The 57,671-nt window shown below is 44.6% G+C and carries 49 protein-coding genes and 1 riboswitch (2 of these 50 only partly in view); of the genes, 48 read left to right on the top strand and 1 reads right to left on the bottom strand.

Features of this window, described 5'->3' with window-relative positions:
* The 32 genes from A8806_RS07305 to A8806_RS07145 form a co-directional block, all read left to right on the top strand.
* Positions 1-319 carry the 3' end of a response regulator transcription factor gene (locus A8806_RS07305; RefSeq protein WP_181368616.1) on the top strand. Its footprint begins 1,187 nt before the window's first position, so 319 of the gene's 1,506 nt are visible here — the last part of the coding sequence; its start codon lies off the left edge, out of view; its stop codon occupies positions 317-319.
* A gap of 109 nt (positions 320-428) precedes the next feature.
* On the top strand, positions 429-2,888 hold the full coding sequence (locus A8806_RS07300; protein ID WP_109730523.1) for a glycosyl hydrolase family 95 catalytic domain-containing protein: 2,460 nt from the start codon (positions 429-431) through the stop codon (positions 2,886-2,888).
* A gap of 69 nt (positions 2,889-2,957) precedes the next feature.
* Positions 2,958-4,910, top strand: coding sequence for a glycoside hydrolase family 127 protein (locus A8806_RS07295; protein WP_109730522.1), 1,953 nt, complete (start codon positions 2,958-2,960; stop codon positions 4,908-4,910).
* 11 nt (positions 4,911-4,921) lie between these two features.
* Complete coding sequence (locus tag A8806_RS07290) at positions 4,922-6,478, top strand: glycoside hydrolase family 43 protein (protein WP_109730521.1); 1,557 nt, start codon at positions 4,922-4,924, stop codon at positions 6,476-6,478.
* A 361-nt stretch (positions 6,479-6,839) separates the two neighbouring features.
* Positions 6,840-7,184, top strand: a complete 345-nt coding sequence (locus tag A8806_RS07285; RefSeq protein WP_416388170.1) for a DUF4869 domain-containing protein — start codon at positions 6,840-6,842, stop codon at positions 7,182-7,184.
* Positions 7,185-7,412: 228 nt separating this feature from the next.
* A complete protein-coding gene (locus A8806_RS07275) occupies positions 7,413-9,044 on the top strand; it encodes an AAA family ATPase (RefSeq protein WP_109730519.1) in 1,632 nt (543 codons plus the stop codon).
* A 93-nt stretch (positions 9,045-9,137) separates the two neighbouring features.
* Positions 9,138-9,321, top strand: a riboswitch (cobalamin riboswitch).
* Complete coding sequence (locus A8806_RS07270; protein ID WP_109730518.1) at positions 9,313-10,284, top strand: CobW family GTP-binding protein; 972 nt, start codon at positions 9,313-9,315, stop codon at positions 10,282-10,284. It overlaps the preceding riboswitch by 9 nt.
* A gap of 3 nt (positions 10,285-10,287) precedes the next feature.
* Positions 10,288-11,157 carry a uroporphyrinogen decarboxylase family protein gene (locus tag A8806_RS07265; protein ID WP_109730517.1) on the top strand — a complete coding sequence of 290 codons (870 nt, stop codon included), beginning with the start codon at positions 10,288-10,290 and terminating at the stop codon, positions 11,155-11,157.
* 18 nt (positions 11,158-11,175) lie between these two features.
* Complete coding sequence (locus A8806_RS07260; protein WP_109730516.1) at positions 11,176-11,826, top strand: corrinoid protein; 651 nt, start codon at positions 11,176-11,178, stop codon at positions 11,824-11,826.
* A 10-nt stretch (positions 11,827-11,836) separates the two neighbouring features.
* Positions 11,837-12,853 (top strand): methylcobamide:CoM methyltransferase MtbA, encoded by a 1,017-nt coding sequence (locus tag A8806_RS07255; protein ID WP_109730515.1) that lies wholly within the window; start codon positions 11,837-11,839, stop codon positions 12,851-12,853.
* Position 12,854: 1 nt separating this feature from the next.
* Positions 12,855-14,453: an ASKHA domain-containing protein gene (locus tag A8806_RS07250; RefSeq protein ID WP_109730514.1), complete on the top strand. Its 1,599-nt coding sequence runs from the start codon at positions 12,855-12,857 to the stop codon at positions 14,451-14,453.
* A gap of 12 nt (positions 14,454-14,465) precedes the next feature.
* The gene (locus A8806_RS07245) at positions 14,466-15,587 is read left to right on the top strand and encodes a uroporphyrinogen decarboxylase family protein (protein ID WP_109730513.1); all 1,122 of its coding nucleotides are present in this window, start codon (positions 14,466-14,468) and stop codon (positions 15,585-15,587) included.
* Positions 15,588-15,619: 32 nt separating this feature from the next.
* On the top strand, positions 15,620-16,732 hold the full coding sequence (locus A8806_RS07240; RefSeq protein ID WP_109730512.1) for a uroporphyrinogen decarboxylase family protein: 1,113 nt from the start codon (positions 15,620-15,622) through the stop codon (positions 16,730-16,732).
* Positions 16,733-16,759: 27 nt separating this feature from the next.
* Entirely contained in the window at positions 16,760-17,578 is an 819-nt protein-coding gene (locus A8806_RS07235) for a MetQ/NlpA family ABC transporter substrate-binding protein (RefSeq protein ID WP_109730511.1), read from the top strand.
* A gap of 23 nt (positions 17,579-17,601) precedes the next feature.
* Positions 17,602-18,573: a methionine ABC transporter ATP-binding protein gene (locus A8806_RS07230; RefSeq protein ID WP_109730510.1), complete on the top strand. Its 972-nt coding sequence runs from the start codon at positions 17,602-17,604 to the stop codon at positions 18,571-18,573.
* Between the two features lies 1 nt (position 18,574).
* Complete coding sequence (locus tag A8806_RS07225; RefSeq protein ID WP_109730509.1) at positions 18,575-19,258, top strand: methionine ABC transporter permease; 684 nt, start codon at positions 18,575-18,577, stop codon at positions 19,256-19,258.
* 191 nt (positions 19,259-19,449) lie between these two features.
* Complete coding sequence (locus tag A8806_RS07220) at positions 19,450-21,831, top strand: AraC family transcriptional regulator (RefSeq protein WP_109730508.1); 2,382 nt, start codon at positions 19,450-19,452, stop codon at positions 21,829-21,831.
* A gap of 254 nt (positions 21,832-22,085) precedes the next feature.
* The gene (locus A8806_RS07215) at positions 22,086-22,511 is read left to right on the top strand and encodes a C-glycoside deglycosidase beta subunit domain-containing protein (protein WP_109730507.1); all 426 of its coding nucleotides are present in this window, start codon (positions 22,086-22,088) and stop codon (positions 22,509-22,511) included.
* 13 nt (positions 22,512-22,524) lie between these two features.
* Positions 22,525-23,502: a sugar phosphate isomerase/epimerase family protein gene (locus A8806_RS07210; protein ID WP_109730506.1), complete on the top strand. Its 978-nt coding sequence runs from the start codon at positions 22,525-22,527 to the stop codon at positions 23,500-23,502.
* A gap of 15 nt (positions 23,503-23,517) precedes the next feature.
* Positions 23,518-24,900: an MFS transporter gene (locus A8806_RS07205; protein ID WP_109730505.1), complete on the top strand. Its 1,383-nt coding sequence runs from the start codon at positions 23,518-23,520 to the stop codon at positions 24,898-24,900.
* On the top strand, positions 24,897-25,817 hold the full coding sequence (locus A8806_RS07200) for a sugar phosphate isomerase/epimerase family protein (RefSeq protein WP_109730504.1): 921 nt from the start codon (positions 24,897-24,899) through the stop codon (positions 25,815-25,817). Before A8806_RS07205 ends, A8806_RS07200 begins: the two co-directional genes overlap by 4 nt.
* 52 nt (positions 25,818-25,869) lie before the next feature.
* Positions 25,870-26,973: a Gfo/Idh/MocA family protein gene (locus A8806_RS07195; RefSeq protein ID WP_109730503.1), complete on the top strand. Its 1,104-nt coding sequence runs from the start codon at positions 25,870-25,872 to the stop codon at positions 26,971-26,973.
* A 25-nt stretch (positions 26,974-26,998) separates the two neighbouring features.
* Entirely contained in the window at positions 26,999-27,871 is an 873-nt protein-coding gene (locus tag A8806_RS07190) for a sugar phosphate isomerase/epimerase family protein (protein ID WP_109730502.1), read from the top strand.
* Between the two features lie 11 nt (positions 27,872-27,882).
* The gene (locus A8806_RS07185; RefSeq protein ID WP_109730501.1) at positions 27,883-28,323 is read left to right on the top strand and encodes a C-glycoside deglycosidase beta subunit domain-containing protein; all 441 of its coding nucleotides are present in this window, start codon (positions 27,883-27,885) and stop codon (positions 28,321-28,323) included.
* Positions 28,324-28,384: 61 nt separating this feature from the next.
* A complete protein-coding gene (locus A8806_RS07180) occupies positions 28,385-29,443 on the top strand; it encodes a Gfo/Idh/MocA family protein (protein ID WP_109730500.1) in 1,059 nt (352 codons plus the stop codon).
* 91 nt (positions 29,444-29,534) lie between these two features.
* Positions 29,535-30,443 (top strand): AraC family transcriptional regulator, encoded by a 909-nt coding sequence (locus tag A8806_RS07175; RefSeq protein ID WP_242995976.1) that lies wholly within the window; start codon positions 29,535-29,537, stop codon positions 30,441-30,443.
* A gap of 147 nt (positions 30,444-30,590) precedes the next feature.
* Positions 30,591-32,021: a melibiose:sodium transporter MelB gene (melB, locus tag A8806_RS07170; protein ID WP_109730499.1), complete on the top strand. Its 1,431-nt coding sequence runs from the start codon at positions 30,591-30,593 to the stop codon at positions 32,019-32,021.
* A 19-nt stretch (positions 32,022-32,040) separates the two neighbouring features.
* Positions 32,041-34,266, top strand: a complete 2,226-nt coding sequence (locus A8806_RS07165) for an alpha-galactosidase (RefSeq protein ID WP_109730498.1) — start codon at positions 32,041-32,043, stop codon at positions 34,264-34,266.
* A gap of 205 nt (positions 34,267-34,471) precedes the next feature.
* Complete coding sequence (locus tag A8806_RS07160) at positions 34,472-36,067, top strand: AAA-like domain-containing protein (protein ID WP_109730497.1); 1,596 nt, start codon at positions 34,472-34,474, stop codon at positions 36,065-36,067.
* Positions 36,068-36,296: 229 nt separating this feature from the next.
* The gene (locus A8806_RS07155; protein ID WP_109730496.1) at positions 36,297-36,800 is read left to right on the top strand and encodes a VOC family protein; all 504 of its coding nucleotides are present in this window, start codon (positions 36,297-36,299) and stop codon (positions 36,798-36,800) included.
* Position 36,801: 1 nt separating this feature from the next.
* A complete protein-coding gene (locus A8806_RS07150; RefSeq protein ID WP_109730495.1) occupies positions 36,802-37,932 on the top strand; it encodes a Gfo/Idh/MocA family protein in 1,131 nt (376 codons plus the stop codon).
* Positions 37,933-37,982: 50 nt separating this feature from the next.
* Complete coding sequence (locus tag A8806_RS07145) at positions 37,983-38,867, top strand: sugar phosphate isomerase/epimerase family protein (RefSeq protein WP_109730494.1); 885 nt, start codon at positions 37,983-37,985, stop codon at positions 38,865-38,867.
* Here the strand turns inward: A8806_RS07145 and A8806_RS07140 are convergent.
* Positions 38,834-39,781: an AraC family transcriptional regulator gene (locus A8806_RS07140; protein WP_109730493.1), complete on the bottom strand. Its 948-nt coding sequence runs from the start codon at positions 39,779-39,781 to the stop codon at positions 38,834-38,836. The two genes, A8806_RS07145 and A8806_RS07140, sit on opposite strands and share 34 nt — an antisense overlap.
* 206 nt (positions 39,782-39,987) lie before the next feature.
* Between A8806_RS07140 and A8806_RS07135 the strand changes: the two genes are divergently transcribed.
* The 16 genes from A8806_RS07135 to nrdD all read left to right on the top strand — a co-directional run.
* Positions 39,988-41,022, top strand: a complete 1,035-nt coding sequence (locus tag A8806_RS07135; protein WP_109730579.1) for a TIM barrel protein — start codon at positions 39,988-39,990, stop codon at positions 41,020-41,022.
* A gap of 72 nt (positions 41,023-41,094) precedes the next feature.
* A complete protein-coding gene (locus tag A8806_RS07130; RefSeq protein WP_109730492.1) occupies positions 41,095-42,219 on the top strand; it encodes a carbohydrate kinase family protein in 1,125 nt (374 codons plus the stop codon).
* A 26-nt stretch (positions 42,220-42,245) separates the two neighbouring features.
* Positions 42,246-43,184: a class II fructose-bisphosphate aldolase gene (locus A8806_RS07125; RefSeq protein ID WP_109730491.1), complete on the top strand. Its 939-nt coding sequence runs from the start codon at positions 42,246-42,248 to the stop codon at positions 43,182-43,184.
* Positions 43,185-43,349: 165 nt separating this feature from the next.
* Complete coding sequence (locus A8806_RS26110; protein ID WP_181368615.1) at positions 43,350-43,517, top strand: hypothetical protein; 168 nt, start codon at positions 43,350-43,352, stop codon at positions 43,515-43,517.
* Between the two features lie 79 nt (positions 43,518-43,596).
* Entirely contained in the window at positions 43,597-44,781 is a 1,185-nt protein-coding gene (locus A8806_RS07120; protein ID WP_109730490.1) for an aminotransferase class I/II-fold pyridoxal phosphate-dependent enzyme, read from the top strand.
* A gap of 1 nt (position 44,782) precedes the next feature.
* Positions 44,783-46,129, top strand: coding sequence for an ABC transporter substrate-binding protein (locus A8806_RS07115; protein ID WP_109730489.1), 1,347 nt, complete (start codon positions 44,783-44,785; stop codon positions 46,127-46,129).
* Positions 46,130-46,325: 196 nt separating this feature from the next.
* The gene (locus tag A8806_RS07110) at positions 46,326-47,681 is read left to right on the top strand and encodes an ABC transporter substrate-binding protein (protein WP_109730488.1); all 1,356 of its coding nucleotides are present in this window, start codon (positions 46,326-46,328) and stop codon (positions 47,679-47,681) included.
* Between the two features lie 68 nt (positions 47,682-47,749).
* The gene (locus A8806_RS07105; RefSeq protein WP_109730487.1) at positions 47,750-48,679 is read left to right on the top strand and encodes a carbohydrate ABC transporter permease; all 930 of its coding nucleotides are present in this window, start codon (positions 47,750-47,752) and stop codon (positions 48,677-48,679) included.
* Between the two features lie 13 nt (positions 48,680-48,692).
* Complete coding sequence (locus A8806_RS07100; RefSeq protein WP_109730486.1) at positions 48,693-49,526, top strand: carbohydrate ABC transporter permease; 834 nt, start codon at positions 48,693-48,695, stop codon at positions 49,524-49,526.
* A 15-nt stretch (positions 49,527-49,541) separates the two neighbouring features.
* Positions 49,542-50,846: an alpha-L-fucosidase gene (locus A8806_RS07095; protein ID WP_416388171.1), complete on the top strand. Its 1,305-nt coding sequence runs from the start codon at positions 49,542-49,544 to the stop codon at positions 50,844-50,846.
* Positions 50,847-50,855: 9 nt separating this feature from the next.
* A complete protein-coding gene (melA, locus tag A8806_RS07090; RefSeq protein WP_109730484.1) occupies positions 50,856-52,193 on the top strand; it encodes an alpha-galactosidase in 1,338 nt (445 codons plus the stop codon).
* A gap of 31 nt (positions 52,194-52,224) precedes the next feature.
* The gene (locus A8806_RS07085) at positions 52,225-54,039 is read left to right on the top strand and encodes a sensor histidine kinase (RefSeq protein WP_109730483.1); all 1,815 of its coding nucleotides are present in this window, start codon (positions 52,225-52,227) and stop codon (positions 54,037-54,039) included.
* Positions 54,027-55,262: a response regulator gene (locus A8806_RS07080; RefSeq protein WP_109730482.1), complete on the top strand. Its 1,236-nt coding sequence runs from the start codon at positions 54,027-54,029 to the stop codon at positions 55,260-55,262. The genes A8806_RS07085 and A8806_RS07080 overlap by 13 nt, the downstream gene beginning before the upstream one ends.
* Before the next feature lie 11 nt (positions 55,263-55,273).
* Entirely contained in the window at positions 55,274-56,311 is a 1,038-nt protein-coding gene (locus A8806_RS07075; protein WP_109730481.1) for an SIS domain-containing protein, read from the top strand.
* 87 nt (positions 56,312-56,398) lie between these two features.
* A complete protein-coding gene (locus A8806_RS07070; protein ID WP_109730480.1) occupies positions 56,399-57,415 on the top strand; it encodes an alpha-hydroxy-acid oxidizing protein in 1,017 nt (338 codons plus the stop codon).
* Positions 57,416-57,654: 239 nt separating this feature from the next.
* Positions 57,655-57,671, top strand: partial view of an anaerobic ribonucleoside-triphosphate reductase gene (nrdD, locus tag A8806_RS07065; protein ID WP_109730479.1) — the 5' end (the start) only. It continues 2,104 nt past the right edge of the window; 17 of the gene's 2,121 nt are visible here — the first part of the coding sequence; it begins with the start codon at positions 57,655-57,657; the stop codon falls past the right edge of the window.

The raw sequence follows: 57,671 nt of genomic DNA, 5'->3' as shown, positions 1-57,671 counted from the left end.
TAAACTGACAGAATACATGCAGACGAATCTCTACAAGAACCTGTCGCTTCAGGAAATCGCAGATTACTTTGAAATTTCCCCTTCCTATATCTGCAGAATTTTCAAAGTATATTACAACGATACCCCAATCAGTTATTATAACAGGATCAAAATCGAAGAAGCCAGAAAAATGCTGGATGAATACCAGAATATGAGGGTAAAAGATATAGCAGAGATGCTGGGGTTCAGTGACCAGTATTATTTCAGCAAGGTATTTAAACAACAGTTTGGCGTCAGTCCGCTCGTTTATAAAACACAGGTAAAGAAGGACGAAAATTAGCCCCATACGTTCAAAATATTCCCTCCTTCGAGTCTAGTATATTCCATTTACCATAAAACATTTCAGACGTATAATTTGTTCAAGAAACAGGAACGAAAAGGAGGCTTCTATGAGTAATTATGGTATGAAAGCAGTGGAATTCGGATTAGAATATCCACCTATGGGAATTGGGAAAAGACGCACACTTCTTCCTTATAAAAGTGTGAGCAGCCTGTATCCCGCAAAAGCGGATGAAGATGTCCTTGTGACTGCAAACGGCAGGCAGCGGATTGACATTGTGGGGAATCCTTATCATGAACGCGTGATTTACCGGCGCGAACGGATTATGGATATGCGTTGGAAGGACACTCCTGATCCTCCGGATGTGGCCTATGCGATTCCGGAGGCAAGGAAGCTTTTAAAGCAGGGACGGTTTGAAGATGCAGCGAAAGTAATGGATAAGGCGACAAAAGACGCGGGGTATGATAAATGGATTGACAGCCGTCCGTTCGGCGTTGAATTTCCCCGGCTACATCCCCGGCTACATTCCGTGATTGAATTGCTGACGGATATAAAAGAGGGCAGGAACTGCCATGACTATCTGCGGTATCTGGATATGATGTCGGGGGAGGCAGTTGTACGCTGCGAGGATGATAACGGGGGAATTCTCAGGAGGTCCTTTGTTTCATTCGAAAAAGAAGTGACAGTACAGGAAATGAAACGCTTAAACGGAGAAGCGCTTGACGTGGACATGCGTTTTGTCGCTCCGGGCGGTTATGACAATCCGGACCACTTTGATCAGTTCGTGCTTGTTACTTATAACGACATGTATGAAATTGAAGGAAGTGATGTGGAGATTACGACGTCACCTGACAGCTGCACGGTATCTCTGGCATATGACCCACAGTTCGGGGAACGCGGGTACTGCTGCTGTTCTGTCGTCCGTACTGATGGTGAGACATCTTACCGGGAGGGCGGTTACATACAGGTTAAAAATGCACATCAGGTTACGATTCTGTCCCGCACTGTCAAGTATGAAGAAGCATACCGCCATTCGCTGGCAGCAGGGGTTCTTGAAGAGGTAAGGCAGATTCAGGATTCATATGAGGATATGCTCTCTGCCAACCGGATATACCTTGCCCCGCTGATGGAACGCTCCGAAGTCAGGCTTGGCGGGGACTGGGCGCTGTCCGCGGAGGAATTGCTGAATGAACAGCATGGAGGCGGGGAACTGAGTGCCATGATGTTGGAAAAGCTGTATGATATGGGGCGGTTTTTCCTGATTACGGATACCGGGGATGACCCGCCGTCTTTGTTCCAGCATAATATTAACACGAACCTGCAGGTATGCTCCGGCAATATGACCGGGCTGCCGGAAATGATGGATATTTATTTCAGGTTCTACGAAGAAAAATTTGATGATTTCCGTCTGAATGCCAAACAATTTTACGGGGCTAGGGGAGTACTTGGAAATATTCACTGTGATTATAATTCCGGTAAATTCTACCAGTTCTCCATCGTATATCCCCACTACTGCTGGACTGCGTGTCTGGGATGGATATACAATGAGTTCTGGGGGCATTATCTGGTCAGCGGGGATGAGAAGTTCTTACGGGAACGTGTCGTGCCGGGCCTGAAGGAAATTGCATTGTTTTACGAGGATTATCTTTCCGATGTAGATGAGAATGGAAAGGTACTGTTTTATCCAAGTTATTCACCGGAAGATCCGTCCATGAATGACTATCATGTTCCATTCCCGAAAAATGTTTATGCGATGAATGTGAATTCTCTGATGGATGTGATGGTCTGCAGAGAGGTTTTGGACAACCTGCTGGAGGCGTGTGAGATTCTGGGGCTGGATGAACCGGGTCTTCCGAAGTGGAAGGAACTTCGAGGCAAACTGCCGGATTATCTGATGGATGAAGACGGGGCGGTTAAGGAGTGGTCCTTTAAATATTCTGGGGAGAATTATGACCACAGACATGTATCCCATCATTATGATATCTGGCCGGGACGGGCAATTTCACCGGAAAAAACACCAAAGCTCGTCAAACCATTTATACTTTCAAACAGGAAGCGCGGCCATCAGGATGATTCTGCACATGGAGTTATCCACAGATATTTTACAGCCGTAAGACTGGGGGATCTCCCGGATGCAATGCATAATTTCAGGACTTTGATGGAGCATGGGTATGTAACCCGGACACTGAATACTGTGCATTACCCGTACCGGGTATTCTGCCCGGACCTGCTGGGCGCAATGCCGGCCATGATTCTGGAAATGCTGGTGTATTCAGACAAGGGATTTATTAAACTGCTGTCGGCAGTGCCGAAAGATTTGAGTAAGGGAAGCCTGCACGGGGTCTGGCTGTATACATTTGCCAAGATTGAGGAAATGGGGTGGGATTTGGAGAGCGGACAGGCGTCTGCTACAATCTCATCCATGAAAAATCAGACGATAGAGTTTTCCTTCCCTCTGGGATATAAAGAATTAAGGATAGATGGTAACGTGTACGGGGAATGCGGCAGTAAATTTGAATTAGAACTTAAGAAGGATGCGGCAGTGAAACTGGATTTCAGGATGATTTAGCTGTATTGGAATATAATATCCCGGAACCTGACGGCTCCGGGATAAAATTTTATAAAGAGGAGAAGAAATATGGGAATAACGGAAGTCTACAGGGCGCCGGAAATCCGTGATGTGGGGATCAGGGATGATTTCTGGTCACATTATATAGAGCTGGTGAAGGATACAATGCTCCCATATCAATGGGAAATATTAAATGACAGGATGCCGGGGGTAGAGTTAAGCCATGCCATACAGAATTTTAGAATCGCGGCAGGGCTGGAGGAAGGCGAGTTTTATGGGGAAGTCTTTCAGGACAGTGATCTGGCAAAGTGGCTGGAAGCCGCGGCATACAGTCTGGAAGGTGAAGCAGAACCGGAGCTGGAGAATGTGATAGATGAAATTATAGATGTCATAGCACAGGCACAGCAGGAAGACGGTTATCTAGATACGTATTTTTCGATCGGCCGGAAGGAACAGGAATGGACGAACCTTTATGAGTGCCATGAAATGTATTGTGCCGGACATATGATAGAGGCAGCAGCCGCCTACTATAAAGCAACGGGAAAAAGAAAACTGCTTGATGTGATGTGCCGGTGTGCGGACAATATCGCAGAAAAGTTCGGACCAGCACCCAGTATGCCAAAAGGTTATCCGGGACATCAGGAAATAGAACTGGCACTGGTTAAGCTGTATGAAGTGACAGGAAATGAGAAATATATCAGTCTTAGCCGTTACTTTCTGGAAGAGCGGGGGAAGGAACCCAATTATTTTGTACAGGAATGGGAGGGGACGAGAAATAAAAGCACCTTTAAAACGGGGCTGCCCTCAGATCCTCCGGACCTTTCCTACAACCAGTCCCATATGCCTGTGTTCAGCCAGAAACATGCCGTGGGCCATGCTGTGAGGGCAATGTATATGTATGCTGCGATGGCAGATGTTGCGAGAATAACGGAAGATAAAGAGATGTTCCTTTCCTGCAGGCATCTCTGGGAAAATGTCGTGAACCGTCAGATGTATATTACAGGGGCGGCAGGTTCTACCCATACCGGGGAAGCATTTACTTTTGACTATGACCTCCCGAATGAGACTGCATACGCAGAGACTTGCGCATCTGTCGGATTGATATTTTTTGCACATCGGATGCAGAAGACAGATATGGACGGAAACTATGGGGATGTCATCGAAAGAATATTGTATAACGTAATTTTAGGTTCCATGTCACGTGACGGGAAACACTTTTTTTATGTAAACCCTCTGGAAGTCTGGCCGGAAGCGAATGAAAAGAATCCGGACCGCAGGCACGTAAAGCCTGTCCGCCAGACATGGTTCGGATGTGCGTGCTGCCCGCCCAATATTGCCAGACTCCTGACATCACTCGGACAATATATCTATTCTTATGGCAGAGATACCCTGTTTGTACATCTCTATATAGCAGGGGAAGCCGGTGTAAAAACAGATTCCGGAGAATATAAGATACGTCAGGAGGGCAATTACCCGTGGGAAGAAGAAATCAAAATAACAGTTCATTCAGTACCAGACTGTGCCTGCCAGATTGCCCTGCGTATACCGGGCTGGTGTGAGAGCTTCGAGATACAGTCGGATGGGAAAACAGTCGCATACAGGATGGAAAAGGGATATGCGTATCTTGAAAAAGCAGTTGCAAAAGGAGGGGAAATCCGGCTGTTTCTTTCTATGCCGGCAAAATTGATACAGGCAAATCCGAAAGTCAGGGCGGATGCGGGGAAAGCTGCGATTCAAAAAGGACCGGTTGTATATTGTCTGGAACAGGAAGACAACGGGGAAAACCTTTCAGCCATAAGACTGGATGCGAAAAGCAGGCTTAAGACGGTCAGAGGTATCGGACTTCCCGGCGGCATACCCGTGGTTATGGCTAAAGGTTACAGGACACTGGAGGAGAACTGGGAAGGGGAGTTGTACCGCCCGTATGTATTACGAGAGAAAGAAACAGATATCATTGCCGTGCCGTACTTTGTGTGGGGAAACAGAACCCCCGGTGAAATGCAGGTCTGGATTCGTGTGTGAGGAGGATAGATATGGTTCATTATCAAAACCCGGTGATTCCGGGATTTTACCCCGATCCGAGCGTATGCAGGAGCGGTGAAGATTATTATCTTGTAAACAGTTCTTTTGAGTTTTTCCCGGGAATCCCCCTGTTCCACAGTCGTGACCTTGTACACTGGGAGCAGATCGGGCACGTACTGACAAGAAAATCACAGGCAATGCTGGAAAATTGTCCAGCGTCGGGCGGGATATGGGCACCCACAATCCGGCTTCATAATGGGAGGTTTTATGTTTCAGCAACGAACTACAGTTATGGCGGGAACTTCTTCGTATGGACGGATGACATTGAAGGGGAGTGGTCCGATCCAGTCTGGGTTGGTCAGGGTGGAATCGACCCGTCGTTGTTTTTTGATACTGATGGATGTGTATATTTGTCCAGTACCTATGACCTCCCTGATGGTCAGGCGATCGGACAATGCCAGATTGATATCCGGACCGGCAGGATGCTTACAGGGACAAAAATCATATGGGAGGGCAGCGGCGGTAAATATCCGGAGGGGCCGCATATGTTCCGGAAAGATGGGTGGTATTACCTGCTGGACGCCGAAGGGGGAACCGAATATGGGCATATGGTGACCATCGCAAGGGCGGCTTCACCGTGGGGCCCGTTCGAAAGCTGTCCAGACAATCCGATCCTGACCCACCGCGATACAATGCTCCATCACTTTCAGGCGGTCGGGCATGGCGACATAACAGATACTGCAGACGGAGAATACTGGATGGTCTTTCACGGGATTAGAACAAGCCAGTATATGCTCCACCATTTGGGAAGAGAAACCATGCTGGCCCCGGTGACATGGAACGAAGAAGGCTGGCCAGTGGTCAATCAGGGACGCAGGATTTCGAAAGAGATGGAAGTGATGTCACTTCCGGCAAAGGATTATAAAGTAAAAGAGGATGACGATACTTTTCATCCGTCAGGTCTTCCGAAAGCGTGGAACTACCTGAGAAACCCGGATATGAGTATGTATAGTTTTACGGAAAGGCCAGGGTGTCTCAAACTTATCGGAGGGGAGGCTGTTCTCAGTGACACTGCATCCCCCACATTCGTAGGAAGGCGGCAGCAGCATTTCTGTATGAGGGCTGAAGTATGGGTTGACTGTAACCCACAGAGTGAATATGAGAATGCAGGTCTCACTATTTTTCATACAAACGAGCACCATTATGATCTCGCAGTTACAAAAAGAAACGGGAATAGGTGTGTCATACTCAGGAAAAGAGTGGGAGATATGCAGACAGAAAGTGAACCGTTGTATTTAAGCGGGCATGGGAGTATTTTTCTCAGGGTGGAGTCCGATAAGCTGGAATACCGCTTTTTTGCCGGGAGTGATGAAAGAAGCCTTTCGCTGGCTGGAACAGGACGAACACAGCTGATGTCCACAGAGTGTATGCCGATGACCTTTACAGGGTGCTATGTGGGACTGTTCGCGGAGAAGGGGTGCTGCGGGTGGTTTGAGGAATTTAAGTATAGTGCGCGTTACTGTTCACACCGTGCCGTGCACCTAGCTGCACGGCATCGGGGCCAATAAAGTGATGATTTCGGGGCATCTGGTCTACGCTCCGCTGCGGTCCGTGCTGAACATGCGCCACTGGCGCATAGCACCCCTCGCCGCAGGCGACTTTTAATGGGCAGATGCCGTTACTGTGCGCGCCCGCAGGGCGTGAACAGTAACTAGTGCGCATCAGGAGGGGAATCCTGTAGAACTATATCTATTGATTATGGTGATAAATATGTTTATAATAAACACAGTTTATAAATTTCGCAATATGGGTGGCAGGAAAGGAATTTAAGCATGTTATATATATTATGGTGATAAAGAAGATGTTATTAACCGGAGCGATGTATATTTTAATAATACTTATGAGGATGAATGGCTCAATGATGATTTTGTGAAAAGTATAATATCTGATGTAGACAGATCAAAAGTCATCGGACCGCGTTTGATTGAATGTCCTGTTTGGGGCCCTATCGGACCAAAGGACCTGTCTGGCGGGACAAAGACTTTGATTTTGATGTACAAAGATAAAAAGCATATTTTTAATGCCACTAATTGCGGGGATAATTGTGCAAAATGGATTTTGAAAATCGCAGAAAAGCAGGATTTAACAATATGTCTCCAGCATAATATGGATTTTGGTGAAGATGATTTTGAAGCTGTTATGTTAAATGATAATCGCCATAGTTATAATATGAGAGAATTGTTAGATGCTGTTTTTGATTTGGAGAGTGAGTAAATGAGAGGGAAGCATGTAATTAAGCTCAGGGATAACAGAGTCGCTTACGAGTTGACGATACAAAGAAATATCACTATCATACGAGGAGACAGCGCAACTGGAAAAACGATATTACTGGAGATGATGGATGTCGAAAAGTCGAGGTATGATTCAGAAAATATATCTGATATAATATAGCAAGAGACATTGAGTTGCAAAAGGTTTGCATTGATATTAGGGGGTTGAACGATGGGTATGTATCTTGACAGTAAGACTGCGTATATCTTATTTCAAAATGAAACAAAGAGGCCATATTTCGTAGATAAATCGTTAATGTTAAGCGAATTGTTCCCGTTGGTGGATAATGGAGGAGAGTATATCTGCATTACCCGGCCGCGCCGATTTGGGAAAACAGTGATGGCAAATATGATTGATACATTTTTTAATAAGATGAACGATTCATCGGATATATTTAATTCCCTTAAAATTGCGAAGGATGAAAGTTATAGAAGATATCAGAATCAATACCCTGTCATCCATATTCCATTTAACGATTTAATGCAGCCCTGCCATTCTTATGACGATTACATCGGACGGATTGAGAAACAGCTGCTTGCAGACCTTAAGGCGGCTTATCCTGATGTTAATATGAAGGGGGAAACATCTGTTGCCTCAGCCCTGCTGAATATTCTGGCAGCAGATGACACGGCACGGTTTATTTTCGTGCTGGATGAATGGGATTTCATTTTCCATCAGTCCTTTGCATCAGAAGAGGATAAGAAAAATTATCTTCTGTTTTTGCGGAATCTCCTGAAAGACCGCCCATATGTGCTTTTGGCATATATAACTGGAATTTTGCCTATTGCAAAGTATTCCAGCGGTTCGGAGTTAAATATGTTTGTAGAGTATACGATGGCTTCCGAAGAAAAATACTCGCAATATTTCGGATTTACAGAGGAAGAAACGGACATGCTGTTTGAGCGATACGAGAATTCTGCGATAAAGCCTAAGCACCTGACTAGGGAAGGAATGAAAAGTTGGTATGACGGATATCACACAAAATCCGGCAGACGGATATATAATCCGCGTTCTGTGGTTACTTCTTTAAAAAATAATAACTTTGGAAATTACTGGACCAGTTCCGGGCCATACGATGAAATATTTTATTATATTGAACACAATGTTGCTGCAGTTCGTGATGATTTGGCACTAATGATTGCAGGAATAGCTGTTCCGGTAAAGGTTTGGGAATATGCGGCAACAGCTATGAATCTTCAGACAAGGGAAGAAATTTTTTCTGCAATGGTCGTATATGGTTTCCTGACCTATGAGAACGGAAAAGTTTCTATTCCAAATCGGGAGTTGCTTGATAAGTTTACAATAATGCTTCAGAAAGAGCCGTCCCTGGGATATATATACCGATTGGCAAAAGAGTCAAGACGTATGCTTCAGGCAACACTTACAGGTGATACAGAAACAATGGTGGAGATTCTGGAACTTGCACATGATACAGAGGTTCCTCTTCTTAGCTATAACAGTGAAGCGGAACTGACAGCAGTTGTAAACCTTGTTTATCTTGCTGCCCGGGACAACTATCGGATAGAACGGGAGGATAAGGCTGGCATAGGATATGCCGACTTCATTTTTTATCCAGAAACTGACAAAAACGCTGACTGTATTATATTGGAGCTGAAAGTTGGAGCCACGCCGGAAGCTGCTATACAGCAGATTAAAGACAGGAAATATGCCTTGCGCTTTAGGGGGAAAATAGGGGAGCCCCAAAGGTATACGGGAAGGATTCTGGCTGTAGGAATCAGCTATGACAAAGAAGGGAAAAAGCATTCTTGTAAAATAGAAGTAATAGAAGATGGAAAGGAATAAAAGGAAAATACAGATTTGTGAACATCATATTAAAAATATCTATATTCATATTATAAATACCAATTAGGCGGCTGATTTTGTTTATGATACACTATGTACAGTAACGTATATAGTGATGCGTAAGCACTGAAAAGGGAATCTGGTGAAAATCCAGAACAGCCCGCTCTACTGTGTGATGGACGACTGTCCCTCAGGCCACCTGTAATGCTATAGCTGGGGAAGGCGGGACAGGAGGAAGAAATCGAGTCAGGAGACCTGCTATATATGAATGGGATTTTTAGGAGCAGGAAAAACGACCTTCCTGAACAAGTACATCCCTCTTCTCGGGGGGCGTACCGTAGTTATTGAGAATGAATTCGGGGAGACCGGGCTGGACGGGGAGTTGATCAGGCATGAAGGCATCCCTGTTCGTGAGATTTACGCCGGATGTATCTGCTGCAGCCTTGCACTTGACTTCAGAAGCGCGATCGGGGAGATTGCAGAGACGTTTCATCCGGACCGGATTATCATTGAACCGTCCGGTGCAGGCAGGCTTTCAGATATTATAAAAGCCTGTAACAAGGCAGGGGAGAAAGACGGTGTCAGCCTTAAAGTTACAAAACTGATTACGATAGTAGATATTACTACTTTGGACGAATATGCAGATTGTTTCGGAGCGTTTTATTTGGATCAGATCCGGCATGCAAGACTGATCTTCCTCAGTCATGTGCATGAACTGACAGCGGAAGAAAAAAGAACCCAGACGGAGTGCCTGAAAGAATTTAATCCGCATGCAATTCTGTATGAAGGGGACTTCCGGAAGATGGAGGATGAGGCGCTTGAAGAACTTATCCGCATGACAGAAGATTATGGGGACAGTCCAAATGAAATCGCTGCAGACGTCCTGCCGGCAGACCGGGTTTTTACCAGCGTAGCAATTAAAAACTCTGAGGATATGACGGAAGAAGAACTTGAGGGGATTTTGAAGGAAGTAAAAAAAGAAGGATACGGAAAGGTGCTGAGGGCCAAGGGAATCGTCAGCCTGAAGGATGGCAGGCAGGTTCATTTTGATTATACACCGTCAGCCAGCGGGTATGAGCCATACAGCTGGAAAGGCACCGGGCATCCACAAAAGAATAGGATCATCATCATTGGATGCGGGCTGAATAAAAGGGCGCTGCGTGTTCTGTTTAAAAACAGAGATATCAAATATCCTGCATCGGCTGACGGGTGTAAAAGAAAAATGACAAGGGAGGAATAAGAAATGGGCGAAATCAAGGATTTTGAATGTACATATGATAATTCAGCAGGTATTAGTTCAGAAGTTACCGGGGGGCTGGGCTTGGAATTCCCTGACGCTTACATGCACCAGGAGACGATGTCCCGTTTGTCTAAAGCTCTGAAAGAGCATGACGGGGCATCTTTTTGTGAGCTTCCTTTCTGCCATACCGTAGAGGCAGAAGCGTTGGGGGGAATCATCAATTACGGTAATGACAAGACAGGGCCGAGGGCGAAGGAATACATCTGCAATTCGCCGGAGGAATTGCTTAAGCTTCCGGAAATTGATTTTTCACAGGGGAGAATCCATGAGGTTCTTCTTGTCTGTAAGGCTCTTAGGGAGCAGGGAGAACACGTTGTGCTTCAGGTGTCAGGGCCTTTTACGATACTGAATGTATTGATTGATGCCAGATATGTCTTCAAAGGAATGCGGAAAAAACCGGAGCTGATGAAGGAAGTCTTCTGGAAACTTGGTAATGAAATCTTAAAGTTTATGAAGGAAGCACAAGATTATGGGGCAGATATGATAAGTTATGCGGATTCATCAGGAGGGGTAAACATCCTTGGACCGAAGATGGCCGGTCAGGTCGTGGAGGATTTTACATATGAATTTCTAAAGAAAGCGAGGGCGGAACTGGGGAAAGAAACACTTCTTCTGCTCTGTCCGAAGACGACTTTCGCCCTGCTTGGAACAGGAAAAGCAGTATTGTCAGATGTTTCACTGACGGGTCCTATGGAATACGGGAAGGCCTGTGCAGAGGTCATCGGGAAAGTGGATCTTGTGGGTCAGATGTGTATTAAAAATGTCCATTATACATTGGAAAATGGAAAAATAAAAGAGGTAAAACTCTTATAAAAGGCGGAGGAAAAGAAGATGGCAAAATCAAAAGAAGAATTATTAGCAAAACTGGCAGAGTGTGTTGTTGAAATGGAGGAAGAGGAGGCAGAAGAAACTGCCCGGGAATATCTTGAAGCGGGATATCCGGCATTTGACGGGATCATGCATGGGCTCGTGGAGGGTATGAACAAAGCAAGCCAGCTTTACGAGGATGAAGAATATTTTGTGACAGATGTACTTCTCTGTTCTGATGCAATGTATGCAGGGCTTGATGTCTTAAGACCTCATCTGCCGGAAGAGGGCGAGGCTAAGAAGAAAGGTGTCATTGGCGTTGTGGAAGGTGATACACATGACATCGGCAAGAATCTTGTCAAAATCATGATGGAAACGGCAGGCTTTGACATGATAGACCTCGGGAGAGATGTACCGCTGCAGAAATTTGTGGATACCGCCAGAGAGCAGAATGCAGAACTTATATGCATGTCCACGCTGATGACGACTACTATGGGTGGAATGGAGACCGTGATCCACCTCTTGGAGGAGGAACAGCTTCGTGACAAAGTAAAAGTGATGATCGGAGGAGGTCCGATTTCCCAGAAATATGCAGATAAAATAGGTGCTGACGGATACTCCCAGAATGCGGTTGAGGCTGTAAAACTGGCAAAAAGATTATTAAGTATCGCATAGGGGGCGTGAGATGTTGACTCCAAAAGAACGGTTACAATGCGCGTTAAGCGGCGGGAAGCCGGACCGGCCGCCCTGTATCTGCCCGGGCGGCATGATGAATATGGTCACGGCCCAGCTGATGGATGAGATTTCAGTCTATCTGCCCCGTGCCCATAGCGATGCAGGTCAAATGGCGGCTCTTGCAAGAGCTGTTTATGAAAAAGGATGTTTTGAGAATTACGGCGTTCCTTTCTGTATGACGGTGGAGGCAGAGGAGATGGGGGCAAAGGTCAGTATGGGTTCTGAGGTCTATGAGCCCCATGTCACAGAATATGCCATTGAAAGTGTGTGCGACTGGAAAAAGCTGAGACCGGTGAATCTAAAAGGGGGAAGGGCAAAAGTAGTTCTGGACGCAATACATATCTTAAAAAATGGAACTGGTGAGGTCCCTGTTGTAGGGAATCTGACGGGACCAGTCAGTACGGCAGGATCGGTCATGGAACCGGTGGTTTTCTATAAAGAGTTGCGCAGGAAGAACAAAGAGGCCCATGAATATATGGAATTTATTACGGATCAGCTGATTGTGTTCGGGCGGGCCCAGATTGAGGCCGGAGCCGATGTGATTGCGATTTCTGACCCAAGCGGAACCGGAGAGATTCTGGGACCAAAATATTTTCGGGAATTTGCCGTAACATATATTAATAAACTGCTGGATGCCCTGCAGGAAGAAAAGATGGGGACTATTGTCCATATATGCGGACAGATGAGCACTGTTTATAAAGAGGTTAATGAAGTCAGAAGCAGCGCATTAAGCTTTGACTCGGTCGTATCTATGAAAGAGGCGAAAGAGCATTTAAAGGAACGGGTCCTGATGGGGAATGTAAGCACTTATGCTCTGGAATTCGGTGATCCGGACCGTGTAAAGATGCTGACCAGAGGATGCGTTAACAGCGGGTCTGACATTATCTCACCGGCCTGTGGGCTGGGAATGAAATCCCCGCTTGCAAATGTACAGGCAATTCTTGAATGTCTGAAGGAGGATGCATAATATGGCGTCAGTCACCATCAAACAGACCGGAAGGAGAATCTGCTGTGCCGAGGGGGCAAACCTTCTCAAAGTTCTTCTGGATGCGGGTGTCTTTGTAGATAACCCGTGTAACGGGACAGGAATCTGCGGGAAATGCAGGGTCAGGATACTTGGCGGCAGCTTCTCCCCGATGTCAGAGACGGAAAAGAAGCTGTTGAAGCCGGAAGAGGTTCAGACAGGAATCCGCCTGTCCTGCATGACAGAGGTACATGGGGAAGCAGAGGCGGAACTTCTTCAAAAAGAACGCAGCCATAAGGTTCTGACACACGGTTTTATGCCGGATTTCCAGAGAGATACATTTGCATCCGGATATGGGCTTGCAGTTGACATAGGAACCACAACAGTAGTGACGGCACTGGTAGACCTTGCGGCAGGAGAAGAGGTTGCCAACGCTTCCATGATTAATGCACAGAAGCATTTTGGACTGGATGTCCTGACAAGAATTACTTATGAATATAACCACCCTGACAGCGGAATCGGGGAACTGCAGAAGGCAATTGTCGATTCCCTGAATGCTATGATTGATGAAGTCTGTCAGAAAGCGGCTGTTGAGAAAGAGAAGATAAAAGAGATTGATGTAGCTGCCAACTGTACGATGATGCATATGCTTCTGGGAGTGGATGCAAGGTCCATCGGAAGGGCTCCATATAAGCCGGAATTTGTGAACGCCAGAAGACTGATGGCACGGGAAATCGGACTAGAATTGCCGGAGGATGCCACACTGTACTGTCTGCCTCAAGTCTCTGCTTATATAGGGGCAGACATTGTGGCAGGAACCTATGTCTGCCAGCTTCAGAAAGAAAAAGGAAATGTCCTGTTTATTGATATCGGGACCAATGGGGAAATTGTGCTTGCAGGTAATGGAAGGCTCCTGTGCTGTTCTTGTGCTGCGGGTCCGGCGCTGGAGGGGATGAATATCAGCTCTGGGATGAGGGCCGCGGAAGGAGCTGTGGAAGAGGTAAGGATCACAGAAGAGGGAATCCTGCTGAAGACGATTGGCGGTCAGGAAGCGGCAGGCCTGTGCGGAAGTGGAATCCTGTCGGTGGTGAAAGAACTTCTGAAGACCGGAATTGTCAAAAAGACAGGCGTCTTTATAAAAAAGGAAAAACTGGACGAAGATGATTACCGCTCTGAAATGATACGCATGGACGGGACAAAGCGGGAGTTTGTACTTCAAAAACAACCGGAACTCCTTGTCACCCAGGGGGATGTCAGACAGGTACAGCTGGCAAAAGGGGCGATCCTCTCAGGATTCAAAGCGCTTCTTGCAAAAGCCCGGATCAATATGGAAGATTTGGACAAAGTGATGATTGCAGGACAGTTTGGCGCACATCTTCCGGCAGATTCTTTAACAGGGGCAGGAATCCTGCCGGAGGCTGTCAGGGACCGGCTTGTGTATGTCGGCAATTCTTCGAAAACGGGTGCCTGTATGACTCTTTTATCGGAACAAGTGAAACATGAGATGGAAGAACTGGCAGAGCGGATGGAATATATGGAACTGGCAGAAACAGATAACTATGAAAGAATATTCGCGGAAAGTATGATTTTTCCGGTGATTTGAGAGGAAACAGATATGGATTATGAAGAACTGAGAAGGTTGATGAAAGACCAGAAGGATGAAATGACTGCAGCGGAAAGAATGAAAGCCTATAATGCGGGGGAAGAGGTGGATTATATTCCATATACTCTCCAGGCACCAGATCCTGCGATGGCAGACATATTCGGGTTTACTACAACACAGTTTGCGAAAGACTTCGAAGTAAAAAGTGAGGTCATCTTAAGAAGGAAGAAGGAATTCGGGCTGGACAGTTTTAATGTCGGTCTTGGACTTAAAACCATCGGCGGGGCGCTAGGGTCAAAGCTCTGCGCACCGGAACACGGCATTGATTATGTAGAAGAGCATGTGCTAAAAGATTATGCAGATTTTGATAAATTAGAGGTGACAGACCCATATAAGAATCCCGTGCTGGCACCCATTCTCGAAAGCGCCAAACGCCTGAAAGACCGTTTCCCGGATATTAGTATGACAACAAGTGTAGCAGGGCCAATGTCTACTGCAATTGCCGTCCGGCCTGTGGAAATGGTACTAAAAGATACAAGGAAGAACCCGGAGATGCTTCACAAATTACTAAATCTCACGGTGGAGTGTTCCCTGAAATGGTTCGAGGCATTTTATCATGAGTTCGGTCCGGTTGGGACTAATTTTTCGGATCCTGTGACCTGCATGGATGTCATCAGTAAAAAGCAGTTTGATGAATATTCCCTGCCTTACATAAAGAAATTAATCGATGGGACCGAAAGCATTATGGGTTCAAGGCCCGGGGCACATATCTGTGGAAAGACAAGTCCTATTTGGAAGGATCTGGCAGATGCAGGCCTCTTTTCTTTCAGCATCGATAACTGTGAAGACCTTTCCGAGGCAAAAGAGGCTGTGGGAGACAGAATGCGGATCGCGGGAAATGTGCCCCCGGTGGATGTTATGAAAGAAGGGACGATTGATGAAGTCATAGCATCCTGCAGAGAGTGTCTGGAAAAATGTGCAGACAGCCCGGCAGGTTTCATACTGAATACTGGGTGCCAGCTGCCCATCGGGACCCCGAAGGCGAATGTAGAGGCGTTTATCTATGCAGCCAGAAAGTATGGGAAAGGGGCGCGGATCGGGAAGATGCCAAGGGGGATAGTGGAATATAGGTAATTGTTCAGTACAGGCTAATGCGGAGGTGGAAAATGGATTATATAGAACTGCGTCATTTGATGGAAGAGCAAAAGGAAGAAATGACGCCGTCAGAACGAATGAAGGCATATATGGCAGGAGAAGAAGTGGATGTCCTCCCTTATGGACTTCTGGGTGATGAGCCTGCAATGGCTGATATATTTGGATTTACGACAAGTCAGTTGGATAACGACCCAGAGATTGCAGCAGAGATTATACGCAGGAAAAAAGCGGAATTTGGTATGGAAGGGATCGGGGTAGGACTGGGTTTAAGGACAATCGGTGCCGCACTCGGGTCTGAACTTTCAATTCCGGAGCATGGAATTGACCATATTGCCAGCCATGTGCTTACAGACTATGGAAAGCTTGAAAAAATGGAGATTCCGGATCCATATCATAATCCGGTTCTGACGCCTTTGATAGAGAGGGGCAGGAGGCTGAAAGAAATTTTCCCGGATACCTCAATCGGTACAAGTGTAGCAGGTCCGGTATCTACGGCAGCGGCAATCCGACCGGTGGAAGGCCTGCTAAGGGACACAAGGAAAAATCCTGAACTTCTGAAAAGACTTTTAGACTTTACGGTAGACTGTTCGCTTAAATGGCTGGAGGTATTCTGCAATGAATTTGGACCATCTCCGGCTATGATTTCAGACCCGGTAACCTGCATGGATATTCTGAGCAAGAAACAGTTTGATGAGTTTTCCATCCCATATCTAAACCGGCTGGTCGAAGGAATGGAAAAAATTACAGGGATGAAACCGTCAATTCATATCTGTGGTAAGACAAAACCAATATGGGGAAATCTGGGAGACATGGATATTGCCGCTTTCAGCGTAGACAACTGTGAAGATATTAAGGAAACAAGAGAGGTACTCGGGAATAAAGTAATGTTGATTGGAAATGTCCCGCCGGTCGATGTTATGAAGGAGGGCACAATTGACGAAGTAGTTGCTGCCTGTAAAGAATGTATTAAAAAATGTGCGGACAGTCCAAAGGGGTATCAACTGGGAACAGGATGTCAGGTTCCGATTGGGACTCCAAGAGAAAATGTCGATGCATTCATTTATGCTGCCCGGAAATATGGGAGAGGGGCAAAAATAGGGAGAATGCCAAAAGGAATAGAATAAAAAAGACGAAAGAAAAAGGGTGGAGAAATGAAACATAAAAATGTAGCTGTTATTTTATGTGCCGTGCTGGCGGTATTCATGTTATTTGGATGTGGTAATAAAAAAGAGGATTCTGAAAATTCTCCGGGGAAAAAGGAAAAGATTATTATAGGTACAAGCTCTGTATCAAAAGATCTGGCAGAGTCAGGGAAGGAAGAACTTGAAGGATTAGGTTATGAAGTAGAAATCAAAGTATTTAACGATTACGTGCTGCCGAACAGTGCATTGGCAGATGGAAGTGTTGATGCCAATTTATATCAGCATGAACCATATATGGAGAATTATAATGATTCTAATGGCACAGATATCGTAATGCTTTCACCAAAGCTTTATAACTATTATTCGGGTCTGTATTCAGTAAAAGCAGACTCACCGGAAGAGCTTCCAGATGGCGGGAAAGTGGGAATTGCTGAAGATGCTTCTAACATAAGTGAACAGCTTAAGCAGCTTCAGGCAGCAGGGGTAATTAAATTAAGAGAAGAGCCATCCTCCGGAGAATTTTTTACAATTGCCGATATTGCAGAAAACCCACACAATTATGAGTTTATCCAGGGGGATCACGTGAAATATAAGAACATGGATGAATATGCCTGTCTGATGGGGACTTCTAACACAATGGCCGAAGCAGGGGTGGATCCGACTGAGAATCTGATTCAAAAATTTGTAGATAATAGTCTGGCAGAGGGAATCTGTGTGATGAAGGAAAATGAAAATGCAGACTGGGTAAAAGATATTATGAAGGCATATACTTCCGCTGAAGCAAAGGCAAATGTACCTGCTTCGTCAGGATTTGAGCCTGTAGAATAAACGATGCAGAGAGAATCCGAAATATGATAGAAATAACTAACTTACAGAAAACATTTGGTGAGCTTGAAGTCTTGAAGAATATCAGTTTAAATATCATGGATCATGAAATCTATGGCCTCGTAGGTAAAAGCGGTGCAGGAAAGTCAACTCTTCTTAGATGTATCAATGGACTGGAAACCTATTCTGCAGGAAAGCTCCTTGTGAATGGAATAGAGATTAAAGGCTTAAATAAAAAAGAGCTGAGATTATACCGCAAAAATATAGGCATGATATTTCAGGACTTCCCAATGCTTAGCAGAAAAACGGTATATGAAAATATTGCTTACCCAATGAAATGCTGGAAATACGGCAAAGATGATATAGAAAAAAGAGTAAAAGAACTGGCTGGGATTGTAGGTATTACAGATAAACTTGAACAAAAACCTGACACCTTGTCCGGAGGGCAGAAGCAAAGGGCGGCAATAGCAAGAGCCCTGTCTATGAACCCGGAAATTTTATTAAGCGATGAGGCGACATCTGCACTGGATCCGGTTACAACAAAATCGATTCTAGATTTACTGAAAGATATTAATGAAAAGCTGGGAATCACGATAATTATGGTGACGCACCAGATGGAGGTAGTCCGCAGTGTATGCCAGAAGGTTTCCTTACTGGAAAACGGGAAAATAGTTGAGTCGGGAGATGTTCAGGAATTGTTTTTAAAGCAGCCTGAGGCATTCAGAAGATTTCTTGGAAATGAGGAAATTACAAGTCTTCCCGAGGGTGTTAATATCCAGATAATGCTGAGAAAAAATGATGACTCAGGAAAGATATTAAGCCGTATTGCAAAAGAACTGCAGGTTGAATACACGGTATGCGGCGGGAAAATGGAAAGTTACAGAGGGGAAAATCTGGGAGACTTTATCATAAATATAAAAAATGAAGATGCCCCTGACGTAAGAAAATTCCTTAATCATGAACATGCAGTCTGGCATGAATTAAGCGGGAGGTCGTAGCATGTCAACTTTATTTGGAGAAAACGCAGAAAATTTTTGGAAGATGATTATGTTTCCGGCATTTGAGGCAACATTTCAAATGGTGATTATAACGACCATTTTAGGGACAGTATTAGGGGCGCTTGTAGCAATTATACTGGTAGTGACGAATAAAAATGGAATGCATCCTAATCGGATTATCTATAAGATCACTGCATTTCTTGTAAATGTAATAAGGTCCTTCCCCTTTGTTATTTTAATGGTATTCTTCCTCCCATTTACAAAAAGCATTATGGGTACGTCCATAGGTGTAAAGGCGGCCATTGTACCTCTGACGATATCGGCCACTGCCTTTATAGCAAGGTTAATCGAAAGTGCTATGCAGGAAGTCGACCCGTCATTAATCGAGGCAATGAAATCTTTTGGTATTTCAGATATCCGGCTTGTATGTGGTGTCATTCTTTCAGAAGCCGCGCCGGCAATTGTTTCAGGAATTATCGTTGCGACTGTTGCCATTCTTGGGTCTACCGCAATGGCAGGAACTATGGGAGCGGGCGGTATCGGAGCTACGGCAATTACATATGGTTACCAGAGCTTTAATTATGAAGTGATGTATGTGATAGCCTTTATTCTGGTGATTTTTGTCGAGGTAATTCAAGGTGCAGGAGATTATGTCTACAGGAAGATGAAAAACAGTAAAAAATAACCAATTTTGTATATCATTTGTACAGTTGCTTTACGTTATTACTCTCAGCCTATCAGTGCAGTGATAGGCTGTAGTGTACAGTATCCCCCTTCTTCATATAAACAGAACATATTTTGATATACTTGAAAGACCAGAGCTAAAAATGTTATGATACAATCATCAAGTGAAAGACATGATGAGGGATTAATACATTGAACGAAAGAGGTTTTCAAATCAGCATTTTCGAGCATATAGAGGAAGAATTTCAGTTTCAGTACGATGCAAGGCTGTTTTATGTTATTGACGGGGAACTTTGTGTGGAGATTGACGAAACGAAGTATCTCTTAGAAAAGGAAGACGTGATCCTTGTCCAATGTGGCACTGCAAAATGCAGACTGTCTGCCAGACGTGCGATCATCTGCGAAGTGTGTTATGAGAATCAGATGCTGCTGGGGGTAATGGGGGACCTGAAAGGCCGCTTTTTCTGCAATAGTGCCGTCGATACAAGAAGGTCTTACAATGAATTGAGGAATGCGCTGAAGAATCTGATTTACCAGCGGACAATACAGTCACATAAGACAACAAGTTATGAGAGCAGTATGGTATATCAGATACTGGATATTCTGGTCGAGAACTTCTGGACTGCCAGCAGGAGTCTTGCTGACAATGAAAATTCTGTGGATTACAAACTTCAGAAGATCATTCAATTCGTGAATCAGAATTACAGTGTACATATAAGTCTTGCGAAAGTAGCAGAGGAATTGTTTGTATCTACGTCGACGTTATCCCGCATCTTCCATAAGCAGACGGGGGTCTATTTCGCGGAATATGTTACAGAAGTCCGCCTTAAACATGTCGTGTCAAAATTAAGGTATACAGACGAAAATGTGACACGGATCGCTGTAGACTGCGGCTTTTCAGGGGCACCGGCGTTAAATAAGGCGTTCCGTGAGAAATATCAGGTATCCCCGACCGATTACAGGAAACAGTTGCGCGAGGAAGAAGTGTTAAAAGAGGAATCGGTGAGAAGGCTGCAGGATAAAATTCTGAAGGAGACTCAGGCGTCGGGAAAGGATGCGGCAAAAAGGGTATGTGAAGAAATCCGTGTTAGTGAGAGTGTTCCCTATAAGAAAAACTGGAACAAAACAATAAATATCGGTTCCGTCTTCCGATTATCCGAGGTGAATATCCAGTTCCAGACATTGGAATTAGTAAACGGGCTGGGATTTTCCCACATAAGGCTATGGAATGTCTTTTCGAAAAAACTGATGATTACAGACGGAAAGACAACAGGACACTATAATTATAATCAGATAGATGTGATATTTGATTTCCTTGTATCGAATCATATTCACGTTTTTCTGGATTTTGGAAACAGACCGGATACCGTAATCAAGGGTGAGGGAGTCGCATTATTTTATGAGCAGGAATGTATAGAATTTGAATCAAAACGAATCTGGGGTGCCAGTGTAAAGGATCTGATTCTCCATCTGCTGAAACGCTACGGAAAAGAAGAACTGGAACAGTGGATATTCGAGCTGACATATAATGTTGTGAAGACGGAAGTACAATGCTATAAAGATGAAAACTTCCAATACATTGAAGCATTTAAACTGTTTTACCAGATTATCAAACAGGAACTTCCGAATGCATGTGTCGGGGGCTATTCGGCATTATTAGGAGATGGCAGGGAGTTTTTCCGGTCATTTCTGAAGAACTGTAAAAAAGAAAGATGCATCCCGGATTATGTATCCATTATATTGTTCCCTTATGAACAAGTACGGCAGGATAAAAAATATATCTATAAGAGGAATCAGGAAAAGAATCTGGAACTGCATGAAATCGCTGCCTATAAAAAGATACTGGAAGAAGAGAGTGCAGAAGACTGTAAACTAATCATCACAGAATGGAATAGTTCATTATCCAGCAGGAATTACATGAATGACAGTTGTTTCCGTAGTACATATCTGGTAAAAAAAATAAGTGAAATCTGGGATTCAGTTGATATGGTCTGCTTTTGGGTCGGCTCCGACTGGATCAGCAGTTATTATGACACGAGGGGAATTGTCAACGGCGGGGCCGGCATCATAACAATGGATAATATAAAGAAGCCGGTATGGTACGCTTTTTCCTTTTTAAACTCTCTCGGGGAGGAATTGATCAGTAAGGGGGAAAACTATATCCTCACTAAAAAAGAGGATAACAGTTTTATTCTTTTGTGTTTTAATTACAAAGAGTTTGGCTACAATTATTTTCTTCAGAATGAAGACGACATTGATCTGATGAGAATTGCCGAATTATTCGAAGACACGGGGCAGATGGAACTTGAATTAAAACTGACCCGGCTGGAACGGGACTGCAATTATATAGTAAAGAAGCGTCAGGTAAACAGTGAATATGGGTGTGTCCTTACAGAGTGGATGAAATTTGACTGTGCCGTTAACCTTGACAGGTCGGATATCAAATATATCCAGGCTATGAGTATTCCACATATGGAACGGTATACTATAAGTTCAAATGACCATACACTGACATTATCAACAGAAATGAGAGATCAGGAGATTGCATTGTTCCACATATATAAAGAACGTTAAATCTGAAGTCAAAAAGTTTATGCTTATAATATAGCATAAGCTTTTTTTTGCTGCTTTTTTAATTTATTTTATGATATGTAAATGGGAAAATGGTATGCAACAAAACGAGAAAAATGTTGCAAGCTAAAAAGCAGCAGCGAGAAATATTGCAACAGAATCCGGATATTGTAAAATCTGAGAAAAGCAAAGCAGAGAAAAAGAAGATAAGATAATAGCAGATAGAAAAAAACAAAGCGTAAGGAAAGGAGAAAACAATGGCAATTGCAATGAGAGTCAATTACACAGATGTACTAAGGGACGGTACACTGAAAAATTTTTATGTCAACGGGGAAAAGATGGGGTATCAGTTTGATATCCGGCTCAGCTATTACAGAGGACATTTCCTTTCAGTTATTGACGAATTGACATTGAAGGTTGATGGAAGAGAAGTAAAAGAGGAGGATATTATTTTCTGCCTCCACGGTAAGGAATTTGGTGTTAACCAGTTAAAAGGAGCCACATCTGAATTCTGGGGAATCAAAGAACCGGCAACGATCCGGGTATTTCAAAAAGACGGTCTTGAAACAGGTAACCATGAAGTCGATTTCCACATGATTTTCCGCTCACCATATATGCCGATTAGTGAGACGGAATTCATGCCGATAGACAGTTCAGAGTGTAAAGTCATGGACATAAAGTAGGGAGGAAAGAAAAGTGGGAAATGTAAAATTAGGAGTTACGTTATATTCCTTTACGAAAGAATACTGTGAAGGAAGTATGTCAATGGAAGACTGCATCCGCACAGCAAAAGAGATGGGTGCGGAAGGATTTGAAATTGTTGCAACACAGATGATTCCGTCTTATCCTTATATCAGCGATCAGTTTTTAGGAGAGATAAAGGCAATCTGCCAGAATTACGATATTGAAGCAGTGTGCTACGGTGCCAACATGGACTGCGGTATGAGAGCGGACAGAAGGCTTACCGAGGACGAGATGGTAGAGCGCGCGATCATGGATATCAGAAGTGCAAATAAAATGGGATGTAAGGTCATCCGCCAGCAGTATCTGTTAAGTCCGAACGGACTGGCAAGAATTGCACCTTATGCAGAGGCATACGGCGTAAAAGTAGGAATAGAGATTCACAATCCGGAGACACCGAATACACCGGTTATTATGCAGTACAGGGAAGCAATTGATAAGAGCGGGTCTGGTTATATCGGATTTGTACCGGATTTTGGATGCTTTGCAACGAAACCGAACAAACCACACTGGGATCAGGCACTGAAAGACGGAGCAGATTTAAAACTACTCGAGATGGCAAGAGACATGAGATATGATGCCGTACCAATGGATGAGGCACATGCAAAGCTGACAGAAGCGGGGGCAACGAACAAAGAACTCGCGATCCTTCAGGAAATGTACGCATTCCTGCAGTTTAAGAAGGACTGCAAAGCAGAACTGGAAGGATTGAAGGAAATCATGCCGCATTGTTTCCATATGCACGGTAAGTTCCATTACCTGTATGAGAATCTGGAAGAGGCAAGCATTCCCTATCAGGAAATCATGAAGGTCATTAAAGAATCAGACTTTAGCGGATATATTGTTTCCGAATATGAAGACCATGAATCAGGTAATGCCTTATTAATGACGAAACGCCATCAGCAGATGATGAGAAATATTCTGAAACAGTAAGAGAGGAAAAGTGAAATGAACGAGATGAAGAGGGCGACAAAAGCGGCAGTTATATGTTATGGATTTGGAGATATGGCATCACAGTTTGTCTGGACATTCGTAGGCTCTTATTTAACTATTTTCTATACAGACGTAGTCGGACTGGCACCGGTTGTGATTTCCACAATTATGCTGGCTGCACGTATCTGGGATGCATTTAATGATCCAATGATGGGGGCGATTGCAGAGCGTTCACGTTCTAAGTTTGGTCGGTTCAGGCCGTGGATCGCATTCGGCTGCCCTGTCCTTGCAGTATTCGGGGTACTTACATTTACAAACCCGTTCAGCGGCACATCAACCGCAGGAATACTCTGGGCGGCAGTTACATATATCATTGCCGGAATGCTTTACACATTAGTTAACATCCCATATGGTGCACTTCCGGCAGTCATGAGTGAGGATGCAGGACAGAGAACAAAAATGAATGTTTCGAGAAACATCGGAATGAATGTCGGTATGTTAATTGTAAATGTAGCTACGGCAGGACTCGCGTTACATTTCTCCCAGGCAGGGGCAAAAGTGGCAGATGGTCATGGGTATATGATGACCGCAGTGGTATATGGCATTGTTTCCATCCCTCTGTTTCTGATTGTATTCTTTACAGCGAAAGAGGTCATTATGCCGACAGAAAAACCGGCAAAATTCTCAATGAAAGATACAGTCGGCAATCTGGTAAAAAATAAGTACCTGATGATTGTTTCCTTAGTTATGCTGCTTGTTATGACTGCTTATATGGGCAGGATTGCCGTAACGGCCTACTATGTAATCTATTGTTTAGGTTCTTATTCCCTGATTGCAGTAATTATGACGATTCCATCCATTGGCAGTATTATCGGTTCGCTGTTTGTCCCGATGCTGACAAAGAAATTCGGTAAGCGGAATATATTTATACTTTCTGCAATCGTAGATGGGATCGCCCTGCTTATTATTTACTTCATCCCATTTGATAATATGCCGCTGATTATCGCCGGCCACTGCCTGTTTGGTATTTTTAATTTCGCTATGCCGTTATCTCTTTCAATGGTTGCAGATTCTGTAGATTATATGGAATATAAGACAGGTGTAAGAACTGATGGTACGGCATATGCAACTTACGGGCTGGCAACCAAAGTCGGTAATGCGATCGGAGGGAGCGCGGGTGTACTTTTACTTGCAGCATTTGGATATGTTGCAAATGCAGAACAAACCGTGGCAACTCAAAATGGAATTAATGTCGTTGTAAATCTTGCCCCTGCAATCTTATATTTCCTCGCGGCACTTGCATTGCTGCTTTGGAAGATGACGGATAAAGAGGCGGATGAAATGAGACAGGAATTATCAGAAAGAAGAAATAAGAAAAATGTGGAGGCTGCAAAATGAAATTAGGGTTTGTATCAGCTATTTTAGACCAGTCAACATTTGAGGAAATGATTGATCAGGCATCTGAACTGGGATATGAGTGTGTCGAAGCGGCCTGCTGGCCGGCTGGCAAAGCAGAGAGAAGGTATGCGGGAGTCAGCCATATTGATGTGAATAAAGTTATGGAAGATGATGCTTATGCAAAGTATGTGATGGATTACTGCAAAGAGAAGAACGTGGAGATTTCATCACTTGCATACTACCCGAACACGATGGATGCGGATTTAGAAAAACGCAAAGCAGCGGTGGAACATCTGAAGACATTAATTACCGCCAGCCATAAGCTTGGAATTGATATGGTTACGACGTTTATCGGACGTGACCAGTCAAAAACAGTAGAAGAAAATCTGGAGCTCGTAAAAGAAATCTGGCCGCCGGTCATGGAACTGGCCAAAGAAAACCATGTGAGAGTTGCGATTGAAAATTGCCCGATGTTATTCGGGCAGGACCAGTGGCCGGGTGGACAGAACCTCATGACAACACCGGCTGTCTGGAGAAAAGTGTTTGAGATACTGCCATATGACAATCTGGGTATCAATTATGACCCTTCCCATTTTGTATGGCAGATGATCGATTATATCAAACCGATCTATGAGTTTAAAGACAAGATTTTCCACGTGCATTATAAGGATATCAAGGTTTACAAAGACCGCTTAGACCAGGTAGGAATTATGGGATACCCGTTAGACTTCATGTCACCGAAGCTTCCCGGGTTAGGAGATGTGGACTGGGGAAAATATGTATCTGCACTGACGGATATAGGGTATGACGGATATACATGTATCGAAGTTGAGGATAAGGCTTTCGAGGGTACGGCAGAGGCCGTATTAAAATCACTGAAACTGAGCAAAAAATATATGGAGCAATTTGTGATTTAAGGGAATCCTTAATGATTTCCGATAGTTATGATTTTAGAAAGGAAGAAAAAAGATGAAAAAATTAAAGGTAGCAATCATTGGATGTGGAGGTATTGCCAACCAGAAACACCTCCCGGCACTTAAGAATAATGCGGATATGAACGAAATCATTGCATTCTGCGATGTGATTGAAGAAAGAGCAGTAAAAGCTGCAGAGGAATTCGGTGCAGAAGGTGCAAAGGTTTATACTGATTACAACGAACTGCTTGCAAATCCAGATGTTGAGGTCGTACATATCTGTACACCGAATGTGTCACACAGCGAAATTGCAATCGCAGCATTTGCCGCAAAAAAACACGTATATTGTGAAAAGCCGATGTCACACAGCCCGGCCGAAGCAGAAAAGATGGTGGAGGCATGGAAAAAATCTGGCATGCAGTTTACGATCGGCTACCAGAACCGTTTCCGTGCAGAAGTACAGAATTTACATGCTGCATGTGAAAAAGGTGAACTCGGAGATATTTACTATGGGAAAGCTCATGCAGTCCGCCGCAGGGCCGTTCCGACATGGGGCGTGTTCATGGATAAACAGCAGCAGGGTGGAGGGCCGCTGATTGATATCGGAACACATGCTCTTGATATTACACTCTGGTGTATGGACAACTACGATGTGGACAGTGTATCCGGTTCCGTATTCTATAAACTGGGCAACCTGCCACAGGCAACAGAAGGCAACTTATTCGGGGCATGGGACCCAGAGACATATGAAGTAGAAGACTCCGCGCTTGGCTTCATTAAAATGAAAAACGGGGCCACAATCAATCTGGAAGCAAGCTGGGCATTGAATATGCTGGATTCCAGAGAGGCATCCACGACACTCTGTGGAACAGAGGCCGGAGCAGAGATTCACTCTGGAATGAGCTACCCGAAGAATGAATTGATTTACAACCGCGGCAGAAACGGACAGCTGATGGAGGAGACAATCTCCCCGACGGGAAGTATTGCATACTTTGGCGGCGGCAGCGGTGAAGAAGGAACCATCGACTGCAAACAATGGCTGGAAGCCGTGGCAAATGGAACAGAGCCGCTCGTAAAACCAGAAGAGGCACTGGCTGTAACTAAGATTCTAGATGCAATTTATAAATCGGCAGAGGAAAAAAGAGAGATTAAATTCTAATACTTTGTAGAATAGGGGATTGATTATGTTTCATTATGATAGAAAAGGACCGAAACGTGGAGTGGCATTATATAGTTATTCAGCTGAGTATGGCCTCACAAAAACATTGGAGGACTGCTTTGAGGATGTACATGATATGGGGGCCCACGGAATTGAGATTCTGGCAAACACCCACATCGAAAACTATCCGTATCCGACAGATGAATGGGTGGAAAACTGGTTCCGCCTCTGCGATAAATACGAGGTGGTCCCGGTGGAATACGGGAACTGGATTGATTCCCATGTGTTAGGTTTCAGGGACCTTACAACAGAGGAATCCTATGAGATGCTTGCCAGGGACATGCGTCTTGCACACAGGCTTGGATTCACAGTCATGAGAACAAAGATGCCGGTCATTACGGATGCACTCGATCCGGTGGCAAACTGGAAAGAAATTATAAAGATGGCTCTTCCGCTCGCAGAGGAACTGGGAATTCAGATGTGCCCTGAAATCCATACGCCAACAAACCTGAAAAGCAAGATGGTAATGGATTATGTAGATTTTATGAAAGAAACCGGTACAAAAAATTTCGGCTTAAATATTGATTTCAGTGTTTTCCGCACAGAGTTTGGTGAAAATGACTATAAAGACCCGAACTATGTGGCGAACACCCCGGAAGACTTAATCCCATTACTCCCATATGTTTACTGCTGCCATGCAAAATTCATTCAGATGAACGACGAGTTCGAAGAGACAACGATCCCATATAAAGAAGTGATTCAAGTACTCAAAGACCATAACTGGGACGGATATCTCCTGAGTGAATATGAAGGGGCAGATAAATATGACCCCGGATATGAGGTTGGGCAGACGCTTCGCAGACAGCACATTATGCTGAAGAACTACATTGGGGATTAGGAGGAAATAAGATGGAACGAGAAGTAATCCAGTCAGTGGGATTTCGCAATATAAAAAAGGACGGGAAGATAACAGGCTTTCAAATGAAGATAAGGCTTCCTTATTACCGTGGAGTATTTTTAAGCCAGTTAAGGCCGGGCACCTTGATTGTAGACGGTCAAAGGTATGAAAAAGAAGACATCATCTGGAATATCAAAGGCGAAGACTATACTTATGAAGAAATGAAAACCAACTATGATACCCATTGGGCGGTTACCACACCTGCGGTATTAAAGGTTCAGAAAGAAGGCGGACTGGCACAGGGCTTTCATGATATTACATATGGCTTCTGTTTTACATCTTCATACATGCCTCCTATGATGCAGGATACACTGGACCCGGATGAAGAAAGTGAGATTTTTATGCCTGAATTCGGGCATCACGTGAACCACAGACATCTTCTGATTGTATAGGGTCAGGCAAGCAGCATGACTTTAACGGACAACATAAAATGATAGAAAGAAGGAAACAAAAATGAGTATAAAATTTGGTATTATCGGACACGGTTTTATGGGACACGAGCACGAGACCATGCTGACTCAGATGGATGGAATCGAAGTAACCGGAATCTGTGATATCCAGCCGAAACAGCTGGAAGATGTAAAGGAAGGAATCATCCGGTACAATTCAGCGGAAGAAATGCTTGCGAATCCGGATATACAGGTAGTGATCATTGCTGCCAACAATAACCAGCATCTTGACCTTGTAACAAAGGCAGCCAATGCGAAAAAAGATATCATCTGTGAAAAGCCGGTCGCTATGAGTGTAGCAGAGCTAGACGAGATGATGAAAGCTGTGAACGAAAATGGTGTGAAATTTACGGTACACCAGCAGAGAAGGTTCGATCCGGATTTCAGGACAATCAAAGAAATCTATGATCAAAAAGCGTTAGGCGATATCTTTACAATTAAGAACCAGTTATATGGATTCAACGGTAACATGCATGACTGGCACGTTTATATTTCAGAAGGCGGCGGAATGTTATTCGACTGGGGTGTTCACTTGTTAGACCAGCTTCTCTGGATGATCGATGCAAAAGTGACTTCTGTGTTTGCCACTATGAAGAATGTAATAAATGAAGAAGTGGACGACTTCTTTAATATTCAGCTTGTATTTGAAAATGGAATCACGGCAGAGGTTGAACTGGGAACTTACTACTTAAAAGATCAGCCGAAATGGTTCGAACGTCACTGGTTCATGGGCGGAAACGAAGGTTCTGCTTATGTAGACGGGTTCGACCCGGAAGGCAGGATTGTCAGAACAACCGGACTGCTGACGAACGTCAAAGGCTCAAGGACAATGACGGCGGCAGGACCAACGAGGTCATTTGGCAATCCAAGAGAAGGCTTGATTGTAACAGAAGAACTGCCGGAGGTTCATACATGCCATGAAAACTATTTCGAGCAGTTTATAAAGGCTTACCACGGCGAAGAAGAATTTTTCGTGAAGGTTCCTGAAGTACGGAGAGTGTTAAGGCTGATGGAAGCAGTCAGGGAGTCGGCGAGGACGAAGAAATCGGTTGATTTTGAATAGTGTAAAAAAAGTGATAGCTGATCTCTTCCTTGCAAATGCTAAAACTCCAATGTAAAATAAATATAAGCTATTTTACAAAGGAGGCAGATCAATGGCAAAAGAAGACAGACCAATGAAAAATTGTTATGAGATGAAACTTTCTGACAGGAAATTTGGTGATTTATACTTATGCTTTTGCGGTTATGCGGATTGTTCCCCATTACATAGTTTCGGTCCGGCTGTGCGCCCTAACTACATTATTCATTACATATTAAAAGGAAGAGGATGTTATCATATAAGCAATACACGGTATGATTTGAAAGCAGGACAGGGCTTTTTGATTGTGCCTGATATTCAGACATTTTATCAGGCCGATGAAAAAGATCCCTGGTCCTATCTTTGGATTGGATTTGCAGGGAATAATGCGGAGGATTATTTAAGAGATTTGGGGCTGAATAGCAGCCAGCCTGTTTTTAGCTGCAGCAGGGGGGCTGAGTTAAAGCTTACGGTCCTGAATATGCTGAAGAATAACACTTCCACAATATCCAACCAATATCTTTTAGAAAGCCTGCTCTATTCCTTTTTTGCCATTTTGACAAAGGATATCGAAATCCCCTCTGGGAAAAAGGAAAGTAAAGAAAACAGGTATGTACGGCAGGCAATTGAGTATATACAAAATAATTATTCGAACCCGCTCCATATATCAGACATTGCAGACTATGTCTGCATAAACCGCAGTTATCTTTATACCCTGTTTCAGCAAAACCTTGGTATGTCTGTACAGGAGTATCTGACGAATTTCCGACTGACACGCGCAACAGAGCTTCTTGTCCTCACAGAACTTTCAATTGAGGGTGTTGCCATGTCCTGCGGTTACAAGGATGCCCTGATCTTTTCTAAAATGTTCAAAGCCCAAACCGGAATTACGCCTTCAAGCTATCGGCGCAATCACCGGCAGGAGGTCAAGGACAGCCTGATTAAAAATCGTGACAGGCTGGATGAACTGCAGACTCTTTTGTAGTCTGCAGTTATTTAACATTTTGACTGTTTTTCTTAACAAATCATTCTAACCCAATTCTAAAATCCTGTCTATAATTACCTATATCGAAGGAAATATGCGCAGTTTCCCCAATCATAATTTAAGAAATAGGATATGGAGGAAATTTTTATGAGTACAACAGGTAAACAGGCTTCTGTGCCGCAGTATAAACACGTATCTACACGTGAAAAGTTATGTTTCGGCGTCGGTGCCATCGGCAAGGATGCTATAGTGAATATGGTCGGTTCCTTTCTGATGCTATATTTAACGGATACACTGTACCTTGCACCGGCTTTCGTAGGCACACTCTTTTTTGTGGCACGTATCTGGGATGCTGTTAACGACCCGATTATGGGGATGATAGTTGATAATACCCGTACCAGATTCGGAAAATTCAGAATCTGGCTTATCGTCGGAACATTAGTTAATTCCGTAGTTTTTGTATTTTTGTTTACAAGCTGCGGGCTGAAGGGGACTGCCTTGTATGTCTATGTTGCCGTGGTTTATATAGTGTATGGGATGACTTATACCATTATGGATGTCCCTTACTGGTCATGGCTGCCTAATCTGACCAATGACCCCCGTGAACGTGAAAGGGTTTCCGTTATTCCCCGGTTTTTTGCAAGTTTTGCAGGATTTATTGTTGCTACATTTGGACTATATATTATCAATGGACTTAACAAATTGACTGGTAACGACAACCTGTACCATGAACAAGGGTTTACCATATTCGCGATTACCATTGCTGTTATATTTATCATAACCATTGGAATTACTGTTTTTAATGTAAAAGAAGATTCAACATTGGATTCTAACGTCCAAAAAACAAGCCTGCGCCAGGCACTGCACATCATCGTCAAGAATGACCAGCTCCTTGCATTCATCGGTTTGCTGCTGACATATAATCTCTGTACACAGATAGCCAAAGGTTTTGCGGTATATTATTTTAAAAATGTCTGCGGCAATGAATACCTTTACTCCATTTTTGGGTTTGCGATTATTGCAGAAATGCTCGGCCTTATCTGTTTTCCTAAAATCGCGGGGATGATCAGCCGGCAAAAAGTATTCGGACTCGCATGTATATTGCCGATTATTGGTCTTAGTGCCTTAGGAATCATGGGATTTATCGCACCCTCCAGTAAAATTGTAGTCATTATCTGCTGTGCGTTCCTTTTCTTCGGTTCTGGCTTATCTCTGGGAGTTACAACCTGCTGTATGGCCGATGTCATTGACTATGGAGAGGTTAAATTCGGAGTCCGCAATGAAAGCGTTACCTGTTCCACCCAGACTTTTCTCATGAAAGCTGCCATGGCAGCGGCAGGCGGACTTACAGGCATAGGGCTTCAGATCATTGGATACAATGCAAAAGCCGCTGTTCAGACGGCAGGAACACTCCTCGGTATCAGAGTATTGATGATTGTGATACCGATCATACTCATCATAATGAGCTATTGCATTTACAGGAAGTTTTATAAGCTAAAAGGAAAAACAATGGCAGAAGTTACAGAAAAAGTAAATGCCATACATGCAGCACAGAAAAAAATTGGAATGAATGTATAAATTCAGCAGGAGGATCATTATGAGTATCATATACCATGAAGGCACACAGACCTTTCACTTATACAACGACACGATAAGCTATATCACCACCGTACTGCCTAACAGACATATGGGGCAGCTTTATTTTGGCAGAAAAATCCATGACAAGGATAACTTTTCTTATCTGCTTGAGATGTGTCCCCGCCCAATGAGTTCACATCCTTATGAGGGTGACATTTTGTTTTCGCTGGAGCATGTAAAGCAGGAGTACGGTGTATATGGCACGACGGATTACAGGCATCCGGCCGTTGAAATTTCGCAGGAGAACGGCAGCCGCCTCAGTGATTTCCAATATGAAAGTTACCATATCATTCCGGGCAAACCTGCCCTCGCAGGGCTGCCTGCAACCTATACCGAGGATGACGGGGAAGCTGAGACCTTACAATTGGTTTTAAAAGACCCGGTTACCCATATAAAGCTGGAACTCTTTTATACAGTATTTGTCAGAGGCGGTGCTCTGGCCAGAAGCGCCAGACTCACCAATGAGGGCAATGAGCCAGTGCATCTTACACGGGCAATGAGCCTGTGCATGGACCTGCCGGATAAAGACTATGAATGGATCCAGTTCTCAGGAGCCTGGGCGAGGGAACGCCATATGAAAACAAGGAAACTGGAGCAGGGGATTCAGGCCATAGACAGCCTGCGCGGCAATTCCTCCCACGAACATAATCCGTTTCTTATACTAAAACGTCCAAATGCCGATGAATCTCACGGCGAGGCAATTGGATTCAGCCTGATATACAGTGGGAATTTTCTTGCACAGGCAGAAGTGGATACTCATGACACTACCCGCATATTGATGGGAATCAATCCCTGCGGTTTTGACTGGAAACTGGATCTTGGGGAAACCTTCCAGACACCGGAAGCTGTTATGGTATATTCTTCCGACGGACTGAACAAAATGAGCCAGACCTTCCACAAACTCTATCAGAAACGCCTTGTCAGGGGTTATTGGAGAGATAAGGAGCGTCCTATCCTGAATAACAATTGGGAGGCCACTTATTTTGACTTCACAGAGGATAAGCTTGTGACAATTGCAAAAAAAGCGAAAGAAAGCGGCGTGGAGCTCTTTGTTCTGGATGACGGCTGGTTTGGTGCACGCAGCAACGACTATGCGGGTCTTGGAGACTGGGTTGCAAATCTTGAGCGGCTGCCGAATGGAATTACCGGACTTGCCGAGAAGATCGAAAATCTGGGCTTGAAATTCGGCCTGTGGTTTGAGCCGGAGATGGTTAACGCTGATTCTGACCTTTACCGTGCCCATCCTGACTGGATTTTAAAGACTCCCGGACGCAGCATTTCTCACGGAAGGAACCAGTATGTACTTGATTTTTCCAGAAAAGAAGTAGTGGACTGCATCCATGACATGATGGCAAAAATCCTTTCAGAAGCCAAAGTATCCTATATTAAATGGGATATGAACCGGAGCATAACAGAATGCTATAGCGGGGCACTGCCCGCGGACCGTCAGGGAGAGGTCTTCCACCGGTATATACTCGGTGTTTATGATCTGTACGAAAGACTGACCAGTGAATTCCCCCATGTCCTGTTCGAGTCCTGCGCAAGCGGCGGAGGGAGGTTTGATCCCGGAATGCTGTATTATGCACCCCAGGCATGGACAAGTGACGATACCGATGCGGTAGAACGCCTGAAAATACAGTACGGCACCTCTCTGTGCTACCCAATCAGCAGTATGGGAAGCCATGTTTCAGTGACTCCGAACCATCAGGTACTTCGGGAAACCCCTCTTCATACAAGGGCAAATGTGGCTTACTTTGGAACATTTGGATATGAGCTTGACCTCAACAGACTGACTGAAGAAGAACAGGAGGAAGTAAAACAGCAGATTGCTTTCATGAAGGAATACCGGAAATTAATTCAATTCGGTACATTTTACCGCCTGAAGAGCCCGTTTGAAGACAACGTGACAGCATGGATGGACGTAAGCGAAGACAAGAAAACAGCTGTGGTTGGCTGGTACCGCGTATTAAACGGAGCCAACCTTCCATATAGCCGTATTAGGCTTCAAGGATTGAATCCTGACTGCTGTTATTTAAATCTGACTAACCATACAGAAAATTATGGCGATGAACTGATGAACTTAGGATTGATTACCACGGATGCGTCTTGTGGTGAACTTCCTCATGACGGATCTATATGTGGGGACTTTGATTCAAAAATCTTTGTGCTCAAAGCAAGGGAATAGGAGAGTATGCTGATATCCTGAATATACTCCCGAAGACTTTGGGCTCTGTACTTGGTGGTTTTTAATGAGTAGATACAATTATTTTATAAGCACAGTATCCTTTTGATAAGGTTTGGAACAAATGATTGTGCTATAAGTTGGAATGCCGTATAATGTAATCAGTACAGTGGAAAATAAGCAGTATTGGAAAACAGGAGTGTGCAGCATGGGCAAGTATTTTAATACGGAAGGTGTCTGCCTGCCGGATTTACATTACATGGTTGAGGTCAACAGGCAGTTAAGGGAAATTAAGAATCTTGTAGATGCCGGGAAATATTTTACGATCAACAGGGCGAGACAGTATGGGAAAACAACGACTATTCGTCAGCTTGTGCGGGCGCTTTCCCCAGATTATATTGTATTTTCAATTAGTTTTGAGGGGATGGGTGACTTTGTTTACAGGAATGACACCAATTTCTGCAGGGAATTTAGCGGACTCCTATGTGATACGATTGAGTATGGGGAAACAACGGAGGTTCCGAAAGAGACTTTTCAGATCTTATCTGAGTATGCAAAAGGCGAGAAGCAGCTGTCTTTCAGGGAATATTCAAATGTGATTTCACAGATGTGCAGGGATAGCGTAAAGCCGATTATTCTAATAATTGACGAGGTGGATCAGGCGAGTGGAAGCACAACATTTTTAAGTTTTCTTGGAATGTTAAGAGATAAATATCTGAAACGAATTGACCGTCCTACTTTCCAGTCAGTTATTTTAGCAGGAGTACACGACATTAAGAATTTGAAACTAAAGATGCGTGGTGATGAGGAACAGCAATATAATAGTCCTTGGAATATTGCTGCTGATTTCAATGTGGATATGAGCCTGTCAATGGACGGAATTGCAGAGATGCTGGAGAAATATGAAGAAGACTGGCATACAGGTATGGATGTCATGGAGATGGCAGGGATGATATCTAATTATACATCTGGTTATCCTTATTTGGTTTCACGTCTTTGCAAGATTATAGATGAAAGAGTTTCCGGCAGTGAAAAATATCCGGATAAGCGGTCAGCATGGAGCAAATCGGGATTTCTGGAGGCTGAAAGGATTCTTTTGCAGGAAAAGAATACATTGTTCGAATCATTGATTCATAAACTGACGACTTATCCGGAAATGGACGAAATGCTGTATGCCCTGTTGTTTTCAGGCAGAGGGATTGCGTATAATCCAATGAATCCGGCTATTGATATTGCATCAATGTTTGGCTTTGTTAAAAATAGGGATGGAATGGTAGAGCCGGCGAACAGGATATTTGATACATTACTCTATAATTACTACCTATCTGCAAACGAGATGCACGAGAAAGATATCTATAAAGCATCTTTAAAGGACAAAAACCAGTTTATTACAGGTGGACAATTAAATATGCGGCTGATATTAGAGAAGTTTGTGGAGCATTTCACAGAATTGTATGCCGATAGTGATGAAACATTTTTAGAAGAAGAGGGCAGAAAATATTTCCTGCTTTATCTCAGGCCTATAATCAATGGAATTGGGAATTATTATATTGAGTTCAGAACAAGAGGAATGCGGCGTACAGATGTGATTGTTGATTATCGAGGCGAGCAGTCAATCATTGAAATGAAGATATGGCATGGAGATGAGTATAATCGCCGAGGAGAGGAACAATTAGCTGAATATCTGGAGGATTACAAGAAAAGTAAAGGGTATATGATTAGTTTTAACTTTAATAAAAACAAACAGGTTGGTGTACATGAAGTATTCGTTAAGAATAAAGTTTTAGTTGAAGCAGTCGTATAAATATATATCAGAAAGAAAAATATGGGAAACATATCCCCACCGGAAAATTCAATGCTGTCAAGCATTGATTCCGGTGGGGATATTCTTTTTGGGGATTGCAGTGGTTCAGCAGTTAAGTTCAAAATAAAGATGTCCGAATTAACCAACTACAGTTGTCTACTGAAGCCATATTCTGATTCAGTAATAGCCTTTATAATAAAAACCAGTAAATAATTCAGGAGGAAATACAATGATCAAAGGTATATCACACATTGGATTTGATGTGAAAAACATGGAGGCAATGCTGGACTTCTACTGCAATGCGCTGGGGATGAAGAAAAAATTTTCTATGACTTTTTCTCAGGCCCTTAGAAAAATGCAGTCGGAACCACAAGCGGAGATGAATGAAGAACTTACGGGATTTATGCAGTATCTGGGTCAGATGGGGGATAAAGAATGGTTTGTATATCTGGAGATGGCACCAAACCAACTGATAGAGTTATTCTATCAGTACGGGGAGAAAAAGGAACTGCCAGATATCAAACAGTATTATGGATATCAGCATTTTAGTCTTGAGGTTGATAATATTCATGAATTGTGGGACAGAGTATGCCAGTATGGAATAAAACCGGACAGTCCCATACGGAAAGGGGTGGATGGGACATACCAGTTCTGGCTGACAGATCCGGATGGCAACCATTTTGAAGTGATGGAGTATACAAAGGAATCATTGCAGATAACAGGAGATGAATAATATGGTAAAAACAGTAAAAACCGCAATCGTAGGATGCGGAACAATCAGTGAGAAGTATATGGAAAATCTAAAGAACAAGTTTTCCATAATAGATCTGGCAGGATGCTGTGATGTGAATGTTTCATTGTCAGAAAAAATGGCCGGGAAATATGGTATTCAACAGATGTCAATGGAAGATATCCTTAATGACAGCAGTATTGAAATGGTGGTGAATCTGACACCTCCCAGTGTACATTATTCAGTCATTAAACAATTACTGGAAGCTGGCAGGCATGTGTATACAGAAAAAGTCCTGTCAATTGAATATGAACAGGCAAAAGAGCTTACAGAACTTGCTGAAGAAAAAGCCCTGTATCTGGGGGCAGCACCAGATACTTTTCTGGGTGCGGCAATTCAAAATGCAAAAGATATTGCTGACAGCGGGATGATTGGAGAGGTCAAATCATGCCATGCTTTTGTAAACAGAGATTACAATACACTCAGCGAATTCATCCCCTATTTATCGAAAAAAGGGGGGAGCATCGGTGTAGATGTAGGTATTTATTACCTGACTGCACTTCTTTTTCTATTAGGCCCGGTTTCGGCAGTAACAGGTATGAAAAATAAACCGGTGGAGCGTATGCATAGATTTCCTTTTATGGGGAATTATGGAGAAACATATGAGACAGAAGTTGAAAGCATTCTCACAGGCATGATGGAATTTGAAAATGGTGCACTGGGAACAGTTCATTTCAATTCAGACTGTATTTTTCCGGAAATGCCTGGATTAACGGTCTATGGGACGGAAGGAATTCTAAATATGGCAGATCCAAATGGATTCGGAGGGGAAGTCTCTGTTCTAAGAAAGGGGCAGGATACCCCTGTTATCATTCCATCTAACTATGGATATGCGGAAGAAAGCCGTGGCCTGGGTGCGGCAGAGATGGCATGGGCCATAAGGAATCAAAGAAAGCACAGGGCAAATGCAGGGCTGGCCCTTCATGCAGTAGAAATTCTGCACGGGTTTACGCAAAGCAGTGAGAGTGGGAAGTATTATAGAATGCAGAGCACGTTCGAGAAAATACCGGGACTGAAGCCGGGGTATCTGGATAGAAATTATCCCGGAAATAACGCTGAGGGTTCGATTGTTTAAACTATTGGAGTCTTTAAAATGAATGAAGAGATTACATAAGGGGGAAAAGAATGAACAGCAGTAAAATAAAGTTTAGTTTTATGACGACTGCAATGCTTCTTCAGGCATTAAGCAGGGAACATGGTATGGCAGATATTGCGGATTTAAAGAAGCTGTATAAAGAAATATTAAAGACGGTATCCGATGCAGGTATCCATACAGTAGAGATAACAACTCTGGAACTGGAACTGTTTGGAAAGGATTATGTCCGGAAAATACTTGCCGGGAATCATCTTACAGCAGGGGGCATGGTTCATTTTGATACGTTTGCCGTCGTGAATAAAGAAGAGGCAGGGCATATAATTGAAAAAGCATGCAGAGCTGTGGACGAGGCAGAAAGCCTTGGGGTAAAAATAGTGATGCTTGCACTTGCAGTGCAGGAGGATATTTCTGGATATAGTATGGAAGAACTTGCGACTGCATTGGCTGAGAACATCAGACCTATAGCAGTATATGGCAAAACAAAAGGAATCCGGGTATGTGTAGAGGATACACCAGAAGTGACACTTCCCTTATGCAGTATCGATGAAACCAGGGCGCTGCTGGATGCAGTGCCGGAGCTGTATCTGGCCTATGACAGCGGAAATATGCTCATAAAGCATGAAAATCCTGTTTCCTATTATGAAGCATTCAGAGAACGAATATGCCATATTCATTTAAAGGATATGGCATATGTACCGGATGAGGAACCGGGAGATATGGACATCAGCGGAAAGAAGATGCGGGGAGCGATACATGGACAGGGAATTGTCGATTTCTGCACTTTGGCAAACTGTATGGAACAGAATGGGTATCAGGGATATGCAGTGATAGAATATACCGCTTTGGATAACCATTACAGAAATATTAAAGATGCTGTGGCTTATTTTGAAAAATGTTTCGGAAAGAGGGTATAACGGGACAGGGCAAAAGCTGCCTGTTCCAAGGAATACCGTTTCTGTACATTATCAGTAGGGAGAGCTGCACCGATCAGGTGCGGCTTTTCCTGCTTTTTCCTATATTCTTTTACACTGCATCCAAGTTTTTTTATAAACATCTGATTCAAATAACGGCTGCTGGAAAACCCTGTTTCGAGGCAGATATCTAGGATCGGCAAATCGGATTTGTCAACCAGCTGGAAGGCGTGCTCAAACCGGATGTTATTCAGATATTCCTGAAAGGAAATTCCAAGCATCTGCGTGATGAAGTGCGAAGCATGATAGGTTGTTATATTTTCCAGACCGGCAATGTCCTGTAAAGAAATATGCTCCCGATAGTGTTCTGAGATGTAGTCTGTAATCCGGTTCAGCCGTTTGGAGTTGTTCTTTGCGGTGGCGGATTCCTGTTCACTCGTAATTGTATAATCCGTATATGTTAACAGCTGGTAAATCGCGTCCAGAACCAGACTGGAACACTTAATGGCATTATGCGCGGATGAAGAGAAATATATTGCGGCACAGGAAAGGAGCGTCTGGTACAGGCTCTTATAAAGTCCACCGCTTCGTATAATGCTGTTATCCAGACGAAGTAAACCAAGCTGGTAATCGATCCTGCGGTAAAAGTCAGGATGAATCTGAAATGCCAGTATCTGGTTCTTTCCGTCCTTATTTAAGAAAGAATGTATTTGATACCTGTTTATGATATAGATGTCCCCTGCATGCAGTTCAAGCTGCTTAAACTCTGTAAAAAGGGTAAGATCCCCATCCAGAAGGATGCCGATTTCCAGATCGCCGTGTCCGTGTGGACTGCGGGTAGTCATTTCAACCAGAAAGATTTCCAGATAGTTCATGGTTGTATGCTGTATAATTTCAAACTCTTCTTTTTTACCCATATCGTCATTCTCCTCCAAATAGTTTTGATTTCATGATACACCACACAAGAGCAATAAACAACAAAAAAAATCGCAACATTATCATTTTTTGGACCGCTGTTTCTGGTATAAATAAGACATAACAGATAAACGGTGTGTGGTGTTCCGGAAAAAGTGCTGAGAATACCGAGACAGCCGATTTTTATGAAAGAAAGGAAAAGATTATTATGACAGAATTTAAGTTTTCAGTAGGTCCCTGGAATGTACATACAGGAGCAGATTCTTACGGACCAGCAACAAGAAAGGACATTCCTGCAGAGGAGAAGTACAAAAAGTTTGCAGAACTGGGATTTTCCGCAGTTCAGTTCCATGATGATGATGCAGTGCCGAATATTAATGACTACACGGAAGAGGAAATCAAAGAGAAAGCGCGTGAACTGAAAAAGACACTGGACAAGTATAACCTTAAAGCAGAATTTGTGGCACCGCGCCTGTGGATGGATGAACATACACAGGACGGCGGTTTTATGAGTACATCTGCAAAAGACCGTGAGTATGCGATGTGGAGAGCTTACCGCTCAATTGATATTGCCAACGAGCTTGGCTGTGACATGGTTGTACTCTGGCTCGCAAGGGAGGGAACGCTTTGCGCAGAATCAAAATCTCCTGTATGGGCTACAAAGATGCTTGTCGAGGCAATCAACAAGATGCTGGAATATGATCCAAAGATCCGTGTATGTATTGAGCCGAAGCCAAATGAGCCGATTGACAGAAGCATCTGCGGAACAATGGGGCATGTCATGGCAGTTTCAGCCGCAACAATCGCCCCGTCACGTGTAGGCGGTAATCTTGAGAGCGCACATGCCATTCTGGCAGGTCTGGACCCGGCCAATGAGATCGGATTTGCCCTGGCAATGGGGAAACTGATGACCGTACACCTGAATGACCAGAATGGAATCCGCTATGACCAGAATAAATCTTTTGGTGTGGAGAACCTGCGTGCCGCATTCAATCAGGTAAAGGTTCTGAAGGAAAATGGATATGGAGAGAACGGAGAATATGTCGGCCTTGATGTGAAGGCGATGAGAACGACAACGGATGGGGACAGCTACAAGCATCTGGAAAACAGCCTGAAGATTTTCAAGGCTCTGGAAGAAAAAGTGGATAAGTTTGATTATGATTTCCAGAAAAAGTGTGTTGAGAACAGAGATTTTGAGGCACTGGAAATGTATGTGATGAATCTTCTGATGGGAATCGAATAAGCTTTGAGGCGGAAAACAGGGAGATCAGAAGGTCTCCCGTTTTCCATATCAGAAAAAAGACAGGAGGCAGTTATGAAGAAAAAAGTAATCGCAGCCGGACATATATGTCTGGATATTACACCGGTATTCCCTGATAAAAAGGTATCCCGGCTGAGCGAGATTCTTTCTCCGGGAAGACTGATACAAATGGGGGAGGCGGATGTGCACACAGGCGGGGCCGTAGCCAATACCGGACTGGCAATGAAAATTCTCGGTGCAGACGTTACTTTAATGGGAAAAATCGGAACGGATGCATTTGGTGAGATGGTCTGTAATATTCTGAGGCAGCATGATGCAGAAAAAGGGATGATTTTATCGGATCAGGAATCTACATCCTACTCTGTCATTCTGGCGGTTCCGGGGATTGACCGCATCTTTCTGCATAATCCAGGGGCAAACCATTCGTTCCGGGCATCGGATATTCCACAGAAAGCTCTGGAAGAAGCGGCATTGTTTCACTTCGGATATCCTCCATTGATGAAATCCATGTATGAACATGACGGAGAGGAACTGGTGGAAATCATGAAGCGGGCAAAGGCTGCAGGTGCAGCAACTTCCCTTGATATGGCGGCCGTAGACCCGGATGCAGAAGCAGGCACGGCTGACTGGGAGAAGATTCTGGAGCGGGTTATGCCTTACGTGGACTTTTTTGTGCCCAGTGTGGAAGAACTCTGCTATATGCTGGATAAGAAGCGATATACAGAGTGGCAGGAGCGGGCCGGTGGAAGTGATATTACGGAAATGCTGAATATTGAGAAGGATATCATGCCCCTTGGAAAGCAATGTATGGAATTTGGCGCAAAGGCCCTTCTGATTAAATGCGGCGCTCCCGGAATGTATTATAAAACAGCAGACAGGCGGACACTGATGAATATAGGAAGCCGGGCCGGGCTGGATTTAAACAGCTGGGCAGGCAGGGAGGGATTCGAGAAGAGCTATGTTCCAGAGCGCATCCTTTCCGGGACCGGGGCAGGAGATACGAGCATTGCGGCGTTTCTGACTGCTATGCTGGAAGGATACCCACTGGAGAAGACCCTGCAGCTTTCCGCGGCAACCGGTGCATCCTGCGTGGCAGTTTATGATGCACTGAGCGGGCTGAAGTCTTTTGAAGAATTGGAAAATAAAATAAATGCGGGCTGGTGTAAAAGTGCAAGATAGATTATTAAAATATAAGGAGGCTGAATATGTTAGTAAACTTGAATGAAGTATTGATTCCCGCGAAAAGGAATCATTACGCAGTAGGATTATTTAATGCGGTAAATCTGGAGCTGGCAAGAGGAATTATCAGTGCGGCAGAAAGCACAGGTTCCCCTGTAATCATGGGCACGGCCGAGGTGCTGTTCCCTTACGGGCCACTGGAGGAGGTGTCGTATTACCTGATTCCGATGGCAAAGAAGGCGAATGTGCCGATTGTGATCCATTTGGATCACGGATTGAATAAGGAAACCTGTCTGAAAGCACTGGAACTGGGATTTTCATCCATCATGTATGACTGCTCTACAGATTCTTATGAGGAGAATGTAAGAAAAGTGAGAGAAATGGCAGATATCGCCCACTCCTATGGCGCCACAATCGAGGGTGAACTCGGACATGTGGGGGATAATGAAGGATCTCCGGAGGGAAGTTCACATATGACGGACCCAAAGCAGTTTTATACAGAGCCGGACATGGCAAAAGATTATGTAGAGAAGACCAAAGTAGATGCATTGGCGATTGCGGTGGGGAACGCACATGGGGCATACAAACTGCCGCCGAAATTAGATTTTGAACGAATCCGGACCATTGCAAAGACTGTGGATGTCCCGTTGGTACTGCATGGAGGATCCGGGCTAACGGATTCTGATTTTAGGCAGGCTATTTCAGAAGGAATCAGCAAGGTAAATATTTTTACGGATATCAATATAGCTGCGGTTGAGGCGGAGTTTAAAAAGTTCACGAATATGAACAAAGGAATTATCGACTTAATCCCCGCAGCTGTGGGAGCGGTAAAGCAGGAAACAATGAAAAAGATGAAACTGTTCGGCAGTGATAAAAAAGCGGGAGATACATACTTCCGCGGGAAAGCGGATGTGGAACGTCTGGTAAAACTGGTTGCTGAAGAAGTAAAGAGAAGTCTGATGTAACCAGCGGGAACAGTACTGACCAGTTCGCCATTCAGGACCAGGATATCTGAACTAATAACACCTTGTCAAGCAGTTACAACCTGTTTGTCATAACCGTCATCTTTTCTTATACTGAAATCAGACACATGGAAACAAAGATTTCAGAAAGGTGGCGTTGAGGTATACATGCTGCAGAAACAGGATTTACAGGCAATTGCAAGATTAATTGATGAAAGGGCGGCGAAGACAGAAGACAAGTTCATAGGCCGTTTGGAAGAGACCGAAGAGTATTTTAACATCAGGCTCGAAGAAATGGAAACTAGATTTGACGCAAAATTCCAGAAGACGGAATAAGGTAGAAAATGACAAGACTACTCCATCCATGCTATAATAAACAATATGAAGTATCTACACATGAGGAGGCATTTTTGAGATGGAGAGTTTTCGGTTTTCTGACAAGGTAAATGATATACAGCCCGGCATTTTTGCCGCTTTGAACCAGAAGAAGGAGGAACTGTTGGCGCAGGGACGCACGGTCTATAATCTGTCTGTCGGCACGCCGGATTTTCAGCCCGCAGGACATATTATGCGGGCTATGCAGGAGGCATGTGGGAATCCGGATAATTATAAGTATGCATTGGATGATCTGCCGGAACTGGTTGAGGCTGTCCGGTACCGCTATCAAAAGCGGTTTCAGGTGGAACTGGAGAAAGATGAGATCATGTCTGTCTATGGTTCTCAGGAAGGGATGGCCCATATCGGCCTTGTTTTCTGCAATCCCGGAGATACGATTCTGGTACCGAATCCGGGATATCCGATCTTTGAGATGAGCGGTGTGATGGCCGGGGCCCGGATTGAGACATACAAGATTGAGGAAAAGAACGGATATCTGCCAGATCTTAAGAATATACCGGAGGAGCTTCTGGAGAGGGCGAAGTATATGATTGTTTCCTATCCGCTGAATCCGGTTTGCGTCTGTGCGCCTGACGAATTTTATGAGGAGCTCATTTTATTTGCAAAGAAGAATCATATTATCATTCTGCATGACAATGCATACTCGGATATCATTTTTACAAGAACACAGGGAAGGTCCTTTTTATCTTTTGATGGGGCAAGAGAGGTTGGCGTGGAATTCTATTCTCTTTCCAAATCCTATAACCTGACAGGGGCAAGAATATCTTTTGTTGTTGGTAACAGGGAAATCATCAGCAGGTTTAAGGCACTGCGGTCACAGATCGATTATGGTATCTTTCTGCCGGTACAGTATGCTGCCATCGCGGCACTTACGGGGCCGGACGACTTTATCGAGACGCAGAGGCAGGAGTATGCGGCGAGGAATAAGGCTCTTTGCGGCGGCTTAAGGCAGATCGGATGGAATGTCCCGGACAGTCAGGGGACGATGTTTGTGTGGGCAAAAATCCCGGAAGGATATGAGACATCGCTTTCTTTTTGTATGGAGCTTATGGATAAGACCGGACTGATTGTCACGCCGGGAAGTGCATTCGGGAGTGAAGGGGAAGGATATGTGCGGATGGCACTTGTCGTAAATGAAGAGAAGATAGCAGAGCTGCTGCGGGTGTTAAAAGAATCAGATATATTTCAGAAGGACAGGCTGTAGTATGGAGAAAAAGAGATTTCATATAAAACGAAAGCCCATTTCCTTCATAAATGTATTTCTTCTTTCCACAGTCTGTCTGGCACTGACATCCTGCAGCCGGCAGGAGGATAACCCGCCTACGGAACTGACCTTTATTCATGGCTGGGGCGGTGCCGTAAAGACACATGTACTGATGCAGGAGATTTACGATGAGTTTGCTGAAGAGAATCCGGACATTGTTTTAAACAGCCAGCCGTCTTCAGACAGTACAATTGCGGTAGAAAAAGCAAATGATATGCTGGCACTCGATGAAATGCCGAATATCGTAAGCACGAACGGCCAGTCTTATTATGTATCAAATGTAGTGAAGCAGGGGAAGGCTCTTAATCTTGCCCCCTATATCGAAGAGGACCCTGAGCTGAAAGCAAGTATCCATCCTTCCGTACTGGAGGTATGGACGAATGAGGACGGCAGTATCTACACGCTGCCTGATGCCCTTGAGGTCATGGGTTACTGGTATAACAAGCAGTACTTTACAGAGGCCGGAATCGTGGATGAACGCGGGAAAGCGTCCCCGCCGGCAACATGGGATGAATTTTATGAGGCGTGTGAGAAGCTGGAGCAGTGGAACCAGAAAACAGGAACCCTGAAAGGTGTCTATGCTTTGGAAAATGTCCAGGTGGCGGAAAATCTGTTTTTAGCACGCCTTGCAGGAGAGAGTGAGGAAGGGTATCAGATGGCGGGAGGGGTCCCTGATACATTTGATCACGAGGCATTCCGCAATACGGTAAAGGATTTTTCAAACCTGTACAGATACTCCAGTGATACAGACAGCATCGATAATGCAAGGCAGTACTTTATAGAGGGGAAGACCGCCATGTATTTTAATGGTGTCTGGGAGAGCGAGATATTTCAGGATTCAAAGAACCGGGAGGATATCGCTTGTGCGGATTATCCGACACGCTCAGGAGAGAGCCTGTCCTATATTTCCCCGTCTTCTGGATATGTGGTTTATGACAGTCCCGATAAAAAGCAGAATGAAGCTTCGGTCAGGTTCCTGAAATATATGCTGGGAAGCGGTGTGCAGACCCGTCTGGCATTGGAGACCGGACAGGCCCCCTCGAATCCAGATGTAGATAATCAGGTAATTGCAAAGGGGTATCCCATGCTTGGCAATGCACTAAAGACTGCACACGACGCCCAGATTCAGATTAAGACGATCAGCTCTGTTTGGTCCAACAGCCATCTCAACCTGTTTGCTGGACACTTAAAAGCTGCCTCCGGAAATGAGGATGAACTGAATGACCTGATCTTACAGTTAGACAGCCTTCAAAAAGGCGACGAAAAGGAAATAAACAGCAGTTATTAAGAAAAAGATGCACTTTTTTTACCGGATGAAAGCTTCAGAAGTGGAATCCGTAAAAAAAGTGCATCTTTTTTTATGCTCTTCTGCATTTTAGTTGAAAAAGTGCAGGAAACCAAGCGCTTTGTTTATTCTTTTGGCTTGCGTGTACTGGTATTATGAAGACATCAATGACAGTCACGAAAAAAGGAGGAAAAAGTTTATGAAGAGAAAGGTATTGAGTATTCTGCTCTGCACAGTAATGACAGCTGCCCTGTTTACCGGATGCGGAAAGGGGGATTCATCCTCAGATTCAGCTAAAGACTCAGTGGACAAGGGATCAGAACTGCCGACTATCACGTTCACACATGGTTATTATCACGATGAATCCGAATGGGCGGCAGCGGGAGAGATGAGAAAAATTTACGAGGAATTTGCAGAAATGCACAAGGGTGAATTTAACTTTGTGATAAAAGCTGACGAATCCGGGGCAGAAGGAATCTATAATACGGCTTTGAACGACTTAAGTGCGGGGGGATTCTATGACATTGCTGATTTTGGCGGCTGGGACATTACGCCGGTGGCTTCGTCAGCAGATGCGATTCTTGATCTGAAGCCTTATCTGGATGATGATGCAGACTTTAAGGCAGGAGCCGGGGTCTGCTATGACCAGAACCTGACAGAAGATGGAAAGGTCTATTCCGTAAGGGAACAGATCGAGGGAGTCGGTTTCTGGTATAATGAAGCCTTATTCAAGGAAGCCGGCGCGGCGGTCCCGGGCGACTGGAAGACATGGGACGATTTCAATGCGGCAGTTGATAAACTGGTGGCAGCAGAAATCACCCCGTTTGGTTTAAACGCAGGCTGGCCGACGAACATCCTTTTGGCTGCTTACAATCAAAGGAGTGCAGATTCCAGAGAGTTTTATGAAGGCGGCAGGACAGTGGAAAGCTTTGATCAGGCATCCTTTAAAGAATCCCTCACATTTATCCAGGAAAAAGCATTACAGAAGATTGATGCTGCAAACTTTGGTCCCGGAGGAGATGACGATGAAGCGTACCGCTCCGATTTCTTTGCGGGCAAAACAGCGATGCTGTTTAATGGCGTATGGGATGCAGGCGGGACCATCGACTGTGAGGCCGGAGCAGAAAATATCAGGCCGGCAGTTTTCCCGACAGATGAATCAGGTAAGACAGCGGCACTCTTATCAGGCGGATGCGGTTATGTAGTTTCTTCAAAGCTTGATGAAAAGCAGACCGAAGCGGCAATTGAATTTATTAAATATATGACGAGTCCTGAGATTGCTTCAAGAATCATTGAAAAAGGAATTGGAATGGCTCCGGGCACAAAGGTAGATTACGATGCACTTGCAGAAAAGGTAGAAACCGATGATGCAAAATTATTGGTTGAAGCATGCAGGCTCTGCCAGAATGCAGATTACAAGGCACTGGGACTGGGAAATACATTCGGAGATGCGGAAGGAGAAATCCAGTCAAAATATGCAGGACTGAAAGATGGTTCCAAGACAGCAGATGATGTGGTCAAGGATCTGGATGACTTTTTAGCGGCAGCAGAGTAGGAAAAAAGAGAATATAAACAGAGGGGACGATCTTGGATGGTCCCCTTTTTAAAAGAGGAGGGCGGATCATGAATGCATCAGATACATACCGTACAAAGAAAAAAATCTTCTCAAAGAAAAATGGGTTCATCCTGGCTTTTCTGCTTCCGGGGATTATATTATTCTGTGCAATTTATGCATATCCACTGATTGAGATTTTTGTCACATCATTTACAAAGTGGAATTATAAGAACTTCCTGCATCCGGAATTTCTAGGATGGGGGCATTTGTTTGACAATTATATTAAGCTGTTCACGATAGACAGAAACTTTCAGGTAGCACTGGTCAACTCTATTAAATGGGTAATCCTGACGATGGCGGTCCAGATCCCATTCACAGTTCTGGTGGCTCTTGTACTCTCGGGAAAACCGAGAGGATGGAAGTTCACAAGGAATGCATTTATCATTCCGAATATTATATCCACAGCAGCAATTGGTTTGATCTTTTTAAATATTTACAGCCCGTCACGCGGCATAATCACGGAGATCTGTAACTGGTTTTCGCCCGGTTCCAATGTCAGTGTGCTGGCGAATGAAACCTATGCATTCTGGGGTGTCACGTTTGCGTTTATTTTATTCGGGGGTTCTTCCTGCCTGCTTTTGATCACGCAGATATTCTCCATAGATTCCAGCATCTATGAAGCGGCCAAAGTAGACGGTGCCAGCACGCTCCAGACAAACCTGAAGATTACACTGCCCCTGATGCGGCCGATGATCGGGACGGTGTCGGTCATGGCAGCCAATTATGGCCTGTTGCTTTACAACGAAATTGCATTGATTACACAGGGCGGGCCCGATAATGCTACATACAGTCTGAGCTATTATATTTATAAGACCGCGCTGGGAAGTACAAAGCTGAACTTTGCCAGAGGCAATACGGCAGGTGTTATACAGTTCCTGCTGGGGCTTTTGCTTGTCGGGATGATTAATAAAGCATTCCGGACAAATCAGTCGGAATAGGAGGAGAGTCTATATGAAAAAGACAGGAACCAGTAAGAAAAAACTTCCATCCCGGATTGGTCAGTATTTCGTGATGATATTTGTTCTGTTTATATCAGTATATCCGATTCTGTGGGTATTTCTTTCTTCCTTCAAGAAAAATCCGGGAGGACTCTCACTCCCTTCGGAATGGGTGTTTGACGGATATATCACGATATTTACGAAGCTGCACATACAGACTTATTTTTTTAACAGCTTTGTCGTAACAATCATATCTACATTTATCAGTGTCCTGATCGTTGCAATGTCCGCATATGTATCGGCCAGAATCGAGTTCCGGCTGAAGGGCATTGTGACCCTGATGTTTACCACAACCCTGTTCATCCCGTCAATCTCCATCAGTTTCCCGATCTATCAGTTCCTTGGGAAACTCGGACTGAAGGATACAAAAACGGGGCTGATCTTCATCTACTCGGGACTCGGGATCGCGGTCACTTATTTCATTCTCCGCAGCTATTTCCTGAGCATCCCAAAAGAGATGGAAGAGGCTGCTAAGATGGATGGGTGCGGATATGCGGGCACATTTTTCAGGATTATCGTCCCGATTGCAAAGCCCGGCATATCCACAGCGGCAATCATGGCATTTTTAAATAACTGGAATGAATTTTATTTTGCATCGATTCTGCTGAAGAGCAAGGAGAATATGACGCTTCCGGCGCTGCTTGGGCAGTTTACGACGGCGTACTCTAAAAATCTGAACGGTATGTTTTCTGCAATTATTGTGGCGGTCGTACCAACTATCATTATATTCTGCCTGCTTTCCGAGACCTTTGTAAAATCTCTGACAGCGGGGGCAGTGAAAGGCTAGGTCAATGAAATGGGAATTATGGAAGAAAGAGAAGAACGGACAAAATGGTTTATGCATGACAGGTTCGGGATGTTTATACACTGGGGCCTGTATGCAATACCCGGAAGGGGGGAATGGGTACAGAGCGATGAGGAAATACCACAGGATCAATATACCTGCTATTTTGATGAGTGGAATCCAAGCAGGTATGACGCGGCTGAGTGGGCGCGGCTCGCAAAGAGGGCCGGTATGAAGTATGCAGTACTGACAACAAAGCACCATGAGGGATTCTGCCTGTGGGACAGCCGGCTTACAGATTTTAAATCTACGAATACGGCATGCGGAAGGGATCTTGTCAGAGAGTTTGTCGATGCATTCCGGGCAGAAGGGCTTAAAATAGGTTTTTATTATTCCCTTCTGGACTGGCACCATCCGGATTATCCGGCCTATGGTGACATGTACCATCCCGACAGGAACCACCTGCAGTATAAAGGAAAATCCCATGACTTCAGTAAATATCTGGACTACATGCACGGCCAGGTCAGGGAACTTCTGACGATGTATGGGAAGATCGACCTGCTCTGGTTTGATTTTTCCTATGAAGGGCACAAAGGGAGTGACTGGAGAGGGGAGGAACTTCTGCACATGGTGCGCTCCCTGCAGCCGGAAATTATTGTAAACGGCAGGCTGGAGGCGAATGGGGAGGATTATGGGTCTGTCATGAGTGATGAACCGGACCTTTATTCGGGAGATTTTGCATGTCCCGAGATGATTATCCCACCCTGTGGACTGCGTACCCCTTCGGGCAGGGCAATCCCCTGGGAGGCCTGCTTTACGCTGAATAATAACTGGGGGTATGCGCCGAATGATAAGCATTATAAGTCGGCTTCCCAGATCATTAAGAAACTGGTAGAATGCACGAGCAAGAACGGAAATATGATTGTAAATGTCTCGCCAAATGCAAAAGGCGAGATTCCGGAAAAACAGGCCGGGATACTGGAACAGGTCGGTTCATGGATGAAAAAAAATGCAGAAAGCATCTACGGATGCGGTATGTCTGCCTTCGAAAAACCGGAGTGGGGACGTTATACCCAGAATGGGAACAGACTTTATGCCCACATAACGGAAGAGAGTATCGGGGCAGTCGCCCTTCCGGGAGTCAAGGGGAAGGTGAAACGTGCGAGGAGGCTCTCTGACGGTTTTGAAATGCTTATGCTGACCCCCTGGGTGGCAAAAGAGTTCCCGGATTGTGAATTTATGAACTACAGTACCCCGGAATGCTTTTCATTTACAGTGGATGAAAAGACGGACGAGGTCATCGAACTTATATTAAAGGAGTAAATACGGAATATGAAAAAAATTACATTTATCGGTGCAGGAAGCTTTGACTTCACACGAGAGCTTGTTCGGGACATTCTGACCTATGAGGCATTCGCGGATGCTCATCTCTGCCTGATGGATATCAGCGTGGAACGGCTTTCCTATATTGAGAAAGCATGCAGGAAAATCAAGGCGGCAGGTAATTATCCGGCTGTAATTGAGGCGACAACGGACAGGAAAAAGGCGCTGGAGGGTGCTGACGGGGTGATCATAACAGTGCTGACGGCGGGACCGGACATTTTCAGGACAGATATCGAGATCCCCGGGAAATATGGCGTGGATATCTGCGTCGGGGACACTAGGGGACCGGCGGGCATTTTCCGGTTCCTGCGCAGCGCCCCGGTCCTGCTCGATATCTGCCGTGATATCGAGGCTGTCTGCCCGGATGCCTATGTACTTAATTATACGAACCCAATGGCCCTGAACTGCCGGTACCTTCAGGAAATGACTAATTTAAAGATTACCGGCCTGTGCCACAGTGTCCAGCATACGGCAGCGATGCTGGCCGGCTGGATCGGGGCTGACATGCAGGACATCGAATACCTGTGTGCAGGTATTAACCACATGGCGTTCTATCTGGAATATAAATGGAAGGGAGAGGATGCGTACCCACTGATCAGACAGGCGATGGAACGAAAAGAAGTCTGGGAGGAAGAACTGGTACGCAACGAGCTGTTCCGGCATCTGGATTACTATCCGACGGAAAGTTCCGGACACAACTCAGAATACTACCCCTGGTTCAGGAAGCGTCCGGATTTGATTGAGAAATACTGTACCCATTCCACAGGCTGGAATCCGGGGGAGCATGCCTACATTCTGAAGGAATACTTCCGCAGGCAGGATGAATGGAGGCAGGACATTGGAAAATGGCTGGAGGAGGCCGAACCTGACCTGAAGCGGGGACAAGAGTATGCGGCATGTATCTTCAATGCACTTTTCGGCGACGGGACGCCATTCGAATTCAATGGAAATGTTAGAAATGAAGGCTATCTTGAAAATCTGCCGCAGGGATGCTGCGTAGAAGTGCCGGTGACGGCAGACCCAAACGGGCTTCAAGTGCATCCGGTTGGAAAATTGCCTGACCAGCTTGCGGTTATGGTTAATACTGCCGCCAGATGTGAAGAACTGGCAGTAAAGGGCTGTATTGAGAGAGACCGGCGTGCCATCTTCCATAGTATCCTGTTCGATCCACTGACGGCGGCTGTACTGAGTATGGAAGAAATCCAGCGTATGACAGACGAAATGTTCGAGGCAAACCGGGAATATCTCCCCCAGTTCCCGAAAGCATGGCATTTTATGGTATCATAGTATAAAATGACTTCTTAAGGGGCGGAACAATATGGAAGATAACAAGGGAAAGAAGAGGTATTCTCTTCGCAGGAAAATGATACAGTACAATCTGACGGTCACACTCATCTCACTCATTTTGTGCGGTGTCATTTTTGTCGCATCTGTCAGCATCATCGTAGGAGATTACATCCATTCTGACATTAATTTCTTCCTGTCGGCCATGTCAGAGACGATGGAGTCAAAGCTGAGTTACTGCGGGGATACAATCACAAGGCTGCGCGGTTCAACACTCCTGATGGATTATCTTGAAAATACAGGAGAACGCAGAACTGAAGAGGATGAAGAGTATGTAAGGCAGATCAGGGCCGAATTTGACAAACAGGTTTCCATCAGCTCTCAGTCCAGCCTCGGGGCCGGTGTTCCACCGCTGATCAGGCAGGTATATCTCTTTGATCAGGAGGGACAGCATCTAAGCAGCAGCTATTATGCGATGATGTATGCAGAAATTGCCGGAAGTGACAAGACGTTTGAAGGGATATACAGGCAGTATTTGCAGGATATCAGGAAAGGGAACCATTACGGCTATTACCCGGAGGGGGAGGACAGTATTTTCCTTGCATTTCCCGTTTATGATGATGGGATGGAGCGGCAGGGAAGCATCCTGTTTCAGTTGGACCAGTCGGCAATCGAATATATTATGCAGGATATGGGCAAGTATGGAAATTCCTTCTGGGCGTTTTTTGATGCGGAAGGAAACTATGTCTATGGTAAGGATGCGGATGCGATTTTAAAGGAAAAGGAGACCATTTTATATACCTTCAAAACAGAACCATATAAAGCAAAGGCTGGCGGCAGTTCATACCGCATCTTCAAAAAAGAACTGGGACTGAACCTGCAGGTCGTTTTAGGGATACCGGAAAACCAGTCTTTGATTCTGATGTATAATTCTGTCAAAGTATATGTCATAGTGATTGCGCTGATTACAGGGGCGGCTTGTCTGATCTTCGTTTATATGATTTACCGGATGACAAGGCCGCTCAAAGAAGTGACAGATAAGCTTCTTGAAGTAAAAGAAGGAAAGTTTGAGGCAAAACTGCCAGACTATGGAAGTGAAGAGTTTCATGAGATCAGCCAGGTATTCAATGATATGACGGCATATATTGACCATCTGGTGAAACAGGTATATGAGAAACAGCTTTCAATCAAGGATATGGAAATGAAATTCCTGCAGACGCAGATGAATCCCCATTTCATGTTTAATGTACTGAATACCATTGCACTGCAGGCGCAGATGGACGGCAATACGGATGTATATAAGATGATCAGTTCCTTCAGCCAGCTGATTCAGGCAAAAATCTACAGGAACAGTTCTGAAAAAGTCCAGATCCGGCAGGAACTGGAATACGTCAATTACTACCTGTATCTGCAGAGCTACCGGTATGGAGACCGGCTGGAGTATGAAATAAAGGTAGAAGATCCCACACTGGCCGAACTGTACATCCCGAAGCTCTGCATCCAGCTCATCGTTGAGAATGCGGTAGTGCATGGGATCGAGCCGAAAACAGAAAACGGGAAAGTAGAGGTACATATATATGCAGAAGATGAATCGCTGTATATCGATACAACAGATAATGGAATCGGATTTGAAAGCGAGGGAATTATCTCTCTGCCAATTTCTCAGGAAGGGGAAAGTAAAAGCCATAACCATGTGGGGCTGAACAATGCCCACCACATCATAAGACTCATGTATGGAGAGGAATACGGAATCAGAATTTACTCGAAACCGGGAGAGGGCACGAGGGTAAGCATCTGCATTCCTTTCGATGACGGTCAGGACAGGAGGGAGTCACCATGTACAGAGTAATGCTGGCGGACGATGAACCAATTATGCGGAAAGCACTGCAGTCACTGATAAAATGGGAAGATCTGGACTGCCAGGTCGTGTATACGGCAGCGAATGGAAATGATGTTATGGAGCATCTTGGGGAGATGGCTCCCGATATTCTCGTAACGGATATTCAGATGCCGGGAAAAGACGGAATAGCTCTGGCAGAATACATATGGGAGAATAAGCTCCCGGTCAAAGTCATCATACTGACTGCATTCGCCGATTTTTCGTATGCACAGTCGGCCATTAAGTATAATGTAGTTGAATATGTAACAAAGACCGGTGCATTTGAAGGGCTGATTCAGGCAGTAGAAAACTGCAAGGCTCTGTTAAAGGAAGCCAGGGCGGCAGAAGACCCTGAGGCCAGAAAGGCAAAGGAGGAGAATTTTTTCAAAGGTGTCTTTGACGGAAGTATCTATGAGGATATCCCGAAAAGGTCCCGGGCGCTGGGACTGGAGCTTGATACCTACAGAGTCCTGTTATTTCAGTTTTTGTTGGAAAAAGGGCTGGATCAGAAAAGGAGCCTGCGGATTCAGGACGGACTTTGTAACTTTTTCGCGATGGCCTTTGGAAAAGACCTGATTCAGGGTGTATTTTTAAGAAAAGACCTGTATTGTGCAGTCGTCCGGTGCACAGGGGCACACACGGAAGAATGGCTGAAGATCACATGTGCAGAAATCATGGATATGACGGATAATTTTATGGAGCTGTATTCTTATATCGGGACCAGTGGGCTCCAAACCGAGATTGAGATGCTGCCAGAAGCCTATGCGCAGGCGTCAGCGGCACTTAAGCACAGTGCCTGTGAGGACAGCGAAAAAATGGTATTCTATACGGAAAAGCTGGACGAAGAGACAATGGATGCAGTCAATCCGGATACCAGAGAGGCTCTTGTTAAGGCATGTCTGAGCTATATAGAGGAACATTATCAGGAAGGGATTACTGTTTCGGATATTGCGAGGGCAGTGGGCACAAGCGCCAGCTATTTAAGCCGGGTATTCAAGGAGATTACAGGGGCCACAGTCATACAGAGTATGAACCAGAAGAGGCTTGGGAAGGCAAAAAACTATCTGGATACAACGGACATGAAAATTTATGAAATCGCCGATGCGCTCGGATTTGAAAACATAACCTATTTTTCAAGATTTTTTAAAAAACATACCGGAATGTCACCAAAAGAATATAAAGAATGTCACTAGGAGGAACAGACATGTATTTAACAGAACAGGAAATTATGACACAGCATATTGCCTTAGAAAAGACTTATGCCTATCTCAGCGGAATGCAGGAAAAAATCCGTGGATTCTTCAGCACGGCAAAACATAGGAAATTCGTATTCCTTGGCAGCGGTTCCAGCTACATGCTGGCTAAATCGGGACAGCGTATGTTTGCGGCATGCCCGGATACTGCGGCAGCTGCCATATCCGGAGGGGATTATCTGATCAATTCCGTATATTATGGAGAAACGATAAAAGACGGCATCATTATCACACTTTCCCGCTCAGGGCAGACGAGTGAGATTGTAAGAGCTGTGAAATACATAAAGGAACACTATGGCAATCCGGTCATTTCCATATCCATGAAAGACAACAATGATATCATGCCCTATTCTGATTTCAATCTGACTCTGGACTGGTGTTATGACAAAAGTGTATGCCAGACCCGTACAGTAACCAATCTCTATTTATCCCTTCTCATGCTGGCAGCCATATACAGCGGGGATGATGATCTGGAGGTATCAGGCAGGGCGGCGGCAGAACAGAATCAGGCATTTCGTGAGGCTTACCGGCCTGCTTTGAAATCCATAGCTGAAAAGAACTGGGACAATGCAGTGATTCTGGCAGACGGCGCACTCAACGGCATTGCGGAGGAGGGGGCTCTGGCTTTCACAGAGATATCCATGCTGCCGGGCAGGCAGTTTAACCTGTTGGATTACCGTCATGGCCCGATCGTGCTCAGCGATGAAAAGACACTGACCATTGCAGTTCTGAACCCGGGGGCGGAGAGGCTGCAGTCTGCGATGGTGGAAGATCTGAAAAGCCATAACGGCATTCTTATTACGGTATCTGCTGAAACAGAAAACCAATATGGGGCTGACGCACATATCTGTGTGGACGGGACAGGCAGGTTCGAAGCATGGGGGATTCCGCTCATTGGTATGATACAGATGCTGGCATATGAAAAATCACTGCTGCTTGGAAGAAACCCGGACGCCCCGGCCGGGCTGGATGCGTTTATTACCCTTTGATTTGCGGCCAGGTGAAGGATCTTGCTGAATTACTTCGGAGGTGCTATACTGTCAAAAGATAATACGAAAGAATGAGAGGGTAATAAGATGGAATACAGTGAAGTAATCAAGAATGCAAGAACATGTATCGGACCATACTGCAAGGCGTGTAATGTCTGTAACGGCGCTGTCTGTAAGAATACGATGCCCGGACCCGGCGCAAAAGGTGTCGGCGACCTGGCTGTCAGGAACTATACAAAGTGGCAGGAAGTACGCATCAACATGGATACGATCTGTGAGCAGAAGCCGGTTAATACAGAAATTACACTTTTCGGTAAAAAATTCAGCAGCCCGTTCTTTGCGGGACCGGTCGGAGCCGTAAAGTTACATTATGGTGACAAATATACAGACCAGGAGTATAATGACATTCTTGTGTCTTCCTGTGCACAGAATGGTATTGCAGCCTTCACAGGGGATGGCACAAACTATCAGGTTATGATTGAAGCCACAAAGGCGATCAGCAATTTTGACGGAATGGGCATTCCGACAGTGAAACCCTGGGATCTTGGAACAATCAGGGAAAAGATGGAGCTGGTAAAGAAATCAGGGGCTTTTGCAGTGGCAATGGATATTGATGCGGCAGGCCTCCCGTTTCTGCAGAATCTGAACCCTCCGGCAGGCAGCAAGTCTGTGGAAGAATTAAAAGAGATCGTAAAAATGGCGGAGATTCCGTTTATTTTAAAAGGAATTATGACTCCGAAGGGCGCCCTGAAAGCAAAAGAAGCCGGAGTACAGGGGATTGTCGTATCGAATCACGGCGGACGCGTTCTGGACCAGTGTCCGTCTACGGCTGAAGTTCTTCCATTTATTGTCGAAGCAGTGGGCAGCGATATGAAGGTTTTCGTTGACGGAGGCATCCGCACGGGTACCGATGTCTTCAAGGCACTGGCACTTGGAGCAGATGCGGTACTGATTGCACGTCCGTTTGTGACAGCTGTTTACGGCGGCCAGGAAGAAGGCGTTGCAGCATATGTACAGAAGATTCAGGCAGAACTGAAAGACACAATGGCGATGTGCGGGGCGTTTTCACTGGATGAGATACAGAAGGATATGATCTGGAAATAAGGGGGAATGGGCCTGATGGTGCGCCAACCCTGCAAAGCATAAAATGACACAAAATGTCACCCTATTTTTTCGCCAAAATTTCGCCTCATTCCTTCTTCCTTTTTTGTGAAAGATTTTGTATTGACTCTTCATGTAAAGTGGTGGTACTATTTACAGTATTGATACATGATATAGTTTGTTGTGGGATAAATACATACTAAATATAGAATATGATCACATTTGAAGGGAGAAATTACTGTATGATGCACGTGGTAAA

The sequence above is a fragment of the Faecalicatena orotica genome (genome assembly GCF_003149245.1).
GTDB lineage: Bacteria > Bacillota > Clostridia > Lachnospirales > Lachnospiraceae > Faecalicatena_A > Faecalicatena_A orotica.
Note: the sequence above shows the minus strand (reverse complement) of the source record. Positions and strands in the feature narration are given on the sequence as shown.

Excerpts from the sequence above, each read along its gene's own strand:
- A8806_RS07130 (WP_109730492.1), top strand. The coding sequence starts at position 41,095 with ATGAAGAAAAAAGTAATCGCAGCCGGACATATATGTCTGGATATTACA.
- A8806_RS26110 (WP_181368615.1), top strand. The coding sequence starts at position 43,350 with ATGCTGCAGAAACAGGATTTACAGGCAATTGCAAGATTAATTGATGAA.
- A8806_RS07150 (WP_109730495.1), top strand. The coding sequence starts at position 36,802 with ATGGTAAAAACAGTAAAAACCGCAATCGTAGGATGCGGAACAATCAGT.
- melB (WP_109730499.1), top strand. The coding sequence starts at position 30,591 with ATGAGTACAACAGGTAAACAGGCTTCTGTGCCGCAGTATAAACACGTA.
- A8806_RS07085 (WP_109730483.1), top strand. The coding sequence starts at position 52,225 with ATGGAAGATAACAAGGGAAAGAAGAGGTATTCTCTTCGCAGGAAAATG.
- A8806_RS07240 (WP_109730512.1), top strand. The coding sequence starts at position 15,620 with ATGGATTATATAGAACTGCGTCATTTGATGGAAGAGCAAAAGGAAGAA.
- A8806_RS07225 (WP_109730509.1), top strand. The coding sequence starts at position 18,575 with ATGTCAACTTTATTTGGAGAAAACGCAGAAAATTTTTGGAAGATGATT.
- A8806_RS07115 (WP_109730489.1), top strand. The coding sequence starts at position 44,783 with ATGGAGAAAAAGAGATTTCATATAAAACGAAAGCCCATTTCCTTCATA.
- A8806_RS07120 (WP_109730490.1), top strand. The coding sequence starts at position 43,597 with ATGGAGAGTTTTCGGTTTTCTGACAAGGTAAATGATATACAGCCCGGC.
- A8806_RS07255 (WP_109730515.1), top strand. The coding sequence starts at position 11,837 with ATGTTGACTCCAAAAGAACGGTTACAATGCGCGTTAAGCGGCGGGAAG.
- A8806_RS07290 (WP_109730521.1), top strand. The coding sequence starts at position 4,922 with ATGGTTCATTATCAAAACCCGGTGATTCCGGGATTTTACCCCGATCCG.
- A8806_RS07180 (WP_109730500.1), top strand. The coding sequence starts at position 28,385 with ATGAGTATAAAATTTGGTATTATCGGACACGGTTTTATGGGACACGAG.
- A8806_RS07070 (WP_109730480.1), top strand. The coding sequence starts at position 56,399 with ATGGAATACAGTGAAGTAATCAAGAATGCAAGAACATGTATCGGACCA.
- A8806_RS07235 (WP_109730511.1), top strand. The coding sequence starts at position 16,760 with ATGAAACATAAAAATGTAGCTGTTATTTTATGTGCCGTGCTGGCGGTA.
- A8806_RS07245 (WP_109730513.1), top strand. The coding sequence starts at position 14,466 with ATGGATTATGAAGAACTGAGAAGGTTGATGAAAGACCAGAAGGATGAA.
- A8806_RS07105 (WP_109730487.1), top strand. The coding sequence starts at position 47,750 with ATGAATGCATCAGATACATACCGTACAAAGAAAAAAATCTTCTCAAAG.
- A8806_RS07265 (WP_109730517.1), top strand. The coding sequence starts at position 10,288 with ATGGGCGAAATCAAGGATTTTGAATGTACATATGATAATTCAGCAGGT.
- A8806_RS07135 (WP_109730579.1), top strand. The coding sequence starts at position 39,988 with ATGACAGAATTTAAGTTTTCAGTAGGTCCCTGGAATGTACATACAGGA.
- A8806_RS07145 (WP_109730494.1), top strand. The coding sequence starts at position 37,983 with ATGAACAGCAGTAAAATAAAGTTTAGTTTTATGACGACTGCAATGCTT.
- A8806_RS07260 (WP_109730516.1), top strand. The coding sequence starts at position 11,176 with ATGGCAAAATCAAAAGAAGAATTATTAGCAAAACTGGCAGAGTGTGTT.
- A8806_RS07275 (WP_109730519.1), top strand. The coding sequence starts at position 7,413 with ATGGGTATGTATCTTGACAGTAAGACTGCGTATATCTTATTTCAAAAT.
- A8806_RS07160 (WP_109730497.1), top strand. The coding sequence starts at position 34,472 with ATGGGCAAGTATTTTAATACGGAAGGTGTCTGCCTGCCGGATTTACAT.
- melA (WP_109730484.1), top strand. The coding sequence starts at position 50,856 with ATGAAAAAAATTACATTTATCGGTGCAGGAAGCTTTGACTTCACACGA.
- A8806_RS07215 (WP_109730507.1), top strand. The coding sequence starts at position 22,086 with ATGGCAATTGCAATGAGAGTCAATTACACAGATGTACTAAGGGACGGT.
- A8806_RS07250 (WP_109730514.1), top strand. The coding sequence starts at position 12,855 with ATGGCGTCAGTCACCATCAAACAGACCGGAAGGAGAATCTGCTGTGCC.
- A8806_RS07175 (WP_242995976.1), top strand. The coding sequence starts at position 29,535 with ATGGCAAAAGAAGACAGACCAATGAAAAATTGTTATGAGATGAAACTT.
- A8806_RS07185 (WP_109730501.1), top strand. The coding sequence starts at position 27,883 with ATGGAACGAGAAGTAATCCAGTCAGTGGGATTTCGCAATATAAAAAAG.
- A8806_RS07155 (WP_109730496.1), top strand. The coding sequence starts at position 36,297 with ATGATCAAAGGTATATCACACATTGGATTTGATGTGAAAAACATGGAG.
- A8806_RS07110 (WP_109730488.1), top strand. The coding sequence starts at position 46,326 with ATGAAGAGAAAGGTATTGAGTATTCTGCTCTGCACAGTAATGACAGCT.
- A8806_RS07295 (WP_109730522.1), top strand. The coding sequence starts at position 2,958 with ATGGGAATAACGGAAGTCTACAGGGCGCCGGAAATCCGTGATGTGGGG.
- A8806_RS07100 (WP_109730486.1), top strand. The coding sequence starts at position 48,693 with ATGAAAAAGACAGGAACCAGTAAGAAAAAACTTCCATCCCGGATTGGT.
- A8806_RS07200 (WP_109730504.1), top strand. The coding sequence starts at position 24,897 with ATGAAATTAGGGTTTGTATCAGCTATTTTAGACCAGTCAACATTTGAG.
- A8806_RS07230 (WP_109730510.1), top strand. The coding sequence starts at position 17,602 with ATGATAGAAATAACTAACTTACAGAAAACATTTGGTGAGCTTGAAGTC.
- A8806_RS07195 (WP_109730503.1), top strand. The coding sequence starts at position 25,870 with ATGAAAAAATTAAAGGTAGCAATCATTGGATGTGGAGGTATTGCCAAC.
- A8806_RS07270 (WP_109730518.1), top strand. The coding sequence starts at position 9,313 with ATGGGATTTTTAGGAGCAGGAAAAACGACCTTCCTGAACAAGTACATC.
- A8806_RS07125 (WP_109730491.1), top strand. The coding sequence starts at position 42,246 with ATGTTAGTAAACTTGAATGAAGTATTGATTCCCGCGAAAAGGAATCAT.
- A8806_RS07075 (WP_109730481.1), top strand. The coding sequence starts at position 55,274 with ATGTATTTAACAGAACAGGAAATTATGACACAGCATATTGCCTTAGAA.
- A8806_RS07190 (WP_109730502.1), top strand. The coding sequence starts at position 26,999 with ATGTTTCATTATGATAGAAAAGGACCGAAACGTGGAGTGGCATTATAT.
- A8806_RS07300 (WP_109730523.1), top strand. The coding sequence starts at position 429 with ATGAGTAATTATGGTATGAAAGCAGTGGAATTCGGATTAGAATATCCA.
- A8806_RS07205 (WP_109730505.1), top strand. The coding sequence starts at position 23,518 with ATGAACGAGATGAAGAGGGCGACAAAAGCGGCAGTTATATGTTATGGA.
- A8806_RS07080 (WP_109730482.1), top strand. The coding sequence starts at position 54,027 with ATGTACAGAGTAATGCTGGCGGACGATGAACCAATTATGCGGAAAGCA.
- A8806_RS07165 (WP_109730498.1), top strand. The coding sequence starts at position 32,041 with ATGAGTATCATATACCATGAAGGCACACAGACCTTTCACTTATACAAC.
- A8806_RS07140 (WP_109730493.1), bottom strand. The coding sequence starts at position 39,781 with ATGGGTAAAAAAGAAGAGTTTGAAATTATACAGCATACAACCATGAAC.